Raw genomic sequence first — 57,671 nt, 5'->3', positions numbered from 1 at the left:
CGGAAGCCGCTTACCTCAAAGAAGCGGAACAACTGGCTAAAACCAAACAAATCCAAAAAGCTTTTCAATCCATTTTGGCACAAAACAAACGCAATCGGGACGAGCTCATCATGTTGACCGAGATTCCCGCCCCGCCCTTTATGGAAACCAAACGGGGCCTTCGTTTCGCTTCAATGCTCAAAGAAGCGGGCGCAGATTCTGTTTGGACCGACAAAGTGGGCAACGTAATTGCGCTGCGCAAAGGCAAAAAACGCAATCGTACCGTTGCCCTTGACGCCCACTTAGATACGGTATTCCCGCTCGAAACCGATGTGAAAGTGAAGATTAAAGGGGATACCCTCTTTGCCCCTGGCATAGGCGACAATACGCAGGGTTTGGTCTTGGTGGTGTCGGTTTTGAGAGCACTGGAAGAAGCTAGAATAGAGACCGAAGCGGATGTATTGTTCATTGGCACCGTGGGCGAAGAAGGATTGGGTGATTTGAGAGGTGTAAAATACTTATTCACCGACCAAAGCCCGCGTATTGATTCGTGGATTGCCGTGGATGGTGGGGAACTTGGGCGCATGAGCAACATGGGATTAGGCTCCTACCGTTATCGGGTTACGTTCAAAGGCCCCGGTGGGCACTCTTGGGGGGCATTTGGTTTGGCTAATCCCCAACACGCCTTGGGTTCGGCCATTCATTATTTTTCAAAAGTCGCCGACAAATTTACCCGAACGGGCGCACGTACCAGTTACAACGTAGGCCGAATCGGCGGCGGTACATCGGTCAATTCCATTGCTTTTGAGTCTTGGATGGAAGTGGATATGCGCTCCGAAATTCCTGAAAACCTCAATTTAGTGGACTCACTTTTAAAAGCATCGGTACAGCAGGCCCTTCAGGAACACAACGCCATGAAACGCATGGGCCCCGCATTGACGGTAGAAATCAAAAAAATCGGCGACCGTCCTTCGGGCGAGCTTCCCGAGAATTTGCCCCTCGTTCAGCGCGCCATGGCTGCCATCACTACCTTCGGAGTGAGCCCAAAAGTAGGTCGTGGTTCGACCAATTCAAATACGCCTATTTCAAAGGGAATCCCTGCCGTTACCTTAGGACGAGGGGGTAAATCAAGCAATGCGCACGCCCTCAACGAATGGTGGTACGATGACGAAGCCTATAAATCCATTCAGGCCGCGCTGCTGACGCTGGTTTCTGAAGCAGGAATGGTTAATCCTTGATTAAAAACTGTATGAAAAACTACATCCTTATCAGTTTAGTACTCTCTTTCAGTCAAACAAAGGCCCAATTTTTCAGGAAAGACAATGGCTTGGCGCATACGTTTTCGATTGTGGCGCGTGATGAAAAAACGGGCGAAATCGCCGTTGGTGTGCAGAGTCATTGGTTCAGCGTCGGCACCTCGGTTTCTTGGGCCGAAGCAGGCGTCGGGGCCGTGGCGACCCAATCATTTACCAACAAATCGTTCGGAATCAGAGGTTTGGCATTGCTCAAAGAAGGCAAAACGGCCCAACAGGCGTTGGATATTCTTCTGTCTGATGACCCAGGCAAGGAAGTGCGGCAAGTTGGGATTGTGGACGCAAAAGGAAACGTTGCCAATTTTACGGGCAAAAATTGCGTGGATTTTGCGGGCGATTTAAAAGGAAAAAACTACGCCGTACAATCCAATATGATGCTGACCAATGAGGTGCCTGAGGCCATGGCAAAATCGTTTGAAACCAATGCCCAACTTCCTTTGGCCGAGCGGGTGTTGGAAGCCTTGAAAGCGGCTCAAAAAGTAGGTGGTGATATTCGAGGAAAGCAATCGGCGGCCATTTTGGTCGTAAAAGGAGAAGCAACGGGCAAACCCTGGGATGAAAACCATTTGGTGGATTTACGCGTAGACGACCACACCGACCCGTTGGCCGAAATGGAACGATTATTAAAAACCCATCGGGCCTACGAGTACATGAACAACGGTGATTTGGCCATCGAAAACAACAACATGACCTTAGCCATGCAAGAGTACGGTGCGGCCATGAAAATGTTCCCTAAAAACCTTGAAATGCAGTATTGGACGGCCATCACGTTGGCCAATAGCGGAAATGTACAAAAAGCCGCTTTGATGTTGCAAGCCATCTACGCCCAAGAACCTAACTGGCGAAAAATGACCCAAAGATTGCCCAAAGCAGGATTGCTGACCGTCAAAGAAAAAGAGTTAATGCTGCTGCTGAAATAGCGGGGCCTTTCTTACGGAAAAGAAATACGAAGTAAACGGACCCCAAGATGAAAAGAAAACTGCTTTTGATTATTACGGCCTTTCTCTGGTTGGAATTGGCTTATTCCCAATCCTCTCAACGCCCTGACTTTCTAAAAAAAGACAGTATTCAATCCTCGTTGGACGGAAACGTACAGGTATTTTACTACGGCAAATCCACCGCATCAGAGCTCCAGCCTTTGATTGTAGCTTTACACTCATGGAGCGGTACGGCAGATTCTCAAAAAGAAACACTGGTGGAACAAACCCAAGCCAAAGACTGGAATTACATTTTTCCTGATTTCAGAGGAGTCAACAACCATCCCAAAGCCTGTTGCAGTGAGTTTGTGATTGCCGACATTGACGAAGCCATTGATTGGGCCCTGAAAAATATGAACGTAGATAAAAAGAAGATTTACGTAGTAGGCAATAGCGGCGGTGGCTATGCCACGATGGCGATGTACATGAAATCGCGGCATACTATCGCCTCATTTTCAGCTTGGTCGTCTATTTCAGACTTAGCAACTTGGTATGGCGAGTCGGTAGAACGAAAAAACAGGTATGGTCCAGAAATAATCAAATGTACGGGCGCAGGCGAGGTCTTTAATGCCGAAAAAGCCAAAGAGCGCTCGCCTCTATTTTGGAAAACGCCCGTAAAAAAACGCAAAAAAAGTACCCTGCAAATCTATGCAGGTATTCACGATGGTTACACGGGTTCGGTGCCCATTTCGCACTCCATCAACTTCTACAACAAACTCCTGACCGACGCCCACGAAAAAGACAAATCACGCTATGTGTCGGAAGAGGATGCCAATACCATGCTCAAAACGCAAACTTTTCCAACCCAAAATCCAGCTAAAACCATAGAGAATAGAGCCATTTTGTACCAAAAATCTTCGAAAAAAATCATGCTAACGATTTTTGAAGGAACGCATGAAATACTGAAAAGCGCGGCTTTGGATGCGATTGATGCATGGTAACGTATATATCTTGTCTGTTGTTTTAAAAAAAAAGATAAGTCTCAGCCTACTGTTAATTATTTTGGCGGCGGGCTGAGTTTGTCATACAATAGTAGGGTAAATACCATATTGGAGCTTACGGGAGAAAACCTGTTGAAGCTAAAAAAAAAGGTTTTTTGCCGTAATTTTGATTGAATCTTAAAAACTAGTATCGCTGAGATAATTTTGGCGAAATTTATTCGTGCAAAACAGCCGAATACTCCACTAAATCTATGACCTTTTTTTGCGGGTTTATCTAGGAGGATATGTGTTTGTTTTGGTCTATTAATTTCTTCTTATTCGTATATTCTTCTGAAGTAAAATCGCTGTTTTTGCGATGTATACGCAGTTTTAGAGTGATATTGCTCCCAATAGGGGGCTTTTAGATGGCTATATTTAGGGCTTATTGTCCCATTTTTTGCAATAAATTTTAAAAACAAGAGAATTGACTTTATTGGATATTTATTGTATTTTGACTTACGGATATAATTGGTGGGCATATAAATATGTTTCTTATCTGCTTGGTATATTTGTTTAAATCATAATCAATACCTAGACTTAAAAATAAAATCTAGCTACCGTTGGATAAGTTTTTTTGTTTGTTTTTATTAAAATGCTCATTTTTAGCCTGTCGGTTGTCAATATGTATGATTAATCGGCATACTGTTTTAGCAAATTCATCTAATTGTGAGTGAGTTGCCTGATTATTTCCTACGAGAAATACGGTAATTGCAAGCGTAGTGAAATTGTGTATTTTGGTATACTAGTTATAGACGGCATGGCCGCGCCCTACTTAATGAGAAAAAATATACTTTTACCTTTTAGGTTAGTATTCGATATGGTTTCGGATATTTTGAACCTTACTTTAGAAAAAAAATGGGTTGTCATACCGCCAGAAATTCCTTTTTCTGCGGTTTTCAAGCCTGTGTCTTCTCAATTCTCCCTCGTGAGAGTAATCCATAATAAGTTATTCTGTTTTTAGTAATCACACAACCAGTGTATACCTATGCCGTGGTTTGTACTTTATACTAAGTCAAGAAGTGAGAAATTGGTCGCCAATGCCCTGCAAAAAAAAGGGATTGACGTCTATTGTCCACTCATGAAGAGACAAAAACAATGGTCTGACCGGGTAAAGATTGTGGAGGAGCCGCTGTTTAAATCCTACTGCTTTGTGAATCTGAGAGAAGAAGAACGAAGTTTGGTTTTTGGAGTTTCGGGGGTGGTCAGGTATTTATTTTGGTTGAAAAAACCAGCCATTGTCAAACAGGCAGAGATTGATATAATTAAAGATATGCTCAATGATTTTGACCACGGAAGCATTGAGGTAGTGAGCCTATCGGTAGCGGATCGAATCAGGATAGATTCGGGGGCGTTCATTGACCATAAAGCAGAGGTAGTTTCAACCCAAGGTCGAATGATTATGGCCAAAATAGACTCGTTGAATATCTGTATTACCATCGACAAGAGTAAGAACAAAATCAAGAAAATTCAGGCAACTGCATAGCACCACTTCCTACTATAATGAGGTGGTGACTTAATTGGTAGTTACATACAATACAAATACACGATTTTTATCCTTAACGATGCGTGTATTCCATTCTGTAACCCCTAAATCCTAAAAGCAAAAATGGGATTGAAAGGGCGAAGCCGTAAAAAAATCTTTAATTTAAAATCAGCACTTTGTTTTTGCTATATATTTGATAATCTTATTGATATAGTAAAACAATCCCTAACTGTAAATTTATTATGAGTCATATTCAGACTAAACCTCTCCTTTTACTTTTTAGTGTTGTCGTAATTTTCCAACTGTCATCCTGTACAACAGTTCAAAAAATTACGCCGCCCAGTTTGGAATATTTTCAGACTGAAAATGCCTCTTTTCCGTCTTATTTGGAGACGAATCTGCCACAGGTTGCCAAAATTCAGAAAGATGATATCCTAGCCGTTATTGTTAGCAGTCTCAATAAAGAGTCGAATGAAATACTCAACTTTACCAATATCAACACCCTTCCCGTATCGGTATTCTCAGGAAACGTGGGGGGCGGCTCCCAGCCCTTGGGCTATCCGGTAGATTCATCAGGAGCGGTAGTCATTCCTTTGATTGGGAAAATAATGCTGGGTGGTTTGACCCTGCAAAAAGCAGAAGATAGAATTCGGCAGGAACTGGAAAAAAGCATCAAAGACCCAGTGGTCAATGTGCGTTTTATGAACCATAAATTCTCCATTTTGGGCGAGGTAGGTGCCGTAGGTACGTACAATCTACTTGATGAAAGAACAACTATTCTGGAAGCCATCGCTTTGGCGGGCGATTTGACGATGTACGGCAAGCGCGACAGCGTGACGGTGATTCGGTACAGAGACGGAAAACGCGAAATCGGTAAAGTGAATCTTCGCAACCGAACGGTGTTTACTTCTCCTTATTTTTATGTCCAAAATGGTGATTTGATTTATGTTGAACCCACCAAAGACAAGTTCTTGCCGTTGCCTCCGCAGCCGCAGGCGCCACCACCAAGTTTGTTTCTCCAACGAGCCCCCATTTACCTAAGTTTGGTTTCTACGGTAGTTATTCTGTTTAGCCTTTTTACCCGTTGAACCAAAACTGATTCCTTCCTTATTTATAAATAAAACGTATACAATTATTTTATTTAAAGGCCGTCTACCATGAACAATGACAATACTTTTAACGAAGAGCAGGATGAAGACCTGGATATTCTCGGTGTCATATTCAAATACCTGCGTTATTGGTACTGGTTTGTACTGACTGTGTCCATTGGAATGGTGTGGGCGTATCAATACCTCCGAAAATTTACGCCAGTGTATGCCGTAAAAGCGTCATTGTTGATCAAAGATGATAGCTCAAAAGGCTACGGGAAAGATATCAAAGACGATTTTTCACTTAATGATCCGAAGGTAATTGACAACGAAATTGAAGTGCTAAAGTCAAGACCTTTGGTGGGCAAAGTAATTGATGCCCTCAACCTAACGGTTTCGTACTGGAAAGAAGGCTCGGCCCGTGATGAGGAACTGCATACCCAGAGTCCCATCAAAGTAAACACAAAGGATATAACAGACTACGGCTACGGAAACCCGCTATACATCAAGCCATTGGATGATAATAGGTACCAGATAGTAAGTGCCGACCAAAAAATTTTGGGGACATTTGATTACAGTCAGCTGGTTAAAACCCAACACGGAACTTTCAGGGTATTTAAGAGGGATAGCGCTACAATCGCCGATAGTACGCCCATCAAAGTGTTTTTTCAATCCAGAGACGGTCTGATTGGCGGCTTGGCGGGAAGTCTTCAGATAGCGCCTCTCAAAGAATATTATTCAACCATTATTTCGATTGGATTGCAGACGACGGTGCCTGAAAAAGGAAAAGATATTCTTAACAAATTGTTGGAAGAATACGCTTTCGGAACCCTCGAAGACAAAAACCGGGAGGCAACCAATACCCTACGCTTCATTGAAGAACGCCTCAAATTGGTAACTTCCGAACTCGGAGATGTGGAGCAAAATGTGGAACAGTACCGCCGTAGCCAAGGGATTACGGACCTAAGCTCGGAAGCAAGCCTCTTTTTGGGGAAAGTAGAGGAAAATGACGCCAAAATCAACGAATTGGATATTCGTGAGAATGTACTCAATGAGGTGGAACGATACCTTAATAGTACGCAGGTAGGAAACATCGCCCCCGCCACCATGATGGTAAACGACCCCGTGCTTAATTCTTATATTGACCAATTTGTGCAGTTGGAAGCCGAGCGAAGCAAACTTGCCCAAACCGTTCAGCCCGGCAACCCTTATTTGGAGACGATAAACAACCAAATGAAAAATGTTAAACAGGCTATCCGTGAAAACCTAAACAACCAAAAGGCAAACATACAAGTGAGTCGTAGAAGTTTGGAGGCACTCAATGGCCGTCTTTCTGGCTCCATTTCCACCATTCCTCGCAAAGAAAGAGAGTATGTGGGTATCAAAAGGCAGGCAGGAATAAAAGAGAATCTGTACTTATTGTTGTTACAAAAAAGAGAGGAAACGGCTTTGTCGTACGCGTCGACGGTAACGGATAGCCGGGTGATTGAAGCGCCTTTCCTTACGGGTCAAATCCAGCCCAACAGCAAAAATATTTACATGATGGCTATTTTGTTGGCGTTGGTCATTCCTGCTACCATTATTGCTACTAAAGAATTATTGACGAATACGGTTCAGTCTAAGAAAGAAATAGAACGAAAAACGGGTTTGAAAGTATTTGGCGAAATTGCCATCAAGCCCAAGGAAAATAAAGGTGAAATCATCGATACTGGTAGCCGTAGTTTTATCAGTGAACAGATTCGGATGATTCGTTCCAATATGAAATACATCCTCTCTAACGATGTACACGAGGGCATCGCCAACGTGATTCTTTTTACGTCGTCTACGGGTGGAGAGGGGAAAACCTTTGTGGCAACCAATATCGCGGCGTCGCTGGCGCTGCTTGATAAAAGAGTGGTTATTTTGGGCTTGGACCTGCGCAAACCCACCATTCATTCGTATTTAGGCGTTGCCAACAAAAAAGGGATTTCCAACTATTTGATTGGAAAAGCAAAGGCCGAAGACATCGTTGTAAGCACCTCAATCAATAATGTTTATCTGGCACCGAGCGGGCCTATGCCTCCAAATCCTTCGGAGTTGATTGCCAACGGACGCATCAAAGAGTTGATTGATGAACTTAAATATTCATTTGATTACATCATCATGGATACTCCGCCCATCGGCTTGGTGACCGATGCTACCCTTTTGGCTCCCTATGCAGAAGCAACGTTTTACCTGATTCGGCACAACAAGACCCCCAAAATGTTTTTATCAACCATTAGGGAGTTGGACCGAAAGAAAACTTTCAAATCATTTAATTTGATTTTCAACGCTGTCAACATCAAAAAGTCGGCAGATTATGGCTATGGTTACGGCTACGGTACCCAATATGGCGGCTATTACGGAGAGGATAAAAGCTCAAAAGGTTGGTTTGATAAATTAATGGCTAAAAGATAATATCCCGTTACACAATACCTGATTTTTTGTTTTAGAAGAGAGAATAGGCTTTTGATTTAGTTGCTAAGTACGCTTTGTAAGTTTTAGTATATCAACACTTTACCCAGTTTTAACACTTTACCTAACGCCGGTTTCGACCGCTGATCCCGATGTCTCATCGGCAACTTAACTTCATCGGAACGAATGTTCCAATCTCTGGAATATCAAAAGATATTTTGGAGATGCCTATGCCCAATTTAGCGTGTAAAAACGCTGTAAATCAGGCCATACCCGCTTATTTACTGAAATTTGGCTCCCACAGTTCATGGAGTCAAGTTGAGGTAGACGTCGTTCTGATGCGTAATTTTTCGCCAAGAGGTCCAAATTTGTATTTGGACGAGTTGATGCTCAAAAAGTATAGTCCAAATGTTGTGTTGGAAAAAATAAGAGGGTCGCTTGGCGCTAATGGGTATTTTGCCCTCAAAATTGTTACCGCAGAAAATATTAAATGTGAAATTCAGAAGGACATCTCACCTTTTTTTCTCCGTCTCTATTATCCTGTACATTTTTTGTTCAGAAGGGTTTTGCCCAAACTAGCTGGATTTAGTACGTTTTACCGGAAGCTCCAAATCCACGTTGATATGTCAAAGGCAGAAATTATGGGGCGCCTAATCTATAATGGCTTTCAAATCGTAGATGTAGTAGACGATTGTAAGGAGACATTAATCATTGCTAAGATTAATCGTCGGAGCAATCCAAGTTTGACCAATCCAGAAGCGAGTGAAGGCGTGGTATTCAGAATGAATAGAATAGGAAAAGGAGGCAAAAAGATGACCGTGTATAAATTTCGCTCCATGCACCCTTATGCTGAATACGTGCAGGAATACTTGCACAGCACGCAAGGATTGGAAGCTGGTGGGAAATTTAAAAATGATTTTAGGGTAAGCACAGGAGGACGGCTGATTCGGAAATATTGGATTGATGAATTGCCGATGCTGTACAATTTACTTCGGGGCGATATTAAATTGATTGGCGTTCGGCCCATCAGTGAGCATTATTTTGGCTTATACCCCGAGAAATTACAGGCCCTCCGCAAAAAACATACCCCGGGATTGCTGCCACCTTATTATGCAGATTTACCCGAAACGTTTGAAGAAATTGTAGCGTCGGAGCTGACCTATTTGGAGGCTTACGAAAAGGCACCTTTCAAAACGGATGTAAATTATCTGTGGAAAATTTTGAAAAACATTGTGATTAACAAGGCCCGCAGTAAATAGCTGACAGGAAGAAGATGACAGGGGTAGAAGCACCAAATAAGACAGCAACGGAAATCATTCAGATGGTTGATTTGAAGGGGCAGTATGCCAAAATTAAGCCTTCCATTGATGTCGCTATTCAGAATTGTCTGGATAATGCCACGTTTATCAAAGGCCCGCAGGTAGCACAATTTGAGGCTCAATTGGCCGATTACCTGGGCGCAAATCACGTAGTTTCGTGTGGCAACGGTACAGATGCCCTCCAAATAGCGATGATGGCGCTCGAACTTAAACCGGGTGATGAAGTGATTGTGCCGGCGTTTACTTACGTAGCTACAGCCGAGGCCATTGGGTTGCTAGGGCTTACCCCCGTGATGGTGGACGTAGACCCGTTGACATTCAACCTCAATCGACAGCTTGTAGAGGCTGCCATTACGCCCAAAACCAAGCTGGTGGTGCCCGTGCATCTATTTGGCCAATGCGCTCATATGGAAGGAATACTGGATGTATGCGTAGCCCATGAAATAGCAGTTGTTGAAGATGCGGCACAGGCCATCGGAGCTACGTATCGGTTTGCAGACGGCACAGCAAAGAAGGCAGGAACGCTCGGAGATATGGGCACAACCTCATTTTTTCCTTCCAAAAACCTTGGTTGCTATGGTGATGGCGGTGCTGTGTATACGCAAAGTGCGGCCTTGGCACGTAAGGCAAAAATGATTGCTAATCACGGGCAGGAAAAAAAATATATCCATGAAATGATTGGCATCAATTCAAGATTGGACTCGCTGCAAGCGGCCATTTTGACCGAAAAACTGCGGTATTTGGATGAATATACCCACGCGCGCCAAAAAGCCGCCAGCCTGTACGATGCGGCATTGGCGGAGGTAGCGGCGGTTGAAATCCCGTTTCGGGCTGATTTTTCTACCCACGTTTTTCACCAATATACCCTAAAAGTACCCGCGACGCATCGCGACGGGTTGCAGGAATACCTGCGGCAAAGAAAAATTCCGAGCATGATTTATTACCCAGTACCGCTCAATCAACAGAAAGCATACCAACACTTAGGAAGAGTGGTGGGCAACCTGGCCGTGACCCAGGAGTTGTGTAAACAGGTGATTTCTTTACCGATGCACACCGAAATGACCGAGGCGCACATTGCCTATATTTCGGAGACGATTGCCACTTATTTTTCCTGAGATTTTACGAATGGAGCCCGTTTTTATACATCCTACCGCCGTCGTGGACGAAGGTTGCGAAATAAGCGAAGGAACCAAAATATGGCATTTTTGCCACATTATGCCCAATTGTAAAATAGGTCAGAACTGTAACATTGGTCAAAACGTGGTGATTTCGCCGGGGGTCATTTTGGGCAATAATGTAAAAGTCCAGAACAACGTTTCCATTTATACGGGAGTCACCTGTGAAGATGACGTTTTTCTGGGCCCTTCGATGGTATTTACCAACGTGTCTAATCCACGAAGCGCAATCAACCGCCGTGGACAGTACGAAAAAACGCACGTAGGAAGAGGTGCCAGTATCGGGGCCAATGCCACCATTGTATGCGGACACGACATCGGAGAATATGCTTTTATCGGAGCCGGTGCCGTGGTGACCAAAAATGTTCTTCCGTACGCGCTGGTGCTGGGAAATCCCGCCCGGCAGGTAGGTTGGATAAGTGAATATGGTCATCGTTTGAGTTTTGATAATCATGGCTTTGCGACGTGCCCTGAGAGCGGGACCGTGTACAGCCTCCACGAAAAAAGTGTATCCGCTATTCGTTAATTTCTATACCCTACTTCATGAAAACATTTGCAATTATCGGTGCGGCAGGCTTTATTGCTCCCCGCCACATGAAAGCCATCAGAGATACCGAAAATGTGCTGTTGACGGCATTTGACAAGTCAGATTCGGTGGGTGTGATGGACAGTTATTTTCCCGAAGCTAATTTCTTTACCGAATTTGAGCGCTTTGACCGGCATGTCGATAAGCTGCGCCGAGAGGGAAATCAGGTCGACTACGTGAGTATTTGTAGTCCCAATTACCTACATGATGCGCACATCCGTTTCGGGTTGCGGAGCCATGCCCACGTAATTTGCGAAAAGCCACTCGTACTCAATCCGTGGAACATTGACGCGTTGAGCGAAATAGAGAGCGAAACGGGGAAGAGGGTTTATAACATCCTACAACTCAGATTGCATCCAAGCCTTGTGGCCCTAAAAAAAAAGGTAGAAGAAGGGCCAGCGGATAAAATTTATGATGTCGACCTTTCTTACATCACCTCAAGAGGCAAGTGGTATAATATCAGTTGGAAAGGTGATGTCAGCAAATCGGGTGGCATTGCCACCAACATCGGGATTCATTTTTTTGACGCGCTGACGTGGATTTTTGGCGCGGTAAAGCGGAATATCGTGCATTTGCACGAAGCAAATTCGGCGGCAGGCTATTTAGACTTGAAGCGCGCACGTGTACGCTGGTTTTTAAGTACCGACTTCAACACCTTGCCCGAAGAAGCAAAATTGCGTAACAAAAGAACTTATCGCTCCCTACAAATGGAAGGCGAAGAAATTGAATTCAGCGACGGATTTACCGACCTGCATACGCAAAGTTACCAACATATTCTGGACGGAAACGGGTTTGGCTTGTCGGAAGCTTACCCCTCTATTGAAATTGCGCATAATATCAGAACAGCTCCCATTGCTGGCTTAACGGGTGATTATCATCCATTTGCCAAACGGACCTTGGAGAAGGTTTGATAGAGGAGGTGATTGAAACTTAGCAATTAAATAAGAAAAAATGCAGGTTGCCGATACAAAAAAATACGCCAATGCAATTGTCCCGAAAGATGCGTTGTTTGATCTTCGTTTGAAGGAAATATGGCGATACCGAGATTTGCTATTGCTGTTTGTAAAGCGGGATTTCGTGGCAAAATACAAGCAGACCATTTTGGGGCCCGTCTGGTTTTTTATTCAGCCCATATTTCAAACGGCCATTTTAGCCCTTGTTTTTGCAGGAATGGCCAGTCTTTCTACCGACGGTATTCCGCCTATTCTGTTTTATTTGGCAGGCATTACCTGCTGGAATTACTTTGCCAACTGCCTGCGCACCACATCCAACACCTTCACGGCCAATGCCTCCCTATTTGGCAAGGTGTACTTTCCTCGGGCGGTTACGCCTTTGTCCATCATTATCAGCAACCTGATTCAGTTCGGGATTGGACTGTTGTTGTTTTTGTTGTTGTATCTCTATTTTGTAGCGACGGGAGCGGTTTTGTTGCCTAATACATTTTTGCTGCTTTTGCCCGTGCTTATTGTATTGATGGGATTAATGGGGCTTGGGTTGGGGATGCTAGTATCGGCCATGACCACCAAGTACCGGGATTTGCAGTATTTGGTGGATTTTGGGGTGCAGTTGTTGATGTACGCCACGCCCGTGATATTGCCGCTTTCGGCCGTACCCGACAAGTACCGCCCTCTGATGCTGGCCAATCCCATGACGGGTATCATTGAAACCTTCAAGTACGGTTTTTTTTCAACTGGCACGTTCTCTTGGGAACTTTTGGGCTACTCTGCTGGATTCACGATTGTTGTATTTCTGTTGGGATTGGTGGTATTTAACTATACCGAGAAAAACTTTATGGACGTGGTATGATGCTCGCATAAATTTTATTTTGGTGAGAAAATAAGATAATACTTTTTGTTGCCATGAAATTATCAAATAATAAATCTTACATACTCTTTTTAATAGGAGCTTATATTGTTTTTTTCTTGGCGATTTCAAGAAACCTATTTACCCCCTATTTGTCATATGATGAAGCAGGGCAGTTTTGGATTGCAAAAGGATTAAACCACGATTCAGAACCAATGAGCTCCGAAAAAGGAGTGCTGGACGTAATTGAAAATAATAAATACTATAATTTAGACCCTGGAGGCTTCGGGATTTTATTGCATTATTGGGCATTTATCTCCAATCACCATGTTTGGCTACGAATGTTGCCCTTTTTCTTTTTTATTGGGGTAGTTGTATCGTTTATTTATTTGTCATTTTTATGGATAAAGAACATCAAGATTGCCATTCTAATGGGTTTCATTGCCATACTTTCCCCTAAGCTACTTTATATGGGGTTTGAATTGAGAGCATATAGCATGGAATGTTTAGGAACGTTGATGGGGGTCATCGCTCTGGAAAAGTTAAATACAGGAGTCACTTATCAAAAATTGCTGCTGTGGAGTTGCGTATTTTCTTTTTTTATGACTTCTAGGTATTCAGAAATTTTGATTTTATTTGTTGTTTCCCTCTATGTATTATATCTCATATCTAAGTCTAAATTAACATTAGCTCAAAAGGGATTTTCAATATTCCTGTATTCGATTCCCCTTTTTTTTACGCTGGTTTATGTTTACTTTTTTGCATTGGTATTTCAGAATAAAGATATGCTTGAACTGAATTATCTGCCCTATCTCAGTAGAGATATAAGCATTTTGGTAGAACTTCAAAATGTTTTAGCTATTTTATTTCTTGCGCTATTTTTAGTGTTATTGTATCAAAGACATAAATATTCTTTGGTGAAGAAATACCAATCCCTAATATTTGTAACACTCACTAGTAATTTATTATTTATTACACTTTCTATTTTAGGTAAACATCCCTGGTCATTGTCAGGTTATAGATGTATTTCTCTTTTAGTATTATTTATTATTTGTTTTGTAGCGGTTATTAGTGAGATTGTACTGCGTGCGATAGAGAATTCTAATATCTTTCTTTTCTATTTGTTATCTTCTTTCATCGCGTTTATATTATATCTTTCTTATGATAATTTATTCGTAAGAAGTGATTATCGCTACAATGAGTTTTACGGTAACCTCACCAAATTAGATTTTACAAAATATAATCGGGTGCTTGTCGAGTACACAGAAGCACCTGCCATAAAGTATTTATATGAATATGGCAAGTTTCAAAATAAAAAAGAGAGGGTTTATCCAAATAAATTTTCTTTTCAGAGAGGGAGAGTCCATCCAATCTCCAAAAATAAAACCGAGTTTCTAGAGATTTCGAAAGATACGATAATGAAATACGATTTATTAATTATGCCCGCTTTTACGATGAATTACAATTATCAAGACAGTCGATTTAAACCGATCTATGCTACCAGCAAATTTTTTGAGAAATATTGATTTAAAGAAGTGAACTAATAGCTTATTTTAATCTTTAGGATATTTAAATGATTAAAATCTATTGTTTAATTTATGGAAAATGAAACCCATTATTAAAGTAGAAAACCTCTCTAAGCAATACCGCCTCGGCACCATCGGTACGGGTACGCTCAGCAACGATCTCAAACGATGGTGGCATCAAGTACGAGGCAAAGAAGATCCCTTTTTGACCGTTGGTGAAAGCAACGACCGAACTTCAAAAGGTAGCAGTGAATACGTTTGGGCGTTGAAAGATATTAACTTTGAAGTGATGCCAGGAGAGATTTTGGGGATTATCGGTAAAAATGGCGCGGGTAAATCAACGCTGCTAAAGATACTCTCAAAAGTGACAGGCCCCACTACGGGGCGTATCTTATACGATGGTCGCATCGGTAGTTTGTTAGAAGTAGGAACGGGCTTTCATCCCGAACTGACTGGGCGCGAAAACATTTATCTAAACGGGGCTATTTTGGGTATGACGAGGCAAGAAATAAGGGCGAAGCTTGACGAAATCATCGACTTCTCGGGCTGTGAGCGCTACATTGATACACCCGTAAAGCGCTATTCAAGCGGGATGACTGTGCGTTTGGGCTTTGCAGTAGCTGCGCATTTAGAGCCCGAAATTCTGGTGGTAGATGAAGTATTGGCCGTTGGAGATGCTGAATTTCAGAAAAAAGCCATTGGAAAAATGCAAGACGTAAGCCGTAATCACGGCAGGACAGTGCTGTTCGTGAGTCATAATATGAATTCATTGACAAATCTTTGTACAAAAGGAATAGTTTTGATGAAGGGTATTTCACCTTTTCAGAGCAAAATTAATGATGCAATTCAGTTTTATCTTCAGAATGATTATGTAAACAGGGGTGATTATAATTTAAATGAAACTCCAAAAGAGAAAGAGGCTTACTTTACTAAAATAAGAGTTGTTGATGAAAATGGTGTTGCCAAAAATGATTTCTTTTATACAGAAAAAATATGCATATCATATCAGATACATATTGCTAAAAAAAATGCCAAATATAAGCTATTCTGTGTTATTTTAGATTACCATCTAAGGCCTATTTTTTCATGTGAAAGTATAGGTATTAAAGAAGATATGCTTTTAAAAATACCTGAAAAGTTTCTTGTAAGAGGTGATTATTCGATACATACATTTATCCATGTACCAAGGGTTGAACAAGTTGATATAGTTGAGAATATGTGTCAATTTAGAGTTATTGATAATGGTTCACCATTTCAAATACATGGTGATTATAATTATGGCTCTGTTTTTAGTGAATCTGAATGGGTTTAGTTATTGCAAATTTTTACTGTAGTTTTTTGATAAAATGAAATCTTTACTCGATAAAATTAAAATTTTAAAAATAAATATTTTTTTTAAAAATATTCTCTATTTATTTAGATATAGTGTTAAAGACGATGTTGCAAATAAAATATATTGGGTTCAACAAGAATTTGAATATGAATTAAGAAAAATAAAAAAAGAATTAATTTATCATAAAATGATGGATTATTATAGAAATAATCCACCTGTAAGTTTTATTCAAGAAATTGAATATATAAAAAAAGAAGGTCAAGTTTCGTTTTTTCCGTACAAGCGCATAAAGACCTTAAGCAAGGTTGCTTCTGGATTTGACTCTCAAAATCAAATGCCATATGTAATTCATGGGACCAATAAAAAATTATATTTTCCCAAAAATTGGAGCGTCGAACGAGCACAAAATACATATTTGGATTATATTCAAATTGAAAATATTTTGGGTGGTGAATTTTTAGAAAGATCGCCGCATCAATATCAATCAAAAAATATATGTGTTAGAGAAGGAGATTTGGTAATTGATATTGGGTCAGCCGAAGCTTTATTTGCATTAGATGTGGTTGACATTGCTCGAAAAGTTATTATAATTGAGGCGGATAAAATTTGGAAAGAACCATTGATGGCAACATTTGAACCATATAAAGATAAAGTGAAAATTATTAATAAAAGATTATCAAATCGAGATTCAAATTACGAAATTAAACTCGATACTTGTTTAGAAGACGAAGTTTTGGATAATATATTTGTTAAAATGGATATAGAAGGTTATGAAACAACACTAATTGAAGATAATGAATGGCTGTTGCAAAAAAACATTAACTTAAGTATAGTTTGCTGCACTTATCATAAGCAAAATGATGCTGAAATCCTTAGTTATTTTTTTAAAAAAAATGGACTTTATACGGAATTTTCAGACGGGAATATTTTATTTTATATTGATGAAAGAATAGAGCCTCCCTTTTTTAGAAAGGGAATAATAAGGGCTAATCGTACAAAAGAGTAAATTTTTTACAGTATAAAGCATGTAAAATGATAGAGTATTTAGATGTAGAGCCTCTGGTAAGTGTATTTTTAATTACATATAACCATGAAAATTATATCTCGAAAGCGATTGATAGTGTTCTAATGCAGAAATGTAATTTCATGTTTGAAATTGTTATAGGCGAAGATTGTAGTGATGATAATACAAAATTAATTTGTGAAGAATACTCAAAAAAATATTCAAATATTAAAATAATAACCTCTAGTGCAAATGTAGGATTGATGAATAATTTTCTTAGAACTTCTAAAGCATGTAAAGGTAAGTACATTGCTATGTTGGAGGGGGATGATTATTGGACAGATCCCAATAAACTACAAAAGCAAGTTGATTTTTTAGAGAGTAGGCCTGATTTTATTCTTTGCTTTCACAATAGAAACCACCAAATAGGAGATGTGGTTTATGAAGATTTATTATGTAATTATGATGAAGAAAAATATTTTATATTTGAAGAAATAATTTACGCAAGTATTCACACCCTAACGGTTGTTTTTAGAAATATATTTAATGAACACCCATATCCTAAACAATTTCATCAATTACCTCTGTATGATTTTGCCCTTTGGGCTTACCTTTCTTTGTTTGGGAAATGCGCCTACTTGAACTTTACTGGTGCCACATATCGACTTCATGCAAATGGGTTTTACTCAGGAGGGGATAATATACCTAATTATGTAAAATGGATGAACTCTCAAATAACTATACGTAGTTATTTTCCTAAACGATACCAGAGGAACTATAAAAATTTTATATTGATGTTAAATTTTATGTTAACCGAAGAGTTAAGGAATAGAAAAGTATATGGAAAATATGGATATTACCTATTAATGCTTTTCTTTCGCTCAATTGCTTACAGTAATTATGAGTATGTTATATTTTATAAATCTGTATATAAGACAGTTTTAAAAAAATATATAAAATCGCTATTTTAATAGATTTTCATTTTGATTGTGAATCTAAATTTGATTGTTCACTTTTACAGGTCTAGTCTATCGTTTTTATGAAAATAAACATAGTAATATTTGCAGTAGGCATTGACCTTTTTTATAATCAATGTAAGTTGCTTATTACTAGTCTAATAAATAACTTACTTGAAAAGAATTTTCTTATTCATATTTTTACTGATAATGATTGTTGGATACCAGAAGAATATGCAAAATTTTCAAAAGTAAATATTCTTTCTAAAAGTCAGATTGAAGACTATAAAGGTAAGTATCAATTTATTCATAGAGTAAAAATTGTTATAATAGAAAAAGTCTCAAAAGAATTCGGGGATTATATATTGTACATTGATTCTGATTGTTTTTTGAAAAGTGATTTTAGAATTATATTTTCTCGCATACCTGAAAATTGCTTTGTTATGCATAAAAAAGAATTTGATTTTAATGATAATTATATTCATTTAAGCCCATTAAAATCTCTTGTTGGAATTTTTGAAAATTCATCTTTAAAATATGCTTTGAAACACTCTAGTTTTTCAATGTGGAATGCGGGAGTTATTGGTGGGTTATCAAGTCAATTAATTCCTTTGTTTGAGCATATATACCAAATGACTGATTTAATATATAAATATACACAACTTCATACTAGTGAACAATTAGCATTTTCAATAGTTTTGCAGACAAATGCCCCTGTATTTGCAGCTGATGATTTTATTTATCATTATTGGGATAAGCCAGAAAAATTATTTATGAATAAATTTATATCGAAAATTCTGCCAAAACATGGTAATGCGAACTCTAATATAAATTTTAAAAAATTGCCATATTTTATAAAAAATAGTTATGATGTGTTTAAATATAATACAATTCATTCTCTGGAATGTAATCGTTTTTTAGTAGGATATAAATATGCCTATTTGTCATTTGTTAAAAATCCAAAATTGGATAATGAATTAAGGGGGTCTCTTTATTTTCACTTTAATAGACATATCAAACATTTGATAAAAAAAATATTAGGCAGAATTTAAAATTGCAATATTATGTCTTTTAGTACTCCCATCCTCTTCATTATCTTCAACAAAATAGAAGAAACAAAAAAAGTTTTTGAAGTTATAAGACAACAAAGACCTGCTCAACTTTTTATTGCTGCCGATGGACCGAGACCTACCAAGGAAGGTGAGAAAGAAAAGTGTGATTATATCAAAAATTGGGTAGTGAATAATATAGACTGGCCATGCGTGATAAAAACCTTATTTCGGGAACAAAATGTCGGTTGTGGAAAAGGTCCATCGGAAGCCGTTACTTGGTTTTTTGAACACGTACAGGAAGGAATTATTTTGGAAGATGACTGCCTCCCCAATGATACGTTTTTTGGGTTTTGTGCTGATTTACTGGATAAGTATCGTGATGATGAACAGGTTTCAATTGTCTCAGGTAATAATTTTCAGCTACAACAACCTATGCCCTTAACTGCTGACTATTATTTCTCGGTGTTCCCCAGTTCAAATGGATGGGCAACATGGAGGCGGTCATGGCAGGGTTTTGATTATCATATTACTTATTGGGAAAAATTAGACAAAAAAGATTTTATAAAATTTTTATTTGAAGATAAAGAGCACCAACAATGGTGGAAGCAACAATTTGATTGGATACATCGACAAAAACCAGATGATATGTGGGATTTTCAATTTCACTTTCTCTGCATGTCGCGGCGGCAATTGGCCGTGATGCCAAAAGCGAATTTGGTTAAAAACATTGGATATGGACCTGATGCTACGCATTCTCAAGACCCCGATAACTATTTTGCCAATATGCCTACTTATGAGTTAAACTTTCCTTTGACGCACCCCGAACGTATTGAAAGAAATTATGAAGCGGATGTGTTCATTCAAGACATGCTTTTTGGTAGAGAAGAAGTGGTCAGTAATTTCAAAAAAATGAAGAGACTAATCAAACGCCTCATTAAGTATACGCCTCGATGACACAGCTATCTGTGATTACAATCAATTTAAATAACAGTGCAGGTCTGAAAAAAACCATCGAAAGTGTTGTTAGCCAGACCTTTCAGTTATTCGAGTTTATTATCATTGATGGTGGGTCAACGGATAGCAGTGGGAAGGTGATTGAAGAATATTCAAAGCACCTAACCTATTGGGTTTCTGAACCTGATTGTGGGATTTACCACGCCATGAACAAAGGCATTAAGGTCGCTAAGGGGAGGTATTGCTTATTCCTAAATTCGGGTGATTGGTTGGTTAAGCATACCGTGTTAGCGGATGTTTTTTCCGAAAATCTTACGGCAGATATTATCGCAGGGGATGTGTATTATTATGATAACCAACGAAATACGATACAGTGGCACGTTGTGTCGCCAGATGTATTGAGTGCTAAAATACTTTTTCAGGGGAGCTTGCCTCATCAGTCTACGTTTATTCGACGAGCTTTGTTTGAAAACATAGGCTATTATAACGAAAGCCTTCGTATCGCGTCTGATTGGCTCTTTTTTGTGGAGGCTTTGCTGGAAAAAGGTTGTAGTTATACGCATTACCAAGGAGTGGTATCCTATTTTAATATGGATGGGATAAGCTGTAATCCTGCCACTGATTCCCTTCCTAAAAGGGAACAACTGAGCGTGCTTCAGCAAAAGTATCCTTTGTTTTTGGCTGATTATGACCGCTTGGCGCACTTGGAAGAACAGTCAAATCGGTGGTCGGAAAGCCGTGAATATCTTGTTTTTACCTATTTTCAAAAGATAGGATTGATTCAGGCAGGAGTATTTTGTTTGAGATTGTTCCGTTTTTTGAAGCGTAAAATGGCCTTTAGCCGCTAATGATGAAAACATTTCTAAAAAAAATAGCCCAAAAATACGGGTATGATATTTTACACTTACCCACCGACCCGTTGGTAAGGCAGCGGCTAGATTTACTGAAACAGTACGATATAAACCTGATTTTTGATATTGGTGCCAATGTAGGTCAATATGCCCAGAAGATGAGGGAAATCGGGTATCGGGGAGAAATCGTTTCCTTTGAACCTTTGCCTCGGGAGTTTGAGCAACTCAAAAAAAAAGCGGAAGGAGATTTTAGATGGAAAGCAGCGGAATTTGCGCTTGGTAATTTCAACGGGACGGCCGAAATCAATCTTGCTAAAAACTCATATAGCAGCTCAATTCTAGATATTCTGCCTGTGCACGTAGAAAGTGCCCCTGACTCTGTTTATGTAGGAACCCAAACGGTAATGGTCCGCCGGTTGGATGATGTGATTGAGCAATATTATCTTCCAGGCCAAAATATCTTTGTTAAAATAGACACGCAAGGATTTGAAAGGCAGGTATTTGAAGGGTGCATGGCTTCGCTCTCCAAAATTAGCGGCTTCCAGTTGGAATTGTCAATCGTGCCGCTGTACGAAGGTGAAACCCTGATGCAGGAAATGGTAGACTTGCTAAGAAATCATGGGTTCAAGCTTAAACTTATAGAAGGCGGGCACCGAAACTACGAGACGGGCGAGTTGCTTCAGGTAGAAGGGTATTTTTATCGATGAAATTATCAATCATCACCATTAATCTCAACAACTGCAAAGGGCTAGAAAAAACCATCAATAGTGTAATTAGCCAGCAGTTTACTGATTATGAGTTTATTGTGATTGATGGCGGGTCGAGTGACGGGAGCTTAGAATGTATAAAAGAGCACCAAAATCATATTCATTATTGGTTGTCAGAACCCGACAAAGGGATTTACAACGCCATGAATAAGGGCATAGCACAAGCTAAAGGGGACTATTGTTTGTTTTTAAACTCGGGAGATTGGCTGGTCGAAAATGTGTTAAGTAACGATTTCGGGAGGGATTTTGTGGAAGATATTATCTACGGTAATTCCTATCTCGCTTATAGCAACGGAACTATTGAAGAATTGAAATATCCATCTCTGCTTTCTATGCGGTATTTTTTTAGTGCAACCATTGGTCATCAATGTACTTTTATTAAAAGAACTCTTTTGAATACCTATGGGGGTTATAATGAGGCGTTTAAAATTCATTCTGATTACGAATTTTGGATTAAGGCGATTATTATTGGCAATTGTACTGTGAAGCATTGGCCCGTATTTGTGTCTTATTATGATATGTCGGGGATTAGTTCTCAGCCCAATGAGTGGAGCCAAAAAGAGCATAAAGCTATTTTGAGTACGTATTTTTCAGCGACTATTTTAGCGGATTATGATTACTGGAAAAAACGGGAAAAAGAAATGGAGATTTTGATGTGGTATAAGCGCCAGAGTATTTTATATCCATTCCTTGTGCTGTTTTATAAGGTGGTAAAAAATATCAGAAAGTTGCTTAAAATGAGTTATTGAGTGATGTTTGAAGTCCCCATTTTGTTGATTGTTTTCAACCGCCCTCAGGCGGCTCAAAAAGTATTTAATGAACTAAAGAAAATAAAGCCCAAATATTTGTTTGTGGCCGCTGATGGGCCAAGGCTGGACAAACCTGACGATGTTGTGAAATGTGAGGCTACGCGAGAAATTTTCAAACAAATAGACTGGCCATGTGAATTGAAAACCTTGTTTCGAGACAAAAACCGAGGCTGTGGACGCGGCCCTGCCGAAGCCATTACTTGGTTTTTTGAGCAGGTGGAAGCAGGGATTATCTTGGAAGATGACTGTGTGCCGAGCGCAGGATTTTTTCCGTATTGTTCGGCCTTGCTCAAACGCTATAAAGAAGACGAAACAATTTACATGATTTCGGGGACCAATGCCCTGAAATCGTGGCGACGGAGGCGATGTTCCTATCTTTATTCATTGATGGGACACAGTTTAGGCTGGGCTACTTGGCGCCGTGCCTGGCAAAAATTTGACTACAGCATGGAAGCATGGAAGAGCAAAGAAAGTAAAAAAGCGATTCGTAAATTTTTAAATAATCAACGGTATTTTCGGCATTTCAAAGCTGAATTTGACAAAGTTTATCTAGAAGAGCCTAATGATGTTTGGGATTTTCAATGGCTTTTTGCACGTTGGCTCAACGGTGGAAAAACGATTGTCCCTTCCGTCAATCTTATTTCTAACATTGGCTTCAATGCTGATGCCACCCATTCTTTTTATGAAAATGATCCCCTTGCTAACCTGCCTTTAAAACACCTCACTTTTCCGTTAATTCCCCCAACGCGGAGGTTAGATTCTATATTTGACTGGATACTTTTTGAACGTTTCATTAATCAAGAAAAACGTTCGTTTTACAAAAAAGTAATATTGAAAATTATTAAGGTTCTGATTAATAAGGGGTTGCTTTGATAGTGATATGAAAAAAACAGTATTAAATCTATCGGCAATTGATTACAGCGGCGCGGGAAAGTTTACGACTCATTTCAATGATCTTCTGCTGGGGGCAGGTTACGATTCTTACTTGATTGTTAGAGATGTGAAAGCAAACTATCCACATGCTATACACTATCCCGATTCGAAGTTTGAAAACAGCCTCCCCAAAATACGCCGTAAAATATTCCAAAAAGAATGGTCGAAGGTCAGTTTAGACTATGATTATTACTTTTACAACAGTTTTGAAAAGTATCCAAGAGCAACCGCTAAAAAGCTATTGTCCCTTATTCCAAAAAAACCAGATACTATCGTCATTCATTGGGTAACGGATTTTATCAACACAAAACTAATTGATGAATTATGTCAGCTGACGGGAGCGCAAATTGTTTGGCTAATGTTGGACAATGCTCCCATGACGGGAGGCTGCCATTATCCATGGGAGTGTGGCGGATATCACAATGATTGCAGTGACTGTCCTGCCATTGTAGATGCAAACTATCATTGGTTGCCTCAGAAAAATCTGGCCTTCAAAAAACAACATTTGCCTTCAAATACCCGATTATTGGTCTTTTCTGAAAACGATTACGAAAGAGCCATGTGTTCGTCGGTATTTAAAAATCAGCAAATTATGAAAATGCCGGGGTATTTTGTGGACGAAGCCAAATATAGCCCAGGGGACAAAATGGCCGCGAAAGATTTTTTTTCGCTTCCAAAAGACCATAGAGTTATTTTCTTTGGGGCTACCTCTTTGGATGAAAGAAGAAAAGGTATTCAATTATTTATTGATGCTTTAAAAACCATTGACCTCACCAATGTAACGCTGTTGGTGGCGGGAGCGGCGACCTTACCGCTTCAATACGAAAATATGAAGTTGGTGGGGAATTTATCCGAAGAAGACTTGATTAAAGCCTACCAAGCGGCTGATATTTTTGTGTGCCCCTCGTTGGAAGATTCGGGGCCTACAATGATTAATCAGGCTGTTTTGTGCGGTACGCCGGTGGTTTCTTTCAAAACAGGATTAGGATCAGAGTTGGTACATACTAGAGAAACGGGCTATCTCGCGGCGTTTGGCAGTTCGGAGGATTTGGCAAAAGGAATCGATTATTTAATAAGACTACCGCAAGCTGAGTTGGATATCATCTCAAAACAGTGTCGAGATTTTACCATGAACCTATATGGTGGACGGGATAGGTATTTGCAAATTCTTGAAAACGCTCTCTGAATTGGTTTTGACTACCATTGACTTACAAAAATGAAGACTATTTTGGTCATTGGAGGTGCAGGGTTTATTGGCTCAAACCTAATACACTATATTACTGAGAACGACTTAGTAAACGAATACCATTTTGTTTGTATATGCAGAAACAAAGTTCCCCAAATAAATCACCCTCATGTAGAATACATCATGGGGGATTATTGTGATGAAGTTCTCCTGAATTCCATTTTTGGAAAATACAATTTTGATGGTGTTTTTCATATTGCAAGTTCGTCCGTACCCGTGACCTCAAATGATACTATTAGGGGGGATATTCAGCAAGATTTAATAGGGACAATAAGATTGCTGGAATTGATGAGACGTTTTAAATGTAACTTTATCTTATTTTTCTCTTCGGGGGGGGCATTGTATGGGAACAACGGTGCTCCGGGAGGTGCCAAAGAAACAGACCTGTGTAAGCCCATCAGCTCTTACGGCATTATAAAATGGTCAATCGAAGAATATATTCAACTTTTTCATAGAAATTACGGTATTAATTATTTGATACTTAGGCCTTCCAATTTGTTTGGCGAGTTTCACACTTCCGATAAACAGGGTATTATTAATATAGCCATCCGAAAAGCAATTAACCAACAGCCTTTGGAGATTTGGGGAGATGGACAACAGGCTAAAGATTACCTTTATATAAAGGATGCGGTGGCGGTGATTTATGCCCTTTTGGTTAATAATAAAAGAAATCTGATTCTGAATTTGGGAAGTGGGCAAACGACCTCTATTAATCAAATTGTGGAGTATATCCGAGAATTAGAACCCGAAATAGAGGTTAATTATAGGAGTTCGGTTAAAGCAGATGTTCGTGATATTTCATTAAATATCAATGAGTTGAAGCGAAATGTCGCAAGTCTTATGTTAACGGATATTCGGCAGGGTATTTATAATACGTATAAGTGGGAGAGGGTGCAATTTTTGCGCCGTTTACCATTTGGCAAAGTGTTGATGTAAGTACAATCATGCCCAAGCTGTCTATCATTACCATTAATTACAACAACGTTGAAGGGCTGAAAAAGACCATCGAAAGCGTGGTTAATCAAACCTCGGATGAATTTGAATATTTGGTGATTGATGGTGGTTCGACCGACGGGAGTCTGGATATAATTAAGAAATATTCTGATAAAATCAACTATTGGATAAGTGAGCCAGACAATGGTATTTATCATGCCATGAACAAAGGGATTTTGAAAGCAAAAGGCGATTATTGCCAATTTCTCAACTCGGGAGATTATCTAATAGCACCCGATGTGACTGCGGAGATGCTTGATAAAATACCTGATTGCAGTATTTTGTATGGTAATAAAATTCGGGAGGTTAATGGGCAAATGCAGGTAGAACGTAGTTTTGCGGGCCGACAAGTGACCCTGTTTGATATGTATGTCTCTACGTTTTTTCACGCGCCCGCTTACATCAAAAAGTCGCTGTTTGATACTTATGGGTTGTACGATGAATCGCTCAAAATCGTATCGGATTGGAAATTTTACCTCATTGCCATCGGATTAAACAACGAAAAAGTCGTTTATAAAGACATTGATTTGGTGTGGTTTGACCCCAACGGAATCAGCAGTACCAACAAAGCATTGGATAAACAGGAACGAAAAATGGTGTTGGAGCAGGTACTGCCGCCCAATATCCGGTTGGATTATGAAGAGTTTGCGCGTGACGGTCAAATCATGCGCAGGTTGAAAAAAAGTAAGTGGGCTTGGTTTATGGTCCTTAATCTCTACCGACTCTTTTTTAGAGTCGATAAGTATTTGTAAAACAGTTTATTATGAAGCAATTTCTTTCTGGAATCCTTGATAAGTTAGGGTTTATGGTCGTTACGAAACGAAAAATAAAGACCTATCAACTGGCAAAACTAGAACAAGAGTACCCGATGTTGGAAGACAAGGGGATATTTATAAAAGCGCGCGCCAATGGAGGATTAAAGGAAAAACTGGTGGCACAAGGCAAAACACGCTGGTTAGAAATCGGTTGCGGAGGCACGTTTGATGACTATTTTGTGTATATCGACCTGTTTCCCGAAACATTGGTCAATCAAAAAGGGAAATATTACCGACTAGATATGGTCAATGCCACCGATGAGAGCCTTCAAAAACTCGGTAAATTTGACTTGATACGGATGCAGCACGTGTTTGAACATTTTACGCCTGAGGCAGGTAGAACGGTGCTGGAGAATTGTGCTAAACTCCTCAACAAAGACGGGTACATCCTCATCTCTACGCCCGATTTGAGAAAGTACATCGGATTTTATTTGTCAGGCCAAATTAGAAATAATTTTGATTGGGCTTTGAACCGAATCCCTAAGGATAGTCCCAACAGCTTCTATTTTTCTGTTTTTTCGCATAGTCTGCCGTTTGAAAAACACGAATGGTGCTATGACGCGGAGGGGTTACTTTATCAAATGGAGACGGTTGGGAAATTTAAAAACGCCCGAGAAATTACGCTTGAAGATGAAATGGCCAATATTCCTTTTACCCACAATCGGCCAAACGAAGATGTTTGTGTGCTGGCTCAATTGAAGTAGGTTACCCATGAAAGTGTATCTTGACCCTTGGACAGATGTAGATTATACGGCGTTTTATATTCAAGGTCTGTATGAAATTTATGGCAGACAAAACGTTCAGTTTTCCAGTCGTTATTTTAATGGAAATAAACCTAATCTAGCTTTAAAGTTTGTGGTAGAAAGTGGAGCGAGAATCAGCAGGTACGTGATTGATTGGAGTGACGCAACCACCGTGGAGCGGGAAGATTATGAATGGTGCGATTTTTACGGCAAAATCAATTATAATGAAAAGGCAACTCCCGAAGAATTAAGGACCAAAATCATAAAATTAGCCCCAAGTTTTGGTATCAAAACATGGAGTTTATACTATAGCGTGTTCCTTGCGGGTGCAAATTGTCTTAGATCAACCCCTCCGTTGAAGCAGACCAAGCGATTTTTGTCAAAGTATATAAAGCACAACAGGCATCTTCCGATTGAAAGTTATCGTCCCGGTGAATCAAAGAGTGATTATGTTTTCTCCGTGAGTGCCTTGTGGAACAGTGACGAATGGATTCGTAATGATGAAACCGTTAATTTATACCGCGCTCGCTTTTTTGAGGTTTGTAAATCAATCAAAAATCTGCATTTTGAAGGGGGATTTGTGTATAGTCAAATCAAAAATATGAATCCTCGTTTTCAACATTTAATGTTAGATACGGATTGGATTTTGAAAGAAGAATACATTGCCAAAATCAAGGACTCAACGCTCGTTTTTAATACGCCCGCTTGGGCTATGTGCCACGGGTGGAAATTGGGGGAGTATTTGGCCTTAGGCAAAGCCATTATTTCAACGCCCTTGATAAATGACTTACCCGCTCCGCTTGAACATGGTAAGCACATTCATTATGTATCTGGCCAAGAAGATGAGATAAAAAAAGCCATTGAACTTTTGCTTACTAATCAAGAATACAGACGGCATTTAGAAAAGGGAGCGTATGCCTATTATGAAAAGTATGCCTCGCCTATTCAATCGGTGAAACTTTTAGTTGGATAGGCTCACAGACAATGAAATCAGATTTTTAAGGTATTTTTTCGGTTTACTGGTTACTGTCTTTATAGCCAAGGTCAAAACAAAGTAAGGGGATAAAAAAGTATGATACTTGAAAATTTAGAATTTAAGATATTAAAGAAATTAAGCTTGCTGAATTTCTTTAATGTATCAAAAAGAATATCATACGCTCGCCATAAAATTAATGTTCCTGTTGTTGGAGGACTTGGATATCCAAATCTTTATTTAAAACCCAATTGGCTTTATTTACTCGTAAATGAGTTGTTTGTTTCAGATGGACAAACATTTGTTGATGTGGGGGCAAATATTGGGCAAACGCTCTTATCTGTCAAGACTGCTGAAAAACAAATAAACTACATCGGCTTTGAGCCTGCCATATCTTGCTGTTATTACTTAAAAGAATTAGTAAGGGTTAATAATTTAAAAAATTGCCACATTTATAATTTCGCGCTTTCTGATAAATTAGGGCAGATATTCTTGGAAAGAAACAATGATGCGGATCCTACAGCGTCGATTATAGAAGAACTCCGACCACAATTTTTTAAGTTGAAGGAGCCCATCATATCGCTCAATCTAGATATTTTGGAATTGGATGCACCCATTAATTGCATAAAGATTGATATTGAAGGTGCTGAATTGGAGGCGTTGAATGGGATGGAAAAACTGATTCGTAAGAATCGCCCCTATATTATTTGCGAAGTGCTGGATAGTTTTAGTGATGAAGTCTTTGAATTTACCCAAAAGAGAGCGGCTGAAGTATGCTCTTTTCTTAAAGCACTCGATTATTCAATCATTCAATTGGTACAGGATGAGACAACAGAGCGAATTATTTCGTTTCATGAAATTGATACCATCACTTTAATTCAATGGAATAAAAAAAGCCTCCAACTCAATGATTATATCTTTTTTCCCTCGATTAATACAGAAATGGTGACGAGTATTTTAACTAAATTGATTAAATAGCTCTCCCGATTTTTGGTCAATACGATAATTATTTAAATCCATAAAAGATGAATATAGTCGATTTTAGCAAAGAGGAATTCCAAAACCAACAAATTGAGGCATCTCATTTGGAGGAAATATTGAAGGATTTTCGCCGGGATGGCTATGTGATTTTTAAGGATATTTTTTCAAAAGACTATATTAATGAGCTTAACGCTGATTTTATTGATAAGTATGGACATCTTTTTTCGGAAGAATATAAAAAAAATGTGTTTCGAGTGGGACATAGAAGGATTCAAGTATCGGTGGAATTAAAAAAATCTTTTAACACCCCCTATTTGTATGCAAACCCGTTCATACTTCCTGTTTTAGAAGGAATATTTAATACAGAGTTTATAATCAGTGATTTAACCTGTGTTACATCTTTGCCAGGGGCTAAATATATGCCACTGCATAGAGATGGAGCTATATTTAAAGGCGTTGCCTTAGCCCCTCTTCTGCCAGCGTATGCAGTTGGACTTCTTATTCCTTTGATTCCTTTTACAAAACTGAACGGACCTACTCGTTATTGGCCAGGTAGTCATCGAAGCCCTCTTCATTCGGGCGCTTTTGAAGGCAACCCCAACTTTATTGAGCCTGAAATAGAAACGGGATCCTGTATTTTGATGGACTACCGCATTGTACACTGCGGTAACCCTAACCAATCAGACGAAAAAAGACCCTTACTGTATTGCAATTATAGCCTTCCATGGTATTTTGATAGCTCTAATTTTAGATTTGATCCACACTTAATTGTGGATGATAATAACTATTCAGATATTCCAGAAGAGTATAAGTCCCTTTTTCAAAGAAGAAACATGAAACTTCAATAAAATATCATCAATATAAAGAATGTACGCCCTATATTTGAATCCTAAAATAGCAGGTATGCAGTTACGTTTTCCCATAAAAGACATCAAAATACAATTTAAGGGCGTAAAAAAAAACATTACACATCCAAATCATTGCTATCCTTCTGTATGTCTTAATCAGCATGAATTTGTGCTTGATTTAGAGGGGGTTGGTTGCTTTTATGCTTGTAACGGAAACTATATAGAACTCATGCCTTATCCCAATGTCACCCAAAATGCATTGGAGTTATATCTAAATGGGTCAGTATACGGTGCTGTATTACATCAGCGGAAAAATTTACCACTACATGGCAGTTGCTTTAGTTTTCAAGGGATTGGGGTAATGATTTGCGGAGAATCAGGTGTAGGAAAGTCATCACTCACGGCGGCATTTTGTCTGGAAGGAGCTGATTTTTTAACTGACGACATCACACCCATCTTGATTAAAGAAGGAAAACCTTATATATGGGCGATTTCAGACCGAATAAAATTGTGGAGTGATAGCCTAATGCAGCTTAAACAGAAGGAGGAAGAGTTGAGCCGAATTATGCCTGAATGGGGCAAGTTTTATTTTCCAATGGAGTCAGAAAGGGGAGAACTAGTGGTGTTAGATCATGTTTTTATTCTTCAAATTCACGATAAACCCACCGTGGAAATTCAAGAAGTAGAAGGCATTGAAAAATTTATTGCCCTCAGAAATGAAATTTACCGTAAAGAGTTTCTTCAAGGGATGCCTGAAAGTGAGGCTTCTTATCTAAAAAAATTGATCACAATAAGCCAAACGGTGAAAATAACGAAGATTTATCGACCCACAGGTATTTCCATTGAGCAGTTGCGACTTGAACTTGAAAAACATATTTTATCATTTCTAACTAAACCGAGTGTTGTTGAAGTAGTATTATGAAACAAGTTATAAAATTTAGTAAATTGCCAATACAGGAAAAATTGCTTTTTGTGGAGGCACTGTTATTTTCGTATAGCGCTAAAGTTTTGCTTTTGATTTTACCGTTCAAATACTGCCTGAAGTTTGTTTCTAATGATAAATGTGAAGATACCGAACCGGATGTTCGAGAACTGAAACAAATAAAAAAAGCCGTATATCGTAGCAATGGGCTGGCATTTTGGGATAATAAGTGTTTGGTGATGAGCCTTGCATCGCGCTGGATGCTGCAACGCCGCCGTATTCCCTCACAGATTTCGCTGGGAGTAGCTTTTGACGAAAAAAATAATTTTATCGCTCATGCTTGGCTCAAGACCTTTGAATATGAAATTGTGGATAAGGGAGGAAACTACCGCGAATTGTATCAATTTTAAATGACTTTTTTTTATATTTACCAACCAAAACACAAAAAACGATGGAAACGCAAAACACTGACAAAAAAATCTGGTCAAAACCAACTGTTTTAACGCTGGATATTAATCATGATACCTACTCCGACAAAGGAACTGGAGATAGAGAGGTAGGTAAAGGTGATGCTGAAAATAAATTAAAGTCAATCCCTTCTTAGGTAATGCTGTACGGAGAGTTTTCTCTTGTACCTTTTGGCCAAAAAAGTGCATCTGTTCGTCGTCTCCAAAAGACAATGAATTGGGCAGGGTGCATTCATCATCAGGTAACGTACGGAAATTTTTCGGGCGGTTTCTTCCTGCATCCGCATCTGCCATTTACGGTTGAAGACTGCCTGTACATTGATACCGACAATGATTTGTTGGTATTAATGTCGGGCTCTGTTTATAATCGTTTTGAAATAGACCGAGATATAGACCGTAAGCTGGGAGTTCTTCCGTTGCCCGCTCTCATCGCTAATATTTTTTTGCGTAAAGGCCCTAGTTTTGTTAATACCCTTAATGGGGATTTCAGTATCGCTATTTATCAGGGGCGGGATAATATGTTGTCCCTTTTTCGCGACCATGTAGGCGTTAATCCATTGGCGTATACGCTACAAGACAACTCTCTATTCTTCTCTTTCGATATAATCGGTTTGTGCCGGGCTTTCCATGAAGAAGGCAAGAGAATGAACATGGACCCCATTATCTCTATTTACAAGCCAGTAGATATGACTTTAACGCCTAATGAAAAGGTGTTGAAATTGAAAGCAGGGCATTTTTTACAGTTTAATTCTGATGGAATTATAACTAAAAAGTACTGGGAGCCTGAGCGGGTTAAAACGGATAATAATCTTTCCCAACCCCAAATGTTGGCCGAGATCAAAGCGCTCCTCCAGGACGCAGTACATATTCGGGCAGATCCGCGTTTCAATGCAGGGGCCCATCTGAGCGGGGGCTTTGACTCAAGCACCGTGGCCGTGCTCGCCCGAAAAGAGTATGCCAATCAGACGCGGTTTTATGGGTATTCTTGGTCTCCCGACAACAGCACACCTGATGAACATGAACTGGATGAGAGAGAATTGGTAAAAAAAACCTGTCAAATGTCGGGAATCATTCCCGCTTTTATCCACGTGGAAGTGCAAGATTTTGTGAAGCTGACCGAAAACTCACTCAACAACTTCACTTATTTCTACGAAGAGAAAGTACTTGAATTGGCAAAACAACAAAAAAATAATTTGCTTTTCAGCGGGTGGGGTGGTGATGAGTTTATCAGCTTTGGTAGTTCAGGAGTTGATTCAGACCTTTTTTTTAACTTCCAATGGAAGACGTTTTTTAAAAAGAATCCGCTGAATAAACCCAAGAAAATTATCTCTTATTTACTGTACCGAATTTTGTTTCCTGCAATTGGCTTTGTGCCTTTCGGAGTGCGTAAAAGCTACAAAGACACATTACGTTTTTTTAAAAAAGAGGCTAGGGGATTTCATCAGGAAACTTACAACCGATACAACTTTTATCGCTCACGCCGAGAATACCAACTTAGTATGTTGTATACGTATCATCTGGCTGAGAGAACCGAGTGTTGGGCGATTACGGGATACCGAAACGGGGTGGTGTATAGGTATCCTTTGTTGGACAAACGAATCATTGAGTATATGTTGAAAGTTCCTTCCAAGGCATTGGTGAAGGATAGCAAATATACCCGCATTATTCTTCGTGAAATCACTGAAGGGTTGTTACCTGAAGAGGTACGGTGGCGAGTGGGTAAATGGGATCCTGCTTTTTTTTCTCTGGTACATAAACAATCCAAAGAAAGAGGAATGCTTTTTATGAGGGAGATAGCAGAATTTAAAACGAACCCTAATTTGTATTTTGTAGACTTTGATGAATTGGAAATTGGGGTGAAAAAGATTCAAGAAAATCCTGATTATCCTGAATCTTCAAAAGTTATTGGCGCTATCGTCGCCTTTAAAATGTACCATGAGTTTTCGAAAAGGTATGTTGAAAAAATTGAGGAGCGGGAAAACGTATCATAAATAAAAGCCTATGTCTGTTGAATCCACTGAAAGCCCTGTAGCCGAGCAGGAAATATGTGTTAAGTGCGGTATTTGCTGCGATGGAACCCTCTTTAATCATGCGGAGTTAGAGCCAGGGGAAATGAGTAGTGGTAGCTTGCCCAAAAAAATAGAGCAAAACTATCGCAAGATGGGCGAAAAAGAGCGATTTGTACTTCCCTGTCAATATTTTGAGGGAAAATGTACCATTTATGATCAAAATAGAGCCATAGTCTGCTCAGCTTTTCGGTGTCAGTTGTTAAAGGATTTTTCTAAAGGAAGAATTACAAAATATGATGCCGATAAAACTGTATTGAACGCGCTGAAGTTCAGGAATGAAATTTTTGAATTATATAAGCGTATTTTTGGGGTTGATACTAAGCTGAGTTTTCGACAATTGTTGACTGAGATAGGTAAAATGCCTGTGCCTCCTGCCGAACAATCCAAGGAGTTGGCGTTGTTGAAAGCACAATGTAATATCTATGAAACTTTACTAATCAAAAACTTTAAGTCAATCAAAACCTTCAAGTCTATGATTGACACTACAGTAGAACAATAAATAATTACCTCAGAAATGGCACTATTTATACGAAACAATGAAACCATCTCGGGTCAATTGAATGACGACTTGGTGATGGTAGATATTGAAAAAGGAAGTTATTTCTCGCTCAATTCGGTAGCGACCCGGATTTGGGAGTTGCTCGAAAACCCGTTAAGCTCCGAAAGCCTCTATAATGCCCTCATGGCAGAGTACGACGTCAGTCCCGAACAATGCCGTACTGAAGTGAATGAGTATCTTGAAAAAATGAAAGAATTGGGGTTGATTCAAGTAGTTGCCTGATTTTTTACGACAAATAAGTGTTTTCGGTTGTTATTCCGCTTTATAACAAAGCCAACTACGTTGAAAAAGCCGTAAAGTCAGTGCTTGGACAGACATTCCGAGATTTTGAGGTGATTGTGGTCGATGATGGCTCAACTGACGATGGTTTTGCCCGACTTAAGTATTTGCAAGACGATAGACTACGTCTCATTCCGCAAAAAAATGCGGGGGTTTCTGTGGCCAGAAACAACGGTGTCAAAACGGCTAAATATGATTACATTGCTTTTTTGGACGCGGATGATTGGTGGGATGAACGCTTTCTGGAGCAAATGGAAAAGCTAATCTCCGATTATCCTCAAGCGGCTCTCTACGCTACCAACTACTACAGTGTAAAAAATAGGATAAATCGTCGGGCTGTTATTGGCGTTGCTGATGGTTTTCAAGGTGGTTACATTGATTATTTTGACGTATATGCCAAAACGTTCTGGGCACCCGTCAACTGTTCGTACGTGGTGATAAAAAAAACGGTTTTTGTTGAAGAAAAAGGCTTTCAGCCATTCTTGAGAATGGGGGAGGATTTGGATTTGTGGCTTAGGGTGGCGTTGAAGCACAAAGTCGGCTATCTGAATCAATTTTTGGCGTACTCAAACCAAGATGCTGAAACGTCCCAACGAGCATTGGGTGTAGAAAAACGTTGGAAGAAAGAAGAGCACGTGATTTTTAATCTGGCCTACCTGCATAAATATGAAAACCAATTGCCCAAGCTGAAGTATTTGCTCGATGGCCTGCGGCTGAGGTCTTTGATTCCTTTTTATTTGCAAAACGCATATCCCCAAGAAATCAGGGAAATCGTGAAAACAATTAACTTTTCTCGCCATCCGTTTTTGTATCGCTTTGTTTATACTTGGCCCAAAGCGGTGGTTTTGGGTTATTTTTTAGGTAAAAAATACGGGTCGTTTGTCAAACAATCTATCATTCGTATGGCCCATAAAGCACGGAATTAATCAACTATGATTCCAAAAATAATTCATTATTGCTGGTTTGGGCGCGGTAAAATGCCAGAAATGGCCATTCGCTGCATCGAATCATGGAACATATACTTGCCTGATTACGAATTAAGACTCTGGAACGAAGATACGTTTGATATAAACAGCGTAGTCTATGTAAAAGAGGCCTACGAAGCTCGAAAATTTGCCTTTGTGACAGATTATGTACGCCTTCACGCCCTGTATCATTTTGGTGGAATTTACATGGACACCGATGTGGAAGTTCTCAAACGTTTAGATGATTTATTGTCCTACCCAGCCTTTTCTGGATTTGAAAGTGAAATAGAAATCCCCACTGGAATCATGGCCAGCGCGCAGAACGGTGCATGGGCCCGCGAAATGCTAGCCTATTATGAGGGAAGGAATTTTCAAAAAAAAGACGGGACGTTGGATATGACCACCAACGTTGAAATTATTTCGGGAATCATGTCGGCCAATGGGTTTGTCTTGAAAAATGGTTATCAGGTTTATAAAGATTGTATGCATATCTTTCCGAAAGATTATTTTTGTCCTAAATCTCGGAGTGGTTTGATTACCCTTACAAAAAACACCTATTGTATTCACCATTTTGAGGGTTCTTGGCAGCCCATGAAGTACAAAATGAAGAAATACTTCTTTCAAAAGATTGTAGGCCCCATAATAACGGATAAACTCATACGAATGAAACGTTTTCTGATAGGGGCGCGGCAAAATAAATCCTTATAATCTACTTGAAGCTATGCTGAATTATTTACCGAAATACTACATGAGTCAGGCCATAGGCTTGTTTATGATTATTTTTGCAGCTATTTCTGTTCTTTTTATCTCCAATATTTTGCCTTTGTTATGGGTATTTCCTGTACTTTTTGAAGTCATTGCTTTTTTTTATTTCTCAGCGGTATATACGCGCAAGTGGGCCAATGTATCAAACGTATTGTACCAAAAAATGCTATTTCTGATGGCATTTGCCATTCGGGTTGCATTTGTGTTTATCAGTTATTTCTTTTTTGATTACATGACTGGCCAGCCCTTTGAATTTGAAGCCGGGGATGCCGTTGGTTACCACGGTGAAGGAGCGTGGGTGGCGGGTCTGTTGAAAGATGGTAAATTTGATGAGTACTTGGAGTATATCGGCACAAACTACTCAGATATGGGCTATCCGTTGTATTTAGGAGTTTTGTATTCGATTGTAGGAGATGGGGTCTTGATTCCGAGGCTAATCAAAGCGCTGCTGGGTGCGTTCACCTGTGTGTTGGTTTACCGAATAGCAAGTCGAAATTTTGGGGAAGGAGCAGGACGGATTGCGGGTATTCTGGCGATGTTGGTTCCCAATCTGATTTATTATTGTGGATTACACCTGAAAGAAACCGAGATGGTATTTTTGGTGGTGATGTTTATCAATTTGGCCGATACGGTTTTACGGGCTCAACGACTCAATTTTAAAAATGTGTTGCTGCTTTGTTTGGTTGGTGCGTCGTTGTTTTTCTTTCGTACCGTATTGGCGGTCTGCTTGTGGGCGTCATTGTTTGTGGCGGCTTTTTTCATTTCCAGCCGAATTTCGGGAACAGGGAAAAAAATCGGAATTGTGGTATTGGTATTGGTGGCTGCGGGCTTGATTTTTATCAGTAGTTTGGGTGATAATGTGCAGGAATACATGGATGGAAGCGATAGGAATTTGAAGAAACAAATGTCCAATTATGCCAATCGGGCGGCTGGAAAAAGTAATAAATTGGCCCAATACGGCTCCAAGAGCGTTTTTCTTCCTCTTATGCTTTTGGCTCCCTTTCCAACCTTGGTCGATACGCAGCAACCCAACGCCATGATGATGGCTGGTGCGTTTTTTACCCGAAATGTGTACGCTTTTTTTGTATTTGTTACCCTTTTTGTGATGTACAAACGGAAGTTATGGCGGAATCATGCGCTACTGCTTTCTATTGTGTTTTCTTATTTATTTGTGTTGGCTTCGAGCGGTTTTGCACTGTCAGAACGCTTTCACCTACCGGTAGTGCCTTTTCTGTTGATTTTGGCGTCGTTTGGCATTACCCAAATGAACAGCACAAACAAAAAGTATTACTTCCCTTATTTACTGTTTATTGCGGTATTGGTTATTGGTTGGAATTGGTTTAAGCTGGCAGGAAGGGCCTAAGCGGCGTTATGAAAGTGTTGATTGTGTGTAGCGGAAATGCGCCAAATTTTGATTTTCAAAAACACCAGGCCTTTATTTATGACCAAGTAGAAGCTGTCAAAAGAGCCGATTCATCCATTGAGTTCGATTATTTTTTTATTTCTGGTAAAGGGCTTAAAGGCTATTTAAGGAGCCTGAAAGAGCTAAAAAAAAAACTTAAAGCCGAGCGCTATTATTGTATTCACGCCCACGTTGCGGCGTCGGCATTGTTGGCTAATTTACAAAGAGAGGTTCCCGTAGTGGCTACTTTTCATGGGTCAGATATTAACGATATTCGGCTAAGATGCCTCTCCTTGTGGGTGGAGTTATTGAGTAAAAAAACAATTTATGTGAGCGAACAATTGCTCCAGAAAGCCTTTTTTTACTTTAAACACAAAGCGCAGGTGATTCCCTGCGGGGTAGATTTTGGCTTCTTTTTTCCAAGGCCAAAAGAGGTGTCCAAAGCCCAAATGGGTTTTTTACCCGAAAAAAAACACATTCTATTCTCGTCTTCTTTCGACAATACCGTCAAGAATTATCCTTTGGCAGCCGCCGCGTTGAGCCTTATAAATAACCCAAACTTGCAGTTATTGGAGCTGAAAGGGTATGATCGGGAGGAGGTCGCAGTATTGTTGACAGCCGTCGATGCAGCTTTGATGACTTCACATACCGAGGGGTCGCCACAATTTATAAAAGAGGCGATTGCCTGCGGGTGCCCGGTCGTATCGACCGATGTGGGAGATGTGAAATCGGTGATTGAAAATATCCAAGGCTGTTTTATTACGTCGCGGCAGCCCGAAGATGTAGCCTCAAAAATCCGCCAAGCCCTCAATTATCCAACCCCGATTAACGGTCGAGAGCGTATTCAAAGGTTTGATAACGAATTGATTGCAAAAAAAATAATTTCTCTTTACCAAAGTATAACTTAATCCATGCAACCCGAAATAGTAATCATTGATTATGGAATGGGCAACTTGCGTTCGGTACTCAAAAAAGTGGAACGTTTGCATAAAAGCGTTCAGGTTTCAGCGGATTTAAAAGTCATTGAAAATGCCCAAAAACTTATCCTTCCAGGGGTTGGGCATTTTGCCAACGGGGTCAAAAAATTGAAAGAATCGGGTATATGGGAGGTGCTGAATCAAAAGGTACTGGAGGTGCAAACGCCCATTTTGGGGATATGTTTGGGTATGCAGCTCATGGCAAAATGTAGTGAAGAAGGAAACGCCGAGGGGCTGGGATGGTTGGAGGCCGAAGTCGTTCGTTTTAAGGTCAATGATACCCGTACTTACAAAGTGCCCCACATGGGTTGGAATACGGTGGAGATACAAAAGGAATCGCCCCTTTTTGCTGGGGTGAGTCAAGAGGCGATGTATTATTTTGTTCATTCCTATTATATGAAATGCCACAACGCAAAAGATGCACTAGGAAGCACTGATTATGCGTTGTATTTTACGTCAGCTATCCAAAAAAACAACATTTACGGGACGCAGTTTCACCCAGAAAAAAGCCACGAATGGGGCGACCGTCTCATTCAAAATTTTATCGCTTTACCCGCCTAACCACGGATGTTTAGACCCCGCGTGATTCCCGTCCTTTTATTGAAAGACAAAGGATTGGTCAAATCAGAAAAATTCAAAAATCACCGGTATGTAGGTGACCCAATCAACGCTGTTAAGATTTTCAATGACCTAAAAGCCGACGAGCTCGTTTTTTTAGATATTTTGGCTACTACCGAAAAACGCTCTATCTCGCCAGAGTTTGTCCGCAGGGTAGGAGATGAAGCCAATATGCCGTTTGCGGTGGGCGGCGGCATTCGTTCCATCAAAGAAATCAAAGCCCTTATCAATGCCGGGGCCGAAAAAGTGGTCATCAATACCTACGCCGTCGAAAATCCGTCTTTTATCAAAGAAGCCTCCGAAGAATTTGGCAGTTCAACCATCGTGGTTTCTGTCGACGTCAATCAAAAGTTTTTGCGAAAAAAACAGGTTTACACGGCGGCAGGAACCAAATCAACGGGCTGGGACCCCGTGGAGTGGGCACAAAAAATGCAGGATTGTGGAGCAGGAGAAATCATCATTAACTCTATTGAGCACGATGGCACCATGCAGGGGTATGATTTGAAATTGGTCAAAGAAGTAGCCGAAGCCGTTGAAATTCCAGTGGTGGCTCTTGGAGGAGCTGGAAGCCTGAATGATTTCACCCGCGCTGTTCGTGAATCGTATGCCTCGGCGGTGGCGGCCGGGTCATTGTTTGTGTTTCATGGTCCTCGAAAGGCCGTTTTGGTCAATTATCCACAAAATAAAGAACTTGTACATTTATTCAGTTAAGCCATGAAAATCTGTTCGAAAGGAGTTTGGGACGATAGCTTACCCGGAATTACGTTTGACGAAAACGGAGTTTCTAACTTTGGGAAATTGCAGGAAAGAATGATGCAGGAGTATCCACGAGGCGAGCAGGGCACAAAAGACTGGGAGCAGCTGGTGGAGGAAATGAAAGCCTCGGGGCGGGGAAAAAAATATGATTGCATTGTGGGCGTGAGCGGCGGAGTCGACAGTTCGTACTTGCTGCATATTGCGAACCGCTACGGCCTGCGGCCGTTGGCCGTCAATCTGGACAATGGTTTCAATAGTGAGATTGCCGTGCAGAATATTTTCAAGGTAACGACTAAGCTTAAGATTGATTTAGAAACTTATGTGGTTGATTATGAGGAGATGAAAGACCTTTTGCGGGCGTATATGAGGGCGGGGGTGCCGTGGATTGACGCTCCCACCGACTTGGCTATCAAGGCAACGATGTACAAAATCGCGAACCAGGAAGGAATAAAATACATACTTCGCGGCAATGATTTTAGATCGGAAGGCAAGCAACCCAAAGAATGGACCTATGCCGACGCCAAACAGTTGCTCTTTATTCATAAAAAATTTGGTTCTGGAATTCGACTTAAAACCTACCCTTTGCTGACACTGCCCAAAATGATTTATTCGGGTCTGCTCAAAGGCATTCGAGATATCAGGCCGTATTATTTTTTGGATTACCAAAAACAAGAAGCCAAACAAATGCTGATGGAGGAGTACGACTGGAAGGACTACGGCGGTCATCACCACGAAAACCTGTTTACAAAATTTGCCATGGCATATTGGTTACCCGAAAAATTCGGCATCGACAAACGTAAAATAAACCTGTCGGCGCAGGTACTGAGTGGGGCGTTGTCGCGGGCGGAAGCAATGACCCGCCTGAGTCAGCCTTTTGCACCCAAAGAAGAGCTAGAGAATACCCGCGAATATGTAATTAAAAAATTGGAGTTGAGCCCAGATGAATTTGCAACTATCTGGAAATTAGAAAATAAAAATGCGTTTGATTACCCATCTAATTATAGTCTGATGTTTCGATTGGCCGATACTTTCAGCCCGCTTTTGAAAAAGCTCTATTCCTTCAAACCCATGTCAATCACCGCGCGGGAAGTGATTGACGGGACCACCGAGACCGTTCGTTAAGACATATCAAATAAGTGACGTAAAGTTGAAATGTTTGTCAAAATAAGGCTGCAAACATCAACTATACGCAATGAATATCCTTTTCTACTTTGGTCATCCTGCACAATATCTTTTTGTAAGGGAGACCATCAAGCGATTATCACAATCAAATCGTCATCGGATAAGGATTTTGATAAAGACCAAAGATGTATTGGAGGATTTGTTGCGCAACGAAGGCATGGAATACACCAATATATTGCCGCAGATACGCGGGAATTCCCGGGCGTCGATTATTGTGAGCCTGCTTAAAAGGACTTTTTCAATGCTGCCGATTGTGTTGAAATTTAAACCTGATTTGTTGATTGGTACGGATGCCACGATTGCGCAATTGGGTAAATTGCTGAACATCAATAGGATTACAATTACAGAAGATGATTATGAAGCAATCAAAAATCTGGGAGATTTGGCCTATCCGTTTACCCAAACGATTCTGTGTCCAAGCGTATGTGATGTGGGCAAGTGGGGCACTAAAAAAGTGGGATACGATGGTTATATGAAACTTGGATATTTGCACCCTGCGGTATTCACTGTCAATAACGAAGTGTTGAAAAAGTATGGTTTTGTCAAAAAATATATACTAATTCGTTTATCGCAATTGAATGCTCACCACGATTTTGGGATAAAAGGCCTTAACGAGACCTTGCTTGATACGATAATTGAAATGGTTGAAAGTATTGGTTATCAGGTGTTAATTTCGGCAGAAGGCGGCGGTGATGATAAATATGAAAAGTACAAATTGTCAATCAATCCGAACGACATGCATCATGTGTTAGCAAACGCTCAAGTACTGATTTGCGATAGCCAAAGCATGACCATGGAAGCGGCTATGTTGGGCGTTCCTTCGTTAAGGTATAGCAGTTTTGTGGGCAAAATCTCGGTTTTGGAAGAACTTGAACACACTTATCAGCTGACTGTTGGCATTGTTCAAGGCGATGATGCGCAGCTAATGAAATACTTGCATAACATGCTTAGCGACAAGGATATAAAAGAAAAGTGCCAAGCAAAAAGGGCAAAGATGTTGGCTGATAAAATTGACGTTACAGCGTTTATGGTTTGGTTTATTGAGAATTATCCCCGTAGTAAAAACCAAATGAAAGAAGATCCAGCGATTCAAGATCAATTCAAAAAGCTGAAAACCTAAGCCAAAAACCGAAGGTGAGAAGTTCATATTATAGCCTTAAAAACCCTGAAAAAAGCCAACTTGAACCGATTGAAAAATTTGTAAAGTCGCACCCAAATGCCAACTATTTTCAATCAAGTCTCTTTTTTTTTACCTGTAAATGTTCTAAGTCAGTTACACCAGTGTATTATGTGGCATACGATGAAAATTATGCAGTGACGGGTGTAATGCTGGCTTTTAGGCAGACGCAATACCAAGCTTTTCCACTCAATTTTTTATCGGCACGAACCATAATTTGGGGTGGGCCATTGGTGCAGCACAACAGTTTGGAGGTATATAAAGGGCTTTATGAGCTATACCATAAAGAACGTTTACTTTCAATTTATACCCAAGTTCGCAACCTTTCAGACCAAAGCGCCTTCCTAACGGTGATGCGAGACTTGGACTATACCTACGAAGAGCATTTAAACATCATTGTTGACCTAGCAAAAACGGAAGAGCAGTTGTGGTCAGAGGTTCATTCCAAACGCAGAAATGAAATCAGACGGGCGCAAAAAGAAGGCACAACGGTGGAGTTGAGCACCGCTCCAGATACGCTCACCAAGTGCTATTTGATTTTGAAAGAAGTATACCAACGTGCCAAACTCCCGTTGCCTAGCATAGACCATTTTGAGGCGCTGCTTCAAAACAGCACCCAAGAAGAAGGGCTGCGGATTTTTGTTGCTAAGTATGAAGACAAGATAATCGGCTGTATGTTTTGTTTGGCGTATGGCACTACCCTGTTTGATTATTACGCGGGCGCTTACCAAGAAAATTACGATAAATACCCCAACGACTTACTGCCGTGGGAGGTTTTTAGATGGGGCAAACGAAATGGGTTTACGCGGTTTGATTTCGGTGGGGCTGGCAAACCTGGAGTGCCGTACGGGGTGAGGGAGTACAAAAAAAAATTTGGTGGTGAGATGGTGAATTACGGACGTTTTGAAAAAGTCCATTTTCCGATGCTTTATGGGTTGGTGATTAGAGCGTTCAATCTTTGGAGGGTTTTGAAAAAGTGATTATTCCCCGGTTTAAGTATGCGTATTCTTTGAAAGACGTTTTTTTAGGTGTAAAAAACGTGTTCAGAGACGAAAAAGTGAGCGTACCTGTCTTCCAAGCGTTGTTCCCAGAAGCGAAAATACACCTGACGGAGAGCGCGGCAAGTGGTATAAAATATGCATTAGAGGGTTTTGGCCTAAAAAAAAACGCCCGTATCGGAGTGCAGCCGTACACCTGCTCTTCGGTTTTGGGAGCGATTGCGGCGGCAGGGTTTACCCCTTTTTTTATTGATATTAATCAAAACCTTTCGCTGAATATCGAGGCGTTGAAGTCCAAAGTTGCTGAAATTGACGCGCTGATTGTTACCCATACGTTTGGCTTTCTCGCCGACATCGCTGAAATCAAAGCCATTGCCCCTCATCTGCCTGTCATTGAAGATTGTGCCCACGCCCTTTTTAGTCAGTACAAACACCGTTTCGTGGGTACTTTTTTTGACGCCGCTGTTTTTTCATTCGGAAACGGTAAATTTCCGTCGCTTGGAGGCGGCGGAATGCTGGTCGTTAACAACCCAGCCCTGAACGAACGGATAAGGGAACGACTTTCGACATTGCCCAGACCCACTTTGTGGCAAGAACTAAAACAAATTGTTAAATCGTACGCTAAAGCAGTGATGTATGCGCCGCTGCCGCAGTGGATGATGAATAAAATATTGAGTGAACGCTACCTCAATAATCGAAATAAGACGATAATTAGTCGTGGAAATCAAGAGTTCAATATCTTTAAAAGCATTGAGTTGAGTTTGCCGACCAAATTGGAGGAAGCCCAAAAAAATGCCGTTGTTCAGAATGAAAACGGCAACTATTTAGCTCAAATGCTCAGGGGGAAATATGAATTTTTGACGCCATACCAAAATAAAGTTAATTACTTTGCCTTTGTACTAATCGAAGAAGAACGAAACCGTCTAAGTCGTTATCTGAAGGAGAGGGGCATTATGAGTGGCAAACATTTTCAACACGCGTTGGCTTGGGCGATGGCTTATGGTTATGCGCCTGGGAGTTGTCCAGTATTTGAAAAACAAGTCAATCAGGTTTTGACGATTCCGTGCAATTATGGCCTAAGTAAGCGTGAATTAGACCAAATTACCCATTGTTTATTAGAATTTCGAAAATTAAACCCTCAATGAAAACCATTCTTGTTGATATAAACCATCCCGCCCACGTGCATCTCTTTAAGTATTTTATACAGGAGATGAAAGCACGAGGGTATCGAGTGATTGTGACGGCCAAAGAAGTGAAAGTTATCATGCGCCTTTTGGAAGCGTATAATATAGAATATATAAAAGTTGGACAGAAAAAAGATTCGCTCGCGCTGAAATACATCTATGAATTCTTTCATTTGCTAAAAGTACTGGGGATTGTTTGGAGGTATCGTGTCGACTATGGCATAGGAATTTCGATGGTGCTACCCATTCTTACAAAAATAACGCGGATGAAAGTGATTGCGCTGGACGATGACGACCTGACCGTAACACCAACATTTGCCAAAGCCATATCTTTTGCATCGACAATTCTCAATCCAAGTGCGTTGTCGTTTGAAGACCGAGGCCCCAACCGGATATGCCACCCGAGTTTTCATGAACTTGCTTACCTGCATCCCAATCGTTTTGAACCGCAGGTCAGTGTGCTTAAGGAGTTGGGCATTGAGCCAGGCGAGACTTTTTTTATCATGCGTTTCAACGTATTTAAGGCGCACCATGATGCGGGCGTCAGGGGGTTGGATATTGGTCAAAAACTTCGTATTATTGAACTACTCAAGCCTTTTGGAAAGATTTTTATTACAACCGAGCGCGATATTGAACCTGAAATAAAGGAGTATCAATTGCCCGTGGCACCCGAAAAAATCCACTCTCTCATGTATTTTGCGACGCTGTTTGTGGGGGATAGTCAAACCATGATTTCGGAGGCAGCACTCTTGGGAACGCCCGCCATCAAATTGAACTCTTTTGCGGGAAGGCTATCCATCCCGAACGAAATTGAAGAAATGTACGCCTTGTGTTATTCATTTCTGCCCAATCAATTTGAGGAGATGATAGCCTTGATTGACCGACTGGTTCACCAAAAAAATCTGAAGGAAGATTGGGCGCTGCGCAGGCAGAAAATGCTCACGGAGAAGATAGACCTCACCGATTTTCTGGTGCGATTGGTGGCTCATTATCCTGAAAGTGTTCGGATGGCAAAAGAAAATCCTGACCTTCGGATAAGCGTTGCTCAATAAGTTTTACGCTCAATATTTTTAGGTCCGAAAAATGGATTTTACCCTACGCCTTTACCGAAAATTGTTGGAAAGCCTGATTGCTTCAAATTACCATTTTCAAACATTCGAAGATTTTCTTATCTCACCACAAGAGCGTGCCATCGTGCTGCGCCACGACGTTGATTTGTTGCCCCGAAATTCTCTAGCCTTTGCCGAAATTCAGAACGAATACGGTCTCTCAGGCTCCTATTATTTTAGGGCGGTGGAAGTAAGCTGGGACGACAAAATCATTCAACGGATAGCCGCTTTGGGCCATGAAGTAGGCTACCATTATGAGTGCCTGACTACCTGCCGGGGCGATATTCAAAAAGGCTTGGCCGATTTTGAGCAAAATCTGGAGAGGCTGCGAAAATTGGTGCCCGTTTCCACGATTTGTATGCACGGAAGTCCGCTTTCAAAATTTGATTCCCGCGACCTGTGGGAATTTCACTCTTATCGTGATTTTGGCATTATTGGCGAGCCGTATTTTGACGTTGATTTCAGCAAAGTACTTTATCTGACCGACACGGGCCGCCGATGGGACGGCGATAAAGTCAGCGTAAGGGATAAAGTGGGTAGCAAAAATCATCCTTTTAAAACAACATGCGACATCATCGCGGCGGCTGATGCAGGCCAGTTGCCCGCCCAAATTATGTTTACTTTTCACCCCCAACGCTGGGATGACCATAGTGTGCCGTGGGTGAAGGAATTGGTGCTTCAGAACGCCAAAAACGTCATAAAAAAATATTTTTTCGTCAAAAATACCTGAGTGAGCTACATGCTGAAACTCCTGACCATTATCGGGGCGCGCCCCCAGATCATTAAATCGGCCGCCATCAGCAGAGCGATTAAAAACCAGTATGCATCCAGTATCAAAGAAGTGGTGGTGCATACAGGGCAGCATTATGACGAACGGATGTCGGCGATTTTCTTTGAAGAATTGCAAATTCCCCTGCCAGATTATAACCTAGGGGCTGGTTCGGGCAAACATGGTGAACAAACCGCCCGGATGATTACAGGGATTGAAACCATTTTGGAGAACGAACAACCCGACTTTATGATTATTTACGGCGATACCAATTCCACCTTGGCCGCCGCCGTGGCTGCTTCCAAAATCCACGTGCCTGTAGTGCATATTGAAGCGGGATTGCGGTCATTTAATAAAAAAATGCCCGAAGAAATAAACCGGATTTTGAGCGACCACGTATCTACTTATTTGTTTCCTCCGACCCAAACGGGTTTGGATAATCTCAAAAACGAAGGCTTTCGGGTCGATAATCGGCCACCCTACACCATCGACCGACCGGGCGTGTTTAACGTGGGCGACGTGATGTACGACAATACCCTTTTCTTTAGTAAAGTAGCGGATAAAAACACGGATATTCTCGAAAAGGAGGGGTTGGAGAAAAAGCAATTTTTGCTCGTTACGCTGCATCGAAACACCAATACCGACGATGCTGTGCGTCTGAACGCTATTTTTCGGGCGTTGTTAGAAATTGCAAATTCGAGGAGTGAAATTCTCGTTTTACCGCTTCATCCGCGTACTGCCAAACAGATGGAGATTCTGTTAGAGCCTGAGTTGCGTCGTGAAATTAACAGCAATCCTGCCATTCTGTTGCTCCCACCAGTCTCGTATTTGGAGATGATTCAATTGGAAAAATACGCAAAACTGGTATTGACCGACTCGGGTGGGGTACAAAAAGAAGCTTATTTTTTGAAAACGCCCTGCCTCATTCTACGCGCTGAAACAGAATGGGTTGAAATTGTGGAAAGCGGTGCTGCTGTACTTTGCGATGCCGACGAAACCCGCATTTTAGATGCATACCGCTATTTTATGAGTAATCCCGAAAGCAGCTACCAAACCATTTATGGCGATGGGAAGGCGGCCGAAAAAATACTGAATCTACTCCTCACTGGGGCAGGAGCGACAACCTAAATAATATGCTTTTCGTAAAATCACCCAAGCAAGCCGATACCCTTACGTTTTGCTACGTAGTTCTTTTGTTTGCGCTTGCGGTTTTGCCCATCAACGGCAAAGATTCGGCGTCTATCAACAACACGTACGTTTTGCCAGAGTTGCGGTTAGACTACCTGCTTCATTCGTTTTTGCTCCTGCCTTGGATGCCGATTCGGGTATTTTATGCCGAAACAAATCGCCTAAAAGAGCTTTTATGGCTTGCCTGCGGGGTACTTTTAGGGATAACAACCGAAGTTATCCAGTATTTTTTAACTTACCGAACCTACAATGTCATTGATTTGGCCGCTAACCTGCTCGGGGTATTTATCGGGGCTGCTCTTTGGCAAATTATTCAACCTATTTATAAAAAATAAACCAAAAATCTGGTTTTATCTTGAAGCTTAAACCTCTCCGAAGTTATGATGAAAAATAAAACGTCACTTTTCCTAATCGCCTGTTGGTGTTGTGGTTATACATCTTTTGCCCAGAACCCTCTCAAAGGAGCGAAGTACGCCGTTGAAGCGGGGGCTTTTGCTTCTACGGCCGAATCCAACCCTTTTTGGGTACGCTCAAACCAGTTTGGGGAGGTACCTTTGGGCAGCCCTGCGTTCTCGCTTCGAGGCGAGTTGAAAAAAGACTACGACAGCCTGACGAATGCAAAAGCCAAGCGTAAACTCCAGTTTGGCTATGGCGCAAGAGCCGTGGCAAATGTTGGTGAAAACAGCCGCTTTTTCTTTTCTGAATTTTATGGCAAAGCCCGCTACGGAGCTTTTGAATTCTATGCTGGACGTCGGAAAGAGATTGTTGGACTCGTCGATAGCACCCTTAGCATGGGTTCATATTCATGGTCTGGCAACGCCCTCCCGATTCCGAAAGTCCAAATTGGGTTGTTTAACTATGTGCCTTTACTTAAAAATGGATTAATTTCGTTCAAAGCCAATTTTGCGCAGGGCTGGTTTGGGTCGGGAGATTCTACCAAGAAATATTTTCTTCACCAAAAAAGTGCCTATTTTCGACTCGGAAAACCCGCCTGGAAAATGAAGTTTTATGCAGGAATCAACCATCAGGTGCAGTGGGGCGGCCGGCCAACGGTACCGTTTATCCAGAGCGGCACCAACTCACTTATCACTAATTATGGCAGTGATTTGGAAGCTTTTATTCACGTGGCCACCGGCATCAGCCTTCAGGCACTGGGCTACTACAAAAAAAGCGGGCGGGTTTCTGGCGAAGGAGGCAACCGATTGGGCAATCACTTGGGAACGGTCGATATTGGGTTGGAATATGAAAATGAAGCAACCAAGTGGTTTTTTTATCGTCAATCCATTTATGAAGACGGCTCACTCTTTGTGTTAAGCAGCATTGCTGACGGGCTGTTAGGAGCGTCGATTGAGTTGAAGGAAGCCAATCAGGGCGTAAAAAAAATTGTGTTAGAATATTTGAATACTTCCAATCAGGGAGGGAATCTTCAATCTGGAAATCAAACCGCGTTTATTCCTGAATTGAGGGGCGCCGACGATTATTTCAACAACGGGACCTACGAAGAGGGCTGGGTATATCGCAGACAAACCATCGGTACTCCTTTTATCATGCCACTCAGCGCATCTACGGGTGTAGCGCTCAAAGATTTAATCGGCGATTTTCAGCCCAAATCTCCCGTCATGCCCGATATGATTATCAATAACCGGGTCAAAGCGTGGATGCTGGGGATTCATAGCCGAATAAGTCGGGTAAATCTCCTGACCCGCGTATCGTATTCCCAAAATTTTGGTAAATACTATTTGTATTCACGGGTGTTGTTGGCTCCCATTGAGTTGAATCAAGTGTCGGTACAGCAGCAAGTTTCGTTTTCGGTGAAAAAATTCATCATCAATGCCATCGTTGCGTACGACAATGCTGGGCTTCTCGAAAATAACATCGGCGCTAGTCTGGTGGTAAGAAGGGAGTTTTAAATCTGCATGGCAGGACGAACTTCCACCAAAAACTATTCTTAACTTTCATTCTTCTAAAAATGAATATGCAAACCATAAAATATACCAACGCTGCTTGCCGACTCTGGACTTTTATTCTACTGGTAAGTACTGGCACTTCTTTGATGAGCCAGGCGCAAAACGCTGAAAACCAAGACTCTCTCGTCTATAAAAGAAGAGTGCTGATGAGCGAAGTGCTCCAAAAAGGAGTCAGAGTCAAGAAAAAAAACTTTGAAGAATTATTAAAAGACAATCCGAAAGCCAAAAAAAACTACCGATTGGGAAGTTACATCCGGCCTTTGGGGCCTTTGGTGTCGATTGGCGGCATTGGATTATGCTACGTGGCCATCAAAGGAACGCCCGCTTCAGCGGTGGTTGAGGGCACAGTTCACAACTATACTATTAGGAGTTTGCCGTTACTGGTGGCTGGGGTTGGGGCATTTGTGGGGGGGATTTGTATCATTGAGTTTTCGCATGAACTTCAATCCAACGCGGTTAAAGCCTATAATTCGAGCCTCGGTGCAAGAAAAACGACTCTTTTGCAAAAAACTAAATTTGGGATTACGCCCACTGGGAATGTGGGCTTTTACGCGCGATTTTAAAACAGTTTTTCTCCCTCAACAATCTTCTGCGTCCATCGTTTTTTGACTTCTTATGTATTCAGTTTAGGTTTTCTTCGGGGTATTTTTGGACGTAATTATGTCCATTCATCCAGATTTATTTTACTTTTGCCCAATAAAAGTTGTGGTTTTATGTGTCGTGTTGGTATATTTTTTGATTTTGTGTCTTTTTAGGATACAGTATACTCTCGTTCGCTTTTTTTTCACATTTGTCAATGACGTCATCAGCTCTTCCTTTTTCTCCATTACAGGCAAGTATTGTCAACTTAAGTGCTGAACTAAAGTTACTGATTAAGTGCCGGAAGAATGAACCAGTAGAGGCCGAAGAGCTCAACACGATTAATTGGCCCCTTTTTTTACAGTTGGTAAAAAGCCATCGTATGATTGGAGGTTTATACCCTGTTGTTGACGAGAATGAATGGCTACCCGTTGAGGTAAAAGATCGACTGAAAACAATTTATAATCAAAATAAGCTGCGAATGCTCACCTTCACGGCCGAGCTGTTGCACATCAGTAAACTATTCCAAAAAAACAAAATCGCTTCCATTCCCCTGAAAGGCCCGATGCTTTCGTACGTCTATCATCGGGATTTTATGCAGCGGGTATGTCACGACATTGACTTGCTGCTTGAGCCTGCACAAATCGAAAAAGCCTATTCGATTTTGTACGATGAAGGCTACCGGATGATGGAGAAAATTTACACTACACCCAAACAAAAAGAGGTATATCTGGCCAATTTTCATCATTACTGCCTGTACCACGAAACCAAAAACATCATCGTAGAATTGCACTGGAGGCTATTGGCTTCCCAAAGCATCCTCACGTTTCCGAATGCAGAGTTATGGAAAAACGCGTGGGTAGAGAAAATCTCTGGTATCGACATTCAACTGCTTTCCAAGCACGACAATTTCCTGTATTTGTGCGTTCACGGGGGACAACACCAGTGGAAACGGCTGTTTTGGCTCAATGATATTGCGGTTATTTTACAAAAAGAAGAGGCAAAATTTATCACCGAAGCCTATGATTTGGCGAAGCAAAGGGGAATCGGAAACTATGTTTTACAGGCCCTGCAACTTGCTTCGGCGCTGTATAAGATCATCCTGCCCGCATCCATTATTGATGAAATAGCCAGCAAAGATTCTGTATCGCATTTGTCCAAAATTGCGTTGGTGCACATGAATGCTTTGCTGTCGCTTGATGAACAGGAACCGTTTTCGTTAAAAACCTTGAGAGGAAAAGTATCCCGTTTTTTGCTGCATTATACTTCTTCTTACTATTACGGAGATTTTAAAAATGTGGTTCATGAAGCAAAAGCATACTTCATAAATCCTGCCTATTGGTCGGTGTTTGCTTTTCCTGACAGGGTGTTTTTGTTGAATTACGTGGCGGCTCCTTTTCTTTGGGGATATCATTTCTTCCAAAAATTCAGGAAATCTGATCTGTAGCTGATGAGAGAAGCGGAGGTCAAGGGCATTTTGCCCTTTTTTTATGCCTAAATTTTAATTATAAGGTGAAAAATATGAATTATTTCGGGTAAAAAGAGCCTGATTGCCCATTTTACTGTCAGCAGTTTCTGCACCTAAACCCAATGCTGTTCTTCCCAAAATAAAGATGAAAGATTTCTTTACGCTTCGTCTTAAGTCCATGACGCTCGGTACGGGGCTGTTGTTATTGTACGCCCAAAGTTGTAATGTTCCTCCAAAAAAAACAACGCAAAAAGAGGTGTTTGCGGACCATGTTCGGACCACCGAATTTCGGACGCCCGAGCAAGAAAGGCGCGGATTTAGGTTGCCACCTGGGTTTGAAATTACCCTTTTTGCATCGGAGCCTCAGATTACAAAGCCCATCAACATGGAGTTTGATGACCAGGGCCGATTGTGGGTTACACATTCATCGGAGTATCCGATGGCAGCGGCACCAGAAAAGGGAAACGATAAAATTACCATTCTGGAAGATACCAACGGCGATGGTAAAGCTGATAAATTTACCGATTTTCAGGATGGATTAAATATCCCAATCGGCATCATGCCCGTGGCCGACGGAGCCATTGCATACAGTATTCCCAACGTATATCATTTTACGGACACCGACAACGACGGCAAAGCCGATAAACGCAAGGTGCTGTACGGCGAGTTTGGCTACAAAGACACGCACGGCATGGTGAGCAATTTTATGCGGGGCTTCGACGGATGGATGCATTCTTGCCACGGGTTTACCAATACGTCCAAAATTGCGGGCACTGATGGCGACTCCGTCACGATGACTTCTGGGAATACCTTTCGTTTTCGCACAGATGGGAGCCGAGTGGAGCAGACCACTTTCGGGCGCGTCAATCCTTTCGGTTACGCCTTTGACGAAAGAGGTTTTTTGTATTCCGTAGACTGTCATTCCAAGCCCATTTATCAACTCATCAAAGGCGCAGATTATCCGCATTTTGGTAAGAAGCCAACGGGCATTGGATTTGGTCCCGAAATGATGAGTTATGAACTGGGGTCAACGGCACTTTCGGGTTTAGTGTATTATGTCGGCGAACAGTTTCCCGCCGAGTATCGCAACAGTTTCTACAACGGCGATGTGGTTACCTGCAAAATAAATCGCAACACGGTCACGTTCAAAGGTTCAACGCCCGTATCCAAAAAAGAAGCTGATTTTTTGGTGAGCGACGACCCGTGGTTTCGGCCTGTGGATGTCAAAGTGGGTCCCGATGGAGCGCTCTACATCGCAGATTTTTATAATCGCATCATTGGTCACTACGAAGTAGCGCTCAATCACCCCAAGCGGGACCGAACCAGTGGGCGGATTTGGAAAATTACGTACAAAGGCAATCAACCTCACCGCGATATGCCTGTCAAAGATTGGTCAAAAGCGACGATGGAGGAGCTTATTGCGGGATTGCAACACCCGCAACTGAACGTACGATTAAAAATAGCAGACCGCTTGGTGGATGTTTGGAAAGAAAAAGCTGTTGCGCCCGTGAGCCAAATGATGGCTTCGTCGGGTATTGATAACCGGGCGTTTGTGCATGGGCTTTGGGTGTTGGAGCGATTGGGAGATGTGCCTGAATCACTCCTCACTAAAGCCCTGAACCACCCTGACCCCACAGTACAGATACATGCGTTTCGGCTGTTTTCAGAAGCGGCAACGCTCTCTGATGCTCACCGCACGGTGGTGATTGGGGCCTTGTCCAACAAAGACCCATTTATTAAGCGCATTGCGGCCGAAATACTGACCTGGTTTCCGAAAGTTATGAACATCAAGCCATTGGTGGATTTGTACCAACAAACCAATGAAGAAGATTCACATTTGCAATACACGACATTGTTGGCCATTCGGACGAATTTGGCGGCCAAGGGAGTGATTCGGGAGGTGGCTTCAACAAAGTGGAACGACGACCAACGGAGTTTGCTCGTTAAGGCCGCGCGTGACATTCCTTCCGCCGACGTAGCGACGTTTGTGTGGGACTACCTCATGACGCACGACTTGACTGCTGAGGAGTTGGATAAAAACCTTGAATACCTGGGCCGCTATGGATCAGCGGCGCAATTGAACGAAATGATATTGCGGGTTCAAAAACATTTTATGACTGATTTGGACGGACAATTTATGTTGTATAATTCGTTGCGTAGGGGCATTGCGCAGAGTGGTTTGAAGGTGACGACACCCCTTCAGGAATGGGGAGCAAAGATGGCAAGACACTATTTGGAACTGCCAATTTTGGAAAAAGAGACGGCAGCACTCACCACGCGCCGCGTGCAGGCCGCAGAGATTGCGGGTGAATATAAAATGGCGTCGTCGCTACCTTTTCTCCAAAAAATAGTGGCTACAAAAAGTGTTGATACCAAAGTGCGCGTAGCCGTCGCCAATGCGCTGATGAGTCTGTCGCCGCAGGAGAATTTAACCTTGCTCGGTGAGGTTTTTCTGGACCGCTCGGAGCCGATTGCATTGCGAGAGAGATGGGTGTCGGCCTTGGCTCGTGCGGCCTCTCCCGAAGTTCTTGCGTTGTTGGAAAAGGGGTTTGTTGGCAGTGCGCGCAGTTTACAGGTGGGCATTGCGACGGCGTTGGCAAATTCGGAGGCGGGAATCTATCAATTAATTAAAGCCTTGAAAGAAGAAAATGTCAATGCTGATATACTGGCCGAGGTAGCCGTCAAAGAGCGTTTGGCGGCCAAGGCAACCCCCGCGCAGCAGCAACAATTGAACCAACTAACAGCGGGTGGGCTCAATGAATTTGAAGAACGACAAAAGTTGATTCAAAGTCGATTGCTAGGCTTTGAATCGGCCAAAGCCTCTCCCGAAGCGGGGCGGGCGGTATTTACCCAAAATTGCAGTACCTGCCATCAAATCAAAGGCGTGGGCGGTTTGATTGGGCCGCAGTTGGATGGCATCGGGAACTGGGGGCAAAAAGCACTTGCTGAAAAGATACTGGACCCTAATCGGAATATTTCGGAGGCGTTTCGGAGTTATAATATTACCCTAAACAACGGTCAATCCATGACGGGCCTTTACCGCCGTACCGAAGGGCAAATGATGGTCTTTGCCAACCCATTGGGGCAGGAGTTTTCGGTGGCAAAAAACGACATGAAGGAATACAAGGCCTCCAAATATACCCTCATGCCCGACCAATTCAGGAGCGTTATTCCCGAAAAAGATTTTTATGCGTTGTTAGGGTTTTTGCTCAAAACGAAATAGTTACCCTAACACCAAAGCGACATCCCTAAAAAGCGTAGACATTTCTTCTGCGCTTTTTCTATTTTTGCGCCTATGAATCTTTCTGTTTACGCACAGCAATACCGCCAAGACCTCCTTCAACGACTTGTTCCGTTTTGGACGGAATTCAGTTTGGACACGATTCATGGGGGCTATATCTGCGTGATTTCGGGAAAAGGAGAGGCGATTACGTTCGATAAATGGATTAAGTGGCACGGTCAACAGGCCTGGGCTTTTGGGAAATTATACCAGCTTACCCAGCACGCTAATTTTCTCCAATACGCTCTTCAGGGAGCTGATTTTTTACTTCATTTTGGAGCCGATACCAAAGATAATTGGTGGGAAATTGTGGACTGTACAGGACGTGGAGTGCTGGATGCATCGGATGTAGAGGCCGAGGCGGCTGCGGTGGCGGCGTGGAGCTTGGCGCATGAACTGACGGGTGAAGAAGCCTATGCCGAATCGGCTAAAAAGACGTTGACAAAAGCCGTTCGTCGCCGTGAAAAAGGATTGCAAAAACGAACTGAGGCTATTTTTTCGGGGCGTCAGTTAAAAAATATCGGAGAATTAAGCGCTTTGGCGAAGGCCCTGATGGCCTCTCAAAAGCTCTTAGGCGAAAAAACATTTCGTGAAAAAGGAGAAGCGTTGCTGCACGAATTGACCAAGCACTTTTGGGAGCCTCGTGCCAACATTGTGCTCGAAAATGTGTTCCCCGAAGGAGGCTATTCCGATTGTTTATTGGGCCGAAGAATCCACCCTGGGCGTGTTTTTGAGGCATTCAACGCTTTTTATGAATTAACCAAAGTGCTCAACAAACGCCGCATCCGTCAGCAATTGGCGCAGCACATTTTGTATCTGGCCGATACCACTTGGGACGATGCTTACGGGGGCTATTTTCATTGGCTGGATGTAAAAAGCCTGCCAGCATCCGAGCCAGAGGCCTACTATAAATATGCGTGGGTGCAGCTCGAAGCTGGAACGGCTCTATTGCGGGCCTATCAGGTGTTGCAAGACCGAACCCTGCTCAAGCATTGGCAGCGGGTGAATGATTATCTGTGGCAACATTTTCGCGATAATTCCAAAGAAGGGGAATGGGTAGGGGTGTTGAGTCGCCACGGAGAACCCCTGTTTACGCTCAAAGCTACTTCCGAAAAAAACGCCTATTATTCCATTAAAAACCTTCTAGAAAGTGCTGATTTACTGGATGTTTTGATAGACAAGTAAGCCGAAATTTTATCAATAATAGTGGATTCTCAAAATGTGATTTTTCTTCTTGTATCGTATAATTTATTCTGGCCGTTATTGCGGAGCAGAACGAGTATTTCGTAGGTATCTGGGGCCACCGATGCGCGGTGCAGAGAGGCCGTAAAGCCTTTGTCCCAATACCAACCACGACGGATAAAGGTTTTCAGAGGCAAAGGACGTTGGGTACCCGCGGCCATGTAGGTGTGCTTCGAGGACTGGAGCATGATGTACGCCCCATCGTCAAAGTCGCGTGTGGGGCGAATGAAATCTTTTTGGTAATCAACCGTCAGGACATCCCCCTTAAAATACACCGAATCAAGAAGAAAGGGCTCTTTGGGCATGGCCGTTTCTGGGGTGGTTTCGAAAAATAAATTGGGTTGATACAATCGCTGGATTTGCCTAAAATCCTCGCCTGTTAAATCAAACATTTTTAATCCTAACAAATCGTCGTTGTACATTGAATTGAATTCCTGAACCACCGCTGCCCGACGATTATTGACCGCTGGCGCCACGGCGTAGTATAAAATCAACAGGTTGAAAACAACGCTCAGACCGATTGTTAGGGGCAAAAGCCATTTTTTAGAATCGCGAAGCCAATAAATGAATAGCAAATATCCAACCACCAACAACCACGTGGGGTACATCCTGTACCGGCCTTTAAACATCCCAATGAGGCCATCCCCTTCAGCGCGTTTATAGACCACACCGAGGGCCGTCAGGCAGATAAAAAGTAGTAAAAACAAGGCAAAAAACTGAACGTCGCTCATTTTTACCGTAACCTCAAAATGACGAATTTTTAATCCGAAGTTTTTTAGGTCTACAGCTTTTAGCAAAAGCCACAAAACACCGCCCAATAGCACTGCACCCCAGGCCACCGAACCCCATACCGCAAGGTTGGAAGGGGCGTATACATCGACGTTGACCGATGAACCAATAAATGCCAAAAAACAGGTAAGCGCGTGACCATAATTGCTTGAATTGGTGAGGTCGAGGCCACTTGGGGAAGCGTGGGCGCGGGTAAGACTATAAAGCAACATCGTGGTGGCAAACGCTCCTGCCGTGATGCCCGCCATTTTTTTTCGCTGCATCAGCACGAGCAGAAAGCCGCCGATAAGGAAAGTGACAAGGCCGTTGCCGTAGGTAAAAGTGGCAAAGAAAGAAAAAAGAAGGGCTAAAAATAGTCGTGGAAGTGTGGAAGGCGTAGCGTAATAATAACCCGCCATCATCACAAAAAACAGCAGACCGAAATTGCCCAGCGAACTGGTTCCCCAGAAGATATTTTCGAAGGAATGCACGCACAAGTGAATCCAGCAAACGGGAATAAAATACGCAAAAGGAAGGGAACGGCCAGGGGACGACGAAGGTATTTTTTGAAAAATAAGGAACAAAATGCCCAACTGCCCAATCCATAAACCGTTGCTTATCATCATCAACGATTTGAGGTTGACGTGTCCCGTGAGCCAATAAGAAAGGAGTACAACTGAGCGCGTAAATACAATACGATGCTCAGGAAATCCGACAGTCAGCCAATCCAGTTTTTCGTGCCAGTTGGCTGATTTTTGCCATTGCTCAATGATTTGTAAAACGTGCGTGTCATCATAAGCCACGTAATTTACATTGAGCGAGATGGCTTGAAAAAATAATAAATACAAAATTAGCGGCAACAAACACAGCGTACGGACAACGGAACGATGCTGGAAAAGACGGTCGAAAAATTGCATACAGAAAGTTTAAAACGGCTAAAATTAGTAAGTTAGTAGCCGTGAAGGAACAGAAAAATAATAAACCCGCAGAGGTAAAATAGTAAAACTCTGTTTATCAGTGCTTTATGTTTGATAAATGAAGCTGTTATTTTCGAGCAATTCC

The 57,671-nt window shown here is 41.5% G+C and carries 54 protein-coding genes (1 of these 54 only partly in view); 53 read left to right on the top strand and 1 reads right to left on the bottom strand.

What is annotated here, in order from left to right; all coding sequences use genetic code 11:
* From DVG78_RS19340 to DVG78_RS19080, 53 genes are all read left to right on the top strand, one after another.
* Positions 1 to 1,217, top strand: the 3' portion of a protein-coding gene (locus DVG78_RS19340; RefSeq protein WP_114462688.1) for a M20/M25/M40 family metallo-hydrolase. Its footprint begins 109 nt before the window's first position; the window shows 1,217 of its 1,326 coding nt (coding positions 110-1,326); the start codon falls outside the window, past its left edge; the stop codon is at positions 1,215 to 1,217.
* A gap of 11 nt (positions 1,218 to 1,228) precedes the next feature.
* Positions 1,229 to 2,212: a DUF1028 domain-containing protein gene (locus DVG78_RS19335; RefSeq protein ID WP_114462687.1), complete on the top strand. Its 984-nt coding sequence runs from the start codon at positions 1,229 to 1,231 to the stop codon at positions 2,210 to 2,212.
* 47 nt (positions 2,213 to 2,259) lie between these two features.
* Positions 2,260 to 3,210 carry an alpha/beta hydrolase family protein gene (locus DVG78_RS19330; RefSeq protein WP_114462686.1) on the top strand — a complete coding sequence of 317 codons (951 nt, stop codon included), beginning with the start codon at positions 2,260 to 2,262 and terminating at the stop codon, positions 3,208 to 3,210.
* Between the two features lie 1,024 nt (positions 3,211 to 4,234).
* A complete protein-coding gene (locus tag DVG78_RS19320; protein WP_114462684.1) occupies positions 4,235 to 4,732 on the top strand; it encodes a UpxY family transcription antiterminator in 498 nt (165 codons plus the stop codon).
* 344 nt (positions 4,733 to 5,076) lie between these two features.
* Entirely contained in the window at positions 5,077 to 5,820 is a 744-nt protein-coding gene (locus DVG78_RS19315; protein ID WP_229598273.1) for a polysaccharide biosynthesis/export family protein, read from the top strand.
* A gap of 69 nt (positions 5,821 to 5,889) precedes the next feature.
* Positions 5,890 to 8,256, top strand: a complete 2,367-nt coding sequence (locus tag DVG78_RS19310; protein WP_114462682.1) for a GumC family protein — start codon at positions 5,890 to 5,892, stop codon at positions 8,254 to 8,256.
* A 149-nt stretch (positions 8,257 to 8,405) separates the two neighbouring features.
* A complete protein-coding gene (locus tag DVG78_RS19305; protein WP_114462681.1) occupies positions 8,406 to 9,512 on the top strand; it encodes a sugar transferase in 1,107 nt (368 codons plus the stop codon).
* Positions 9,513 to 9,526: 14 nt separating this feature from the next.
* Positions 9,527 to 10,687 carry a DegT/DnrJ/EryC1/StrS family aminotransferase gene (locus DVG78_RS19300; protein ID WP_229598272.1) on the top strand — a complete coding sequence of 387 codons (1,161 nt, stop codon included), beginning with the start codon at positions 9,527 to 9,529 and terminating at the stop codon, positions 10,685 to 10,687.
* A gap of 10 nt (positions 10,688 to 10,697) precedes the next feature.
* Positions 10,698 to 11,273, top strand: coding sequence for an acyltransferase (locus DVG78_RS19295; RefSeq protein WP_114462680.1), 576 nt, complete (start codon positions 10,698 to 10,700; stop codon positions 11,271 to 11,273).
* A 17-nt stretch (positions 11,274 to 11,290) separates the two neighbouring features.
* Complete coding sequence (locus DVG78_RS19290) at positions 11,291 to 12,244, top strand: Gfo/Idh/MocA family oxidoreductase (RefSeq protein WP_114462679.1); 954 nt, start codon at positions 11,291 to 11,293, stop codon at positions 12,242 to 12,244.
* Between the two features lie 40 nt (positions 12,245 to 12,284).
* The gene (locus DVG78_RS19285; RefSeq protein ID WP_114462678.1) at positions 12,285 to 13,139 is read left to right on the top strand and encodes an ABC transporter permease; all 855 of its coding nucleotides are present in this window, start codon (positions 12,285 to 12,287) and stop codon (positions 13,137 to 13,139) included.
* 53 nt (positions 13,140 to 13,192) lie between these two features.
* Positions 13,193 to 14,662, top strand: a complete 1,470-nt coding sequence (locus DVG78_RS19280; protein ID WP_114462677.1) for a glycosyltransferase family protein — start codon at positions 13,193 to 13,195, stop codon at positions 14,660 to 14,662.
* Positions 14,663 to 14,741: 79 nt separating this feature from the next.
* Complete coding sequence (locus tag DVG78_RS19275; RefSeq protein ID WP_114462676.1) at positions 14,742 to 15,974, top strand: ABC transporter ATP-binding protein; 1,233 nt, start codon at positions 14,742 to 14,744, stop codon at positions 15,972 to 15,974.
* A gap of 34 nt (positions 15,975 to 16,008) precedes the next feature.
* Positions 16,009 to 17,001 carry a class I SAM-dependent methyltransferase gene (locus tag DVG78_RS19270; protein WP_114462675.1) on the top strand — a complete coding sequence of 331 codons (993 nt, stop codon included), beginning with the start codon at positions 16,009 to 16,011 and terminating at the stop codon, positions 16,999 to 17,001.
* 26 nt (positions 17,002 to 17,027) lie between these two features.
* Entirely contained in the window at positions 17,028 to 17,969 is a 942-nt protein-coding gene (locus DVG78_RS19265; RefSeq protein WP_114462674.1) for a glycosyltransferase family 2 protein, read from the top strand.
* Positions 17,970 to 18,037: 68 nt separating this feature from the next.
* Positions 18,038 to 19,006, top strand: a complete 969-nt coding sequence (locus tag DVG78_RS19260) for a hypothetical protein (RefSeq protein WP_114462673.1) — start codon at positions 18,038 to 18,040, stop codon at positions 19,004 to 19,006.
* Between the two features lie 12 nt (positions 19,007 to 19,018).
* Positions 19,019 to 19,960, top strand: coding sequence for a nucleotide-diphospho-sugar transferase (locus DVG78_RS19255; protein ID WP_114462672.1), 942 nt, complete (start codon positions 19,019 to 19,021; stop codon positions 19,958 to 19,960).
* Positions 19,957 to 20,808 carry a glycosyltransferase family 2 protein gene (locus tag DVG78_RS19250; RefSeq protein ID WP_114462671.1) on the top strand — a complete coding sequence of 284 codons (852 nt, stop codon included), beginning with the start codon at positions 19,957 to 19,959 and terminating at the stop codon, positions 20,806 to 20,808. Before DVG78_RS19255 ends, DVG78_RS19250 begins: the two co-directional genes overlap by 4 nt.
* Positions 20,808 to 21,518, top strand: coding sequence for an FkbM family methyltransferase (locus DVG78_RS19245; protein WP_114462670.1), 711 nt, complete (start codon positions 20,808 to 20,810; stop codon positions 21,516 to 21,518). The genes DVG78_RS19250 and DVG78_RS19245 overlap by 1 nt, the downstream gene beginning before the upstream one ends.
* Positions 21,515 to 22,327, top strand: a complete 813-nt coding sequence (locus tag DVG78_RS19240; RefSeq protein WP_114462669.1) for a glycosyltransferase family 2 protein — start codon at positions 21,515 to 21,517, stop codon at positions 22,325 to 22,327. The genes DVG78_RS19245 and DVG78_RS19240 overlap by 4 nt, the downstream gene beginning before the upstream one ends.
* Positions 22,328 to 22,330: 3 nt before the next feature.
* On the top strand, positions 22,331 to 23,260 hold the full coding sequence (locus DVG78_RS19235) for a hypothetical protein (protein ID WP_114462668.1): 930 nt from the start codon (positions 22,331 to 22,333) through the stop codon (positions 23,258 to 23,260).
* A gap of 7 nt (positions 23,261 to 23,267) precedes the next feature.
* Positions 23,268 to 24,506, top strand: coding sequence for a glycosyltransferase (locus DVG78_RS19230; protein WP_114462667.1), 1,239 nt, complete (start codon positions 23,268 to 23,270; stop codon positions 24,504 to 24,506).
* 30 nt (positions 24,507 to 24,536) lie between these two features.
* Positions 24,537 to 25,502, top strand: a complete 966-nt coding sequence (locus tag DVG78_RS19225) for an NAD-dependent epimerase/dehydratase family protein (RefSeq protein ID WP_114462666.1) — start codon at positions 24,537 to 24,539, stop codon at positions 25,500 to 25,502.
* An 8-nt stretch (positions 25,503 to 25,510) separates the two neighbouring features.
* On the top strand, positions 25,511 to 26,311 hold the full coding sequence (locus DVG78_RS19220) for a glycosyltransferase family 2 protein (RefSeq protein ID WP_114462665.1): 801 nt from the start codon (positions 25,511 to 25,513) through the stop codon (positions 26,309 to 26,311).
* Positions 26,312 to 26,322: 11 nt separating this feature from the next.
* Positions 26,323 to 27,078: a methyltransferase domain-containing protein gene (locus tag DVG78_RS19215; RefSeq protein ID WP_114462664.1), complete on the top strand. Its 756-nt coding sequence runs from the start codon at positions 26,323 to 26,325 to the stop codon at positions 27,076 to 27,078.
* A gap of 7 nt (positions 27,079 to 27,085) precedes the next feature.
* The gene (locus DVG78_RS19210) at positions 27,086 to 28,090 is read left to right on the top strand and encodes a glycosyltransferase (RefSeq protein ID WP_114462663.1); all 1,005 of its coding nucleotides are present in this window, start codon (positions 27,086 to 27,088) and stop codon (positions 28,088 to 28,090) included.
* 99 nt (positions 28,091 to 28,189) lie between these two features.
* Positions 28,190 to 29,068 carry an FkbM family methyltransferase gene (locus DVG78_RS19205; protein ID WP_114462662.1) on the top strand — a complete coding sequence of 293 codons (879 nt, stop codon included), beginning with the start codon at positions 28,190 to 28,192 and terminating at the stop codon, positions 29,066 to 29,068.
* 47 nt (positions 29,069 to 29,115) lie between these two features.
* Positions 29,116 to 29,919, top strand: coding sequence for a phytanoyl-CoA dioxygenase family protein (locus tag DVG78_RS19200; protein ID WP_114462661.1), 804 nt, complete (start codon positions 29,116 to 29,118; stop codon positions 29,917 to 29,919).
* Positions 29,920 to 29,938: 19 nt separating this feature from the next.
* Entirely contained in the window at positions 29,939 to 30,841 is a 903-nt protein-coding gene (locus DVG78_RS19195) for a phosphoenolpyruvate carboxykinase (ATP) (RefSeq protein WP_114462660.1), read from the top strand.
* On the top strand, positions 30,838 to 31,251 hold the full coding sequence (locus tag DVG78_RS19190; RefSeq protein WP_114462659.1) for a lasso peptide biosynthesis B2 protein: 414 nt from the start codon (positions 30,838 to 30,840) through the stop codon (positions 31,249 to 31,251). Before DVG78_RS19195 ends, DVG78_RS19190 begins: the two co-directional genes overlap by 4 nt.
* Positions 31,252 to 31,292: 41 nt before the next feature.
* Positions 31,293 to 31,445, top strand: coding sequence for a hypothetical protein (locus tag DVG78_RS30110; protein ID WP_158550054.1), 153 nt, complete (start codon positions 31,293 to 31,295; stop codon positions 31,443 to 31,445).
* Between the two features lie 3 nt (positions 31,446 to 31,448).
* Complete coding sequence (locus DVG78_RS19185) at positions 31,449 to 33,299, top strand: asparagine synthase-related protein (RefSeq protein ID WP_114462658.1); 1,851 nt, start codon at positions 31,449 to 31,451, stop codon at positions 33,297 to 33,299.
* 10 nt (positions 33,300 to 33,309) lie between these two features.
* On the top strand, positions 33,310 to 33,876 hold the full coding sequence (locus DVG78_RS19180) for a hypothetical protein (RefSeq protein ID WP_114462657.1): 567 nt from the start codon (positions 33,310 to 33,312) through the stop codon (positions 33,874 to 33,876).
* A gap of 15 nt (positions 33,877 to 33,891) precedes the next feature.
* Positions 33,892 to 34,158: a PqqD family protein gene (locus tag DVG78_RS19175; protein ID WP_114462656.1), complete on the top strand. Its 267-nt coding sequence runs from the start codon at positions 33,892 to 33,894 to the stop codon at positions 34,156 to 34,158.
* Between the two features lie 17 nt (positions 34,159 to 34,175).
* Positions 34,176 to 35,141 (top strand): glycosyltransferase family 2 protein, encoded by a 966-nt coding sequence (locus DVG78_RS19170; protein ID WP_114462655.1) that lies wholly within the window; start codon positions 34,176 to 34,178, stop codon positions 35,139 to 35,141.
* A gap of 6 nt (positions 35,142 to 35,147) precedes the next feature.
* Entirely contained in the window at positions 35,148 to 35,888 is a 741-nt protein-coding gene (locus DVG78_RS19165) for a glycosyltransferase family 32 protein (RefSeq protein WP_114462654.1), read from the top strand.
* Between the two features lie 13 nt (positions 35,889 to 35,901).
* Positions 35,902 to 37,308, top strand: a complete 1,407-nt coding sequence (locus tag DVG78_RS19160; RefSeq protein WP_114462653.1) for a glycosyltransferase family 39 protein — start codon at positions 35,902 to 35,904, stop codon at positions 37,306 to 37,308.
* An 8-nt stretch (positions 37,309 to 37,316) separates the two neighbouring features.
* Positions 37,317 to 38,255: a glycosyltransferase family 4 protein gene (locus DVG78_RS19155; RefSeq protein WP_114462652.1), complete on the top strand. Its 939-nt coding sequence runs from the start codon at positions 37,317 to 37,319 to the stop codon at positions 38,253 to 38,255.
* Positions 38,256 to 38,258: 3 nt separating this feature from the next.
* Positions 38,259 to 38,885, top strand: a complete 627-nt coding sequence (hisH, locus tag DVG78_RS19150) for an imidazole glycerol phosphate synthase subunit HisH (RefSeq protein WP_114462651.1) — start codon at positions 38,259 to 38,261, stop codon at positions 38,883 to 38,885.
* A 6-nt stretch (positions 38,886 to 38,891) separates the two neighbouring features.
* Positions 38,892 to 39,653: an AglZ/HisF2 family acetamidino modification protein gene (locus tag DVG78_RS19145; RefSeq protein ID WP_114462650.1), complete on the top strand. Its 762-nt coding sequence runs from the start codon at positions 38,892 to 38,894 to the stop codon at positions 39,651 to 39,653.
* Between the two features lie 3 nt (positions 39,654 to 39,656).
* The gene (locus DVG78_RS19140; protein WP_114462649.1) at positions 39,657 to 40,820 is read left to right on the top strand and encodes an N-acetyl sugar amidotransferase; all 1,164 of its coding nucleotides are present in this window, start codon (positions 39,657 to 39,659) and stop codon (positions 40,818 to 40,820) included.
* Between the two features lie 70 nt (positions 40,821 to 40,890).
* Positions 40,891 to 42,000 carry a DUF354 domain-containing protein gene (locus DVG78_RS19135; RefSeq protein WP_114462648.1) on the top strand — a complete coding sequence of 370 codons (1,110 nt, stop codon included), beginning with the start codon at positions 40,891 to 40,893 and terminating at the stop codon, positions 41,998 to 42,000.
* 170 nt (positions 42,001 to 42,170) lie between these two features.
* Entirely contained in the window at positions 42,171 to 43,037 is an 867-nt protein-coding gene (locus tag DVG78_RS19130) for a lipid II:glycine glycyltransferase FemX (protein ID WP_147277122.1), read from the top strand.
* A gap of 59 nt (positions 43,038 to 43,096) precedes the next feature.
* Positions 43,097 to 44,200 (top strand): DegT/DnrJ/EryC1/StrS family aminotransferase, encoded by a 1,104-nt coding sequence (locus DVG78_RS19125; protein ID WP_158550053.1) that lies wholly within the window; start codon positions 43,097 to 43,099, stop codon positions 44,198 to 44,200.
* Positions 44,197 to 45,291: a DUF354 domain-containing protein gene (locus DVG78_RS19120; protein ID WP_114462645.1), complete on the top strand. Its 1,095-nt coding sequence runs from the start codon at positions 44,197 to 44,199 to the stop codon at positions 45,289 to 45,291. The genes DVG78_RS19125 and DVG78_RS19120 overlap by 4 nt, the downstream gene beginning before the upstream one ends.
* A gap of 31 nt (positions 45,292 to 45,322) precedes the next feature.
* The gene (locus DVG78_RS19115) at positions 45,323 to 46,078 is read left to right on the top strand and encodes a polysaccharide deacetylase family protein (RefSeq protein ID WP_114462644.1); all 756 of its coding nucleotides are present in this window, start codon (positions 45,323 to 45,325) and stop codon (positions 46,076 to 46,078) included.
* 9 nt (positions 46,079 to 46,087) lie between these two features.
* The gene (wecB, locus tag DVG78_RS19110; protein WP_199563276.1) at positions 46,088 to 47,245 is read left to right on the top strand and encodes a non-hydrolyzing UDP-N-acetylglucosamine 2-epimerase; all 1,158 of its coding nucleotides are present in this window, start codon (positions 46,088 to 46,090) and stop codon (positions 47,243 to 47,245) included.
* Between the two features lie 5 nt (positions 47,246 to 47,250).
* Positions 47,251 to 47,640: a VanZ family protein gene (locus DVG78_RS19105; RefSeq protein WP_114462643.1), complete on the top strand. Its 390-nt coding sequence runs from the start codon at positions 47,251 to 47,253 to the stop codon at positions 47,638 to 47,640.
* Positions 47,641 to 47,685: 45 nt separating this feature from the next.
* Positions 47,686 to 49,215, top strand: a complete 1,530-nt coding sequence (locus DVG78_RS19100) for a capsule assembly Wzi family protein (protein WP_114462642.1) — start codon at positions 47,686 to 47,688, stop codon at positions 49,213 to 49,215.
* Positions 49,216 to 49,280: 65 nt separating this feature from the next.
* Entirely contained in the window at positions 49,281 to 49,835 is a 555-nt protein-coding gene (locus DVG78_RS19095) for a hypothetical protein (RefSeq protein WP_147277121.1), read from the top strand.
* Between the two features lie 233 nt (positions 49,836 to 50,068).
* A complete protein-coding gene (locus DVG78_RS19090) occupies positions 50,069 to 51,298 on the top strand; it encodes a nucleotidyltransferase domain-containing protein (protein ID WP_114462640.1) in 1,230 nt (409 codons plus the stop codon).
* 166 nt (positions 51,299 to 51,464) lie between these two features.
* Positions 51,465 to 54,542: a PVC-type heme-binding CxxCH protein gene (locus tag DVG78_RS19085; RefSeq protein WP_114462639.1), complete on the top strand. Its 3,078-nt coding sequence runs from the start codon at positions 51,465 to 51,467 to the stop codon at positions 54,540 to 54,542.
* A 72-nt stretch (positions 54,543 to 54,614) separates the two neighbouring features.
* A complete protein-coding gene (locus DVG78_RS19080) occupies positions 54,615 to 55,784 on the top strand; it encodes an AGE family epimerase/isomerase (RefSeq protein ID WP_114462638.1) in 1,170 nt (389 codons plus the stop codon).
* Positions 55,785 to 55,813: 29 nt separating this feature from the next.
* Here the strand turns inward: DVG78_RS19080 and DVG78_RS19075 are convergent, their stop codons facing one another.
* Entirely contained in the window at positions 55,814 to 57,526 is a 1,713-nt protein-coding gene (locus DVG78_RS19075) for a hypothetical protein (protein WP_114462637.1), read from the bottom strand.
* Positions 57,527 to 57,671: the final 145 nt, after the last annotated feature.

Origin of the sequence: Runella aurantiaca (assembly GCF_003339505.1) — a bacterium.
Classification (GTDB): domain Bacteria; phylum Bacteroidota; class Bacteroidia; order Cytophagales; family Spirosomataceae; genus Runella; species Runella aurantiaca.
The sequence above is the reverse complement of the archived record's forward strand: the minus strand, read 5'-3'. Positions and strand labels throughout refer to the sequence as shown.

What these genes read in the sequence shown, in the direction of transcription:
- DVG78_RS19145 (WP_114462650.1), top strand. Translation starts at nt 38,892, where the DNA reads ATGTTTAGACCCCGCGTGATTCCCGTCCTTTTATTGAAAGACAAAGGA.
- DVG78_RS19165 (WP_114462654.1), top strand. Translation starts at nt 35,148, where the DNA reads ATGATTCCAAAAATAATTCATTATTGCTGGTTTGGGCGCGGTAAAATG.
- DVG78_RS19085 (WP_114462639.1), top strand. Translation starts at nt 51,465, where the DNA reads ATGAAAGATTTCTTTACGCTTCGTCTTAAGTCCATGACGCTCGGTACG.
- DVG78_RS19200 (WP_114462661.1), top strand. Translation starts at nt 29,116, where the DNA reads ATGAATATAGTCGATTTTAGCAAAGAGGAATTCCAAAACCAACAAATT.
- DVG78_RS19220 (WP_114462665.1), top strand. Translation starts at nt 25,511, where the DNA reads ATGCCCAAGCTGTCTATCATTACCATTAATTACAACAACGTTGAAGGG.
- DVG78_RS30110 (WP_158550054.1), top strand. Translation starts at nt 31,293, where the DNA reads ATGGAAACGCAAAACACTGACAAAAAAATCTGGTCAAAACCAACTGTT.
- DVG78_RS19175 (WP_114462656.1), top strand. Translation starts at nt 33,892, where the DNA reads ATGGCACTATTTATACGAAACAATGAAACCATCTCGGGTCAATTGAAT.
- DVG78_RS19285 (WP_114462678.1), top strand. Translation starts at nt 12,285, where the DNA reads ATGCAGGTTGCCGATACAAAAAAATACGCCAATGCAATTGTCCCGAAA.
- DVG78_RS19210 (WP_114462663.1), top strand. Translation starts at nt 27,086, where the DNA reads ATGAAAGTGTATCTTGACCCTTGGACAGATGTAGATTATACGGCGTTT.
- DVG78_RS19245 (WP_114462670.1), top strand. Translation starts at nt 20,808, where the DNA reads ATGATGAAAACATTTCTAAAAAAAATAGCCCAAAAATACGGGTATGAT.
- hisH (WP_114462651.1), top strand. Translation starts at nt 38,259, where the DNA reads ATGCAACCCGAAATAGTAATCATTGATTATGGAATGGGCAACTTGCGT.
- DVG78_RS19255 (WP_114462672.1), top strand. Translation starts at nt 19,019, where the DNA reads ATGTCTTTTAGTACTCCCATCCTCTTCATTATCTTCAACAAAATAGAA.
- DVG78_RS19275 (WP_114462676.1), top strand. Translation starts at nt 14,742, where the DNA reads ATGAAACCCATTATTAAAGTAGAAAACCTCTCTAAGCAATACCGCCTC.
- DVG78_RS19095 (WP_147277121.1), top strand. Translation starts at nt 49,281, where the DNA reads ATGCAAACCATAAAATATACCAACGCTGCTTGCCGACTCTGGACTTTT.
- DVG78_RS19290 (WP_114462679.1), top strand. Translation starts at nt 11,291, where the DNA reads ATGAAAACATTTGCAATTATCGGTGCGGCAGGCTTTATTGCTCCCCGC.
- DVG78_RS19270 (WP_114462675.1), top strand. Translation starts at nt 16,009, where the DNA reads ATGAAATCTTTACTCGATAAAATTAAAATTTTAAAAATAAATATTTTT.
- DVG78_RS19115 (WP_114462644.1), top strand. Translation starts at nt 45,323, where the DNA reads ATGGATTTTACCCTACGCCTTTACCGAAAATTGTTGGAAAGCCTGATT.
- DVG78_RS19090 (WP_114462640.1), top strand. Translation starts at nt 50,069, where the DNA reads ATGACGTCATCAGCTCTTCCTTTTTCTCCATTACAGGCAAGTATTGTC.
- DVG78_RS19195 (WP_114462660.1), top strand. Translation starts at nt 29,939, where the DNA reads ATGTACGCCCTATATTTGAATCCTAAAATAGCAGGTATGCAGTTACGT.
- DVG78_RS19335 (WP_114462687.1), top strand. Translation starts at nt 1,229, where the DNA reads ATGAAAAACTACATCCTTATCAGTTTAGTACTCTCTTTCAGTCAAACA.
- DVG78_RS19310 (WP_114462682.1), top strand. Translation starts at nt 5,890, where the DNA reads ATGAACAATGACAATACTTTTAACGAAGAGCAGGATGAAGACCTGGAT.
- DVG78_RS19075 (WP_114462637.1), bottom strand. Translation starts at nt 57,526, where the DNA reads ATGCAATTTTTCGACCGTCTTTTCCAGCATCGTTCCGTTGTCCGTACG.
- DVG78_RS19135 (WP_114462648.1), top strand. Translation starts at nt 40,891, where the DNA reads ATGAATATCCTTTTCTACTTTGGTCATCCTGCACAATATCTTTTTGTA.
- DVG78_RS19305 (WP_114462681.1), top strand. Translation starts at nt 8,406, where the DNA reads ATGTCTCATCGGCAACTTAACTTCATCGGAACGAATGTTCCAATCTCT.
- DVG78_RS19265 (WP_114462674.1), top strand. Translation starts at nt 17,028, where the DNA reads ATGATAGAGTATTTAGATGTAGAGCCTCTGGTAAGTGTATTTTTAATT.
- DVG78_RS19155 (WP_114462652.1), top strand. Translation starts at nt 37,317, where the DNA reads ATGAAAGTGTTGATTGTGTGTAGCGGAAATGCGCCAAATTTTGATTTT.
- DVG78_RS19240 (WP_114462669.1), top strand. Translation starts at nt 21,515, where the DNA reads ATGAAATTATCAATCATCACCATTAATCTCAACAACTGCAAAGGGCTA.
- DVG78_RS19215 (WP_114462664.1), top strand. Translation starts at nt 26,323, where the DNA reads ATGAAGCAATTTCTTTCTGGAATCCTTGATAAGTTAGGGTTTATGGTC.
- DVG78_RS19225 (WP_114462666.1), top strand. Translation starts at nt 24,537, where the DNA reads ATGAAGACTATTTTGGTCATTGGAGGTGCAGGGTTTATTGGCTCAAAC.
- wecB (WP_199563276.1), top strand. Translation starts at nt 46,088, where the DNA reads ATGCTGAAACTCCTGACCATTATCGGGGCGCGCCCCCAGATCATTAAA.
- DVG78_RS19105 (WP_114462643.1), top strand. Translation starts at nt 47,251, where the DNA reads ATGCTTTTCGTAAAATCACCCAAGCAAGCCGATACCCTTACGTTTTGC.
- DVG78_RS19140 (WP_114462649.1), top strand. Translation starts at nt 39,657, where the DNA reads ATGAAAATCTGTTCGAAAGGAGTTTGGGACGATAGCTTACCCGGAATT.
- DVG78_RS19330 (WP_114462686.1), top strand. Translation starts at nt 2,260, where the DNA reads ATGAAAAGAAAACTGCTTTTGATTATTACGGCCTTTCTCTGGTTGGAA.
- DVG78_RS19250 (WP_114462671.1), top strand. Translation starts at nt 19,957, where the DNA reads ATGACACAGCTATCTGTGATTACAATCAATTTAAATAACAGTGCAGGT.
- DVG78_RS19295 (WP_114462680.1), top strand. Translation starts at nt 10,698, where the DNA reads ATGGAGCCCGTTTTTATACATCCTACCGCCGTCGTGGACGAAGGTTGC.
- DVG78_RS19300 (WP_229598272.1), top strand. Translation starts at nt 9,527, where the DNA reads ATGACAGGGGTAGAAGCACCAAATAAGACAGCAACGGAAATCATTCAG.
- DVG78_RS19185 (WP_114462658.1), top strand. Translation starts at nt 31,449, where the DNA reads ATGCTGTACGGAGAGTTTTCTCTTGTACCTTTTGGCCAAAAAAGTGCA.
- DVG78_RS19260 (WP_114462673.1), top strand. Translation starts at nt 18,038, where the DNA reads ATGAAAATAAACATAGTAATATTTGCAGTAGGCATTGACCTTTTTTAT.
- DVG78_RS19120 (WP_114462645.1), top strand. Translation starts at nt 44,197, where the DNA reads ATGAAAACCATTCTTGTTGATATAAACCATCCCGCCCACGTGCATCTC.
- DVG78_RS19320 (WP_114462684.1), top strand. Translation starts at nt 4,235, where the DNA reads ATGCCGTGGTTTGTACTTTATACTAAGTCAAGAAGTGAGAAATTGGTC.
- DVG78_RS19205 (WP_114462662.1), top strand. Translation starts at nt 28,190, where the DNA reads ATGATACTTGAAAATTTAGAATTTAAGATATTAAAGAAATTAAGCTTG.
- DVG78_RS19160 (WP_114462653.1), top strand. Translation starts at nt 35,902, where the DNA reads ATGCTGAATTATTTACCGAAATACTACATGAGTCAGGCCATAGGCTTG.
- DVG78_RS19280 (WP_114462677.1), top strand. Translation starts at nt 13,193, where the DNA reads ATGAAATTATCAAATAATAAATCTTACATACTCTTTTTAATAGGAGCT.
- DVG78_RS19100 (WP_114462642.1), top strand. Translation starts at nt 47,686, where the DNA reads ATGATGAAAAATAAAACGTCACTTTTCCTAATCGCCTGTTGGTGTTGT.
- DVG78_RS19230 (WP_114462667.1), top strand. Translation starts at nt 23,268, where the DNA reads ATGAAAAAAACAGTATTAAATCTATCGGCAATTGATTACAGCGGCGCG.
- DVG78_RS19080 (WP_114462638.1), top strand. Translation starts at nt 54,615, where the DNA reads ATGAATCTTTCTGTTTACGCACAGCAATACCGCCAAGACCTCCTTCAA.
- DVG78_RS19190 (WP_114462659.1), top strand. Translation starts at nt 30,838, where the DNA reads ATGAAACAAGTTATAAAATTTAGTAAATTGCCAATACAGGAAAAATTG.
- DVG78_RS19180 (WP_114462657.1), top strand. Translation starts at nt 33,310, where the DNA reads ATGTCTGTTGAATCCACTGAAAGCCCTGTAGCCGAGCAGGAAATATGT.
- DVG78_RS19235 (WP_114462668.1), top strand. Translation starts at nt 22,331, where the DNA reads ATGTTTGAAGTCCCCATTTTGTTGATTGTTTTCAACCGCCCTCAGGCG.